The organism is Halomonas citrativorans (genome assembly GCF_014898005.1).
GTDB lineage: Bacteria > Pseudomonadota > Gammaproteobacteria > Pseudomonadales > Halomonadaceae > Vreelandella > Vreelandella citrativorans.
The window spans coordinates 1-45554 of record NZ_JABUYX010000025.1; the positions used below are offsets into that span (position 1 = coordinate 1).

General features: G+C 56.6%; 36 protein-coding genes. 18 read left to right on the forward strand and 18 right to left on the reverse strand.

All coding sequences use genetic code 11. The features are described 5' to 3' along the window. The coding region (locus INT20_RS15450; RefSeq protein WP_193057255.1) for an FAD-binding and (Fe-S)-binding domain-containing protein at positions 1–2400 on the forward strand (2400 nt) is incomplete at its 5' end. 1 nt (position 2401) lies between these two features. Next, positions 2402–3763 (forward strand): 2-oxoadipate dioxygenase/decarboxylase HglS, encoded by a 1362-nt coding sequence (hglS, locus tag INT20_RS15455; RefSeq protein ID WP_193057256.1) that lies wholly within the window; start codon positions 2402–2404, stop codon positions 3761–3763. A gap of 34 nt (positions 3764–3797) precedes the next feature. On the opposite strand, the gene INT20_RS15460 is transcribed toward hglS, so the two are convergent. From INT20_RS15460 to INT20_RS15480, 5 genes are all read right to left on the reverse strand, one after another. Next, the gene (locus INT20_RS15460) at positions 3798–4715 is read right to left on the reverse strand and encodes a LysR substrate-binding domain-containing protein (protein ID WP_193057257.1); all 918 of its coding nucleotides are present in this window, start codon (positions 4713–4715) and stop codon (positions 3798–3800) included. A gap of 72 nt (positions 4716–4787) precedes the next feature. Further along, the gene (locus tag INT20_RS15465) at positions 4788–6683 is read right to left on the reverse strand and encodes a TRAP transporter permease (protein WP_193057259.1); all 1896 of its coding nucleotides are present in this window, start codon (positions 6681–6683) and stop codon (positions 4788–4790) included. A 121-nt stretch (positions 6684–6804) separates the two neighbouring features. Beyond that, positions 6805–7800: a TAXI family TRAP transporter solute-binding subunit gene (locus INT20_RS15470; RefSeq protein WP_192538657.1), complete on the reverse strand. Its 996-nt coding sequence runs from the start codon at positions 7798–7800 to the stop codon at positions 6805–6807. Between the two features lie 398 nt (positions 7801–8198). Beyond that, a complete protein-coding gene (locus INT20_RS15475; RefSeq protein WP_192538656.1) occupies positions 8199–9755 on the reverse strand; it encodes a BCCT family transporter in 1557 nt (518 codons plus the stop codon). A gap of 259 nt (positions 9756–10014) precedes the next feature. After that, positions 10015–10719: a DUF481 domain-containing protein gene (locus INT20_RS15480; RefSeq protein WP_192538663.1), complete on the reverse strand. Its 705-nt coding sequence runs from the start codon at positions 10717–10719 to the stop codon at positions 10015–10017. A gap of 164 nt (positions 10720–10883) precedes the next feature. Here INT20_RS15480 and INT20_RS15485 point away from each other — a divergent pair, with 164 nt between their 5' ends. The 10 genes from INT20_RS15485 (at position 10884) to urtE (ending at position 22856) form a co-directional block, all read left to right on the forward strand. Continuing rightward, positions 10884–12566, forward strand: a complete 1683-nt coding sequence (locus INT20_RS15485; protein WP_192538655.1) for an ATP-binding protein — start codon at positions 10884–10886, stop codon at positions 12564–12566. 32 nt (positions 12567–12598) lie between these two features. After that, positions 12599–13330 (forward strand): response regulator, encoded by a 732-nt coding sequence (locus INT20_RS15490; protein WP_192538654.1) that lies wholly within the window; start codon positions 12599–12601, stop codon positions 13328–13330. 188 nt (positions 13331–13518) lie between these two features. Then, positions 13519–14517, forward strand: a complete 999-nt coding sequence (locus tag INT20_RS15495) for a Bug family tripartite tricarboxylate transporter substrate binding protein (protein WP_192538653.1) — start codon at positions 13519–13521, stop codon at positions 14515–14517. 111 nt (positions 14518–14628) lie between these two features. Further along, positions 14629–15111: a tripartite tricarboxylate transporter TctB family protein gene (locus INT20_RS15500; RefSeq protein ID WP_192538652.1), complete on the forward strand. Its 483-nt coding sequence runs from the start codon at positions 14629–14631 to the stop codon at positions 15109–15111. A 38-nt stretch (positions 15112–15149) separates the two neighbouring features. After that, on the forward strand, positions 15150–16649 hold the full coding sequence (locus tag INT20_RS15505) for a tripartite tricarboxylate transporter permease (protein ID WP_192538651.1): 1500 nt from the start codon (positions 15150–15152) through the stop codon (positions 16647–16649). 486 nt (positions 16650–17135) lie between these two features. Then, a complete protein-coding gene (gene urtA / locus INT20_RS15510; RefSeq protein ID WP_225736215.1) occupies positions 17136–18425 on the forward strand; it encodes an urea ABC transporter substrate-binding protein in 1290 nt (429 codons plus the stop codon). A gap of 89 nt (positions 18426–18514) precedes the next feature. After that, on the forward strand, positions 18515–20131 hold the full coding sequence (gene urtB / locus INT20_RS15515) for an urea ABC transporter permease subunit UrtB (protein ID WP_192538649.1): 1617 nt from the start codon (positions 18515–18517) through the stop codon (positions 20129–20131). Positions 20132–20137: 6 nt separating this feature from the next. After that, positions 20138–21316 (forward strand): urea ABC transporter permease subunit UrtC, encoded by a 1179-nt coding sequence (gene urtC / locus INT20_RS15520; RefSeq protein WP_192538662.1) that lies wholly within the window; start codon positions 20138–20140, stop codon positions 21314–21316. Next, complete coding sequence (gene urtD / locus INT20_RS15525) at positions 21313–22149, forward strand: urea ABC transporter ATP-binding protein UrtD (protein WP_192538648.1); 837 nt, start codon at positions 21313–21315, stop codon at positions 22147–22149. Before urtC ends, urtD begins: the two co-directional genes overlap by 4 nt. After that, positions 22149–22856, forward strand: a complete 708-nt coding sequence (gene urtE, locus INT20_RS15530; RefSeq protein WP_192538647.1) for an urea ABC transporter ATP-binding subunit UrtE — start codon at positions 22149–22151, stop codon at positions 22854–22856. The genes urtD and urtE overlap by 1 nt, the downstream gene beginning before the upstream one ends. Positions 22857–22963: 107 nt before the next feature. Here the strand turns inward: urtE and INT20_RS15535 are convergent, their stop codons facing one another. The 7 genes from INT20_RS15535 to INT20_RS15565 all read right to left on the reverse strand — a co-directional run bounded on the left by INT20_RS15535 (position 22964) and on the right by INT20_RS15565 (position 32509). Then, on the reverse strand, positions 22964–25066 hold the full coding sequence (locus INT20_RS15535; RefSeq protein ID WP_303393867.1) for a TonB-dependent receptor: 2103 nt from the start codon (positions 25064–25066) through the stop codon (positions 22964–22966). Positions 25067–25314: 248 nt separating this feature from the next. Then, positions 25315–26286 carry a siderophore ABC transporter substrate-binding protein gene (locus INT20_RS15540; protein ID WP_172116955.1) on the reverse strand — a complete coding sequence of 324 codons (972 nt, stop codon included), beginning with the start codon at positions 26284–26286 and terminating at the stop codon, positions 25315–25317. Continuing rightward, a complete protein-coding gene (locus tag INT20_RS15545; RefSeq protein WP_087110694.1) occupies positions 26283–27059 on the reverse strand; it encodes an iron ABC transporter ATP-binding protein in 777 nt (258 codons plus the stop codon). Before INT20_RS15545 ends, INT20_RS15540 begins: the two co-directional genes overlap by 4 nt. Next, entirely contained in the window at positions 27056–28003 is a 948-nt protein-coding gene (locus tag INT20_RS15550; protein ID WP_087110697.1) for an iron chelate uptake ABC transporter family permease subunit, read from the reverse strand. Before INT20_RS15550 ends, INT20_RS15545 begins: the two co-directional genes overlap by 4 nt. Then, the gene (locus INT20_RS15555) at positions 28003–28944 is read right to left on the reverse strand and encodes an ABC transporter permease (RefSeq protein WP_087110699.1); all 942 of its coding nucleotides are present in this window, start codon (positions 28942–28944) and stop codon (positions 28003–28005) included. The genes INT20_RS15550 and INT20_RS15555 overlap by 1 nt, the downstream gene beginning before the upstream one ends. Next, a complete protein-coding gene (locus tag INT20_RS15560; protein WP_225733845.1) occupies positions 28944–30704 on the reverse strand; it encodes an ABC transporter ATP-binding protein in 1761 nt (586 codons plus the stop codon). The genes INT20_RS15555 and INT20_RS15560 overlap by 1 nt, the downstream gene beginning before the upstream one ends. 2 nt (positions 30705–30706) lie before the next feature. Continuing rightward, positions 30707–32509 carry an ABC transporter ATP-binding protein gene (locus tag INT20_RS15565; RefSeq protein WP_087110703.1) on the reverse strand — a complete coding sequence of 601 codons (1803 nt, stop codon included), beginning with the start codon at positions 32507–32509 and terminating at the stop codon, positions 30707–30709. 201 nt (positions 32510–32710) lie between these two features. Here INT20_RS15565 and INT20_RS15570 point away from each other — a divergent pair, with 201 nt between their 5' ends. Next, on the forward strand, positions 32711–33328 hold the full coding sequence (locus INT20_RS15570; protein ID WP_192538645.1) for a TetR/AcrR family transcriptional regulator: 618 nt from the start codon (positions 32711–32713) through the stop codon (positions 33326–33328). A 63-nt stretch (positions 33329–33391) separates the two neighbouring features. Here INT20_RS15570 and INT20_RS15575 read toward each other — a convergent pair whose 3' ends face one another. The 6 genes from INT20_RS15575 to INT20_RS15600 all read right to left on the reverse strand — a co-directional run bounded on the left by INT20_RS15575 (position 33392) and on the right by INT20_RS15600 (position 41219). Next, positions 33392–34312, reverse strand: a complete 921-nt coding sequence (locus INT20_RS15575) for a metal ABC transporter permease (protein ID WP_087110707.1) — start codon at positions 34310–34312, stop codon at positions 33392–33394. Then, on the reverse strand, positions 34309–35400 hold the full coding sequence (locus INT20_RS15580) for a metal ABC transporter permease (protein WP_192538644.1): 1092 nt from the start codon (positions 35398–35400) through the stop codon (positions 34309–34311). The genes INT20_RS15575 and INT20_RS15580 overlap by 4 nt, the downstream gene beginning before the upstream one ends. A 3-nt stretch (positions 35401–35403) precedes the next feature. Next, on the reverse strand, positions 35404–36186 hold the full coding sequence (locus INT20_RS15585) for a metal ABC transporter ATP-binding protein (RefSeq protein ID WP_087110711.1): 783 nt from the start codon (positions 36184–36186) through the stop codon (positions 35404–35406). 15 nt (positions 36187–36201) lie between these two features. Further along, positions 36202–37176, reverse strand: coding sequence for a metal ABC transporter solute-binding protein, Zn/Mn family (locus INT20_RS15590; RefSeq protein WP_192538643.1), 975 nt, complete (start codon positions 37174–37176; stop codon positions 36202–36204). A gap of 398 nt (positions 37177–37574) precedes the next feature. Beyond that, positions 37575–38945, reverse strand: coding sequence for a PepSY-associated TM helix domain-containing protein (locus tag INT20_RS15595; RefSeq protein ID WP_192538642.1), 1371 nt, complete (start codon positions 38943–38945; stop codon positions 37575–37577). Between the two features lie 84 nt (positions 38946–39029). Beyond that, a complete protein-coding gene (locus INT20_RS15600; protein ID WP_193057258.1) occupies positions 39030–41219 on the reverse strand; it encodes a TonB-dependent receptor domain-containing protein in 2190 nt (729 codons plus the stop codon). A 213-nt stretch (positions 41220–41432) separates the two neighbouring features. On the opposite strand from INT20_RS15600, the gene INT20_RS18240 reads away from it, so the two are divergent. The 5 genes from INT20_RS18240 (at position 41433) to ureC (ending at position 45325) form a co-directional block, all read left to right on the forward strand. Next, positions 41433–41636: a hypothetical protein gene (locus INT20_RS18240; protein ID WP_253926969.1), complete on the forward strand. Its 204-nt coding sequence runs from the start codon at positions 41433–41435 to the stop codon at positions 41634–41636. A 403-nt stretch (positions 41637–42039) separates the two neighbouring features. Further along, a complete protein-coding gene (locus INT20_RS15610; RefSeq protein WP_192538640.1) occupies positions 42040–42915 on the forward strand; it encodes an urease accessory protein UreD in 876 nt (291 codons plus the stop codon). 22 nt (positions 42916–42937) lie between these two features. Then, positions 42938–43240, forward strand: a complete 303-nt coding sequence (locus tag INT20_RS15615; protein WP_172116959.1) for an urease subunit gamma — start codon at positions 42938–42940, stop codon at positions 43238–43240. 52 nt (positions 43241–43292) lie between these two features. After that, positions 43293–43613 carry an urease subunit beta gene (locus INT20_RS15620; RefSeq protein WP_172117035.1) on the forward strand — a complete coding sequence of 107 codons (321 nt, stop codon included), beginning with the start codon at positions 43293–43295 and terminating at the stop codon, positions 43611–43613. Beyond that, positions 43610–45325, forward strand: coding sequence for an urease subunit alpha (ureC, locus tag INT20_RS15625; protein WP_192538639.1), 1716 nt, complete (start codon positions 43610–43612; stop codon positions 45323–45325). The genes INT20_RS15620 and ureC overlap by 4 nt, the downstream gene beginning before the upstream one ends. Positions 45326–45554 lie beyond the last annotated feature (229 nt).

The window sequence follows — 45554 nt, forward strand, 5'->3', positions numbered from 1 at the left end:
GGTTACGACCTGGCTCACCTGCGCAACGACCAGCATGCGCTTGATCTCAACAGCCTGCTGTGTGGCTCGGAAGGCTCGCTGGGGTTTCTGAACGAAGCCGTGTTGAACGTACTGCCCATTCCCCAACACACCACCCTGGTTAACGTGCGCTATACCCGCTTTATGGATGCGCTGCGCGATGCCAAAACGCTGATGGCCAGCGCCAGGCCTGTGTCAATCGAAACCATCGACGATACGGTGCTCACGCTTGCCATGGCCGATTTTGTGTGGGACAGCGTGGCCGAGTTCTTCCCCGAGAGCGACACACCGATTCGAGGTATCAACCTGGTCGAGTTTAGCGACGACGACCCTGCGGCACTGGCCGAGCAGGTAGAGGCCTTTACGCGTCACCTGAACCGGGATGCCACGGTCACGCGATTAGGCTATACCCTGGCCGAAGGCCGTGAGCAGATCAGCGCGGTTTACGGCATGCGCAAACGCTCGGTGGGTCTTTTAGGCAATGTGCAGGGTGAGAAGCGCCCACTGCCGTTTGTTGAAGACACCGCGGTACCGCCAGAACATCTGGCCGACTTTATTAGCGAGTTCCGCGCCGCGCTGGACGCACGCGGGCTCGCTTACGGCATGTTTGGGCATGTCGATGTGGGCGTACTGCATGTGCGCCCCGCGCTGGACATGAAAGACCCGGCCCAGGAAGCTCTGATTCGGGACATCTCCGATGAAGTCGCCGCCCTGACCCAAAAATACGGCGGGCTGCTGTGGGGTGAGCACGGTAAAGGGGTACGCTCCGAGTATGCGCCCAAATTTTTTGGCGAGCTTTACCCCAGCCTGCAGCGGGTCAAGGCCGCGTTTGACCCGTTTAACCAGCTTAACCCTGGCAAGATCGCTTCACCGGCAGAGAACGGCGCGCTGATCGCCAAAGACAGCGACCCGAACCTGCTAAGCATCGACGCCGTGCCGATGCGCGGCCAGCTGGACCGCACCATTGATGAGCGCGCCTGGCAGGCCTATGACGCAGCGGTGTACTGCAACGGCAACGGCGCCTGCTACAACTACGACGTGGACGACCCCATGTGCCCGTCGTGGAAGGCGACCCGAAACCGTATTCACTCGCCCAAGGGGCGCGCCAGCCTGATGCGTGAATGGCTGCGCCTGCAGTCCCAGGCGGGCATCGACGTGGTCGAGGAGTCGCGCAAGAAAAAGGCGGAAGGCCAATGGGGCTTTGTTAAACACTTCCCGAAACGCCTGGCGAATACGTTCAGCCGCCAGCAGCATCACGACTACTCTCATCAGGTCTACGACGCCATGGCCGGCTGTCTGGCATGTAAATCCTGTGCGGGCCAGTGCCCCATCAAGGTCAACGTGCCGCAGTTCCGTTCGCAGTTTTTAGAGGTCTATCACGGGCGCTATTTACGCCCCCTGCGCGACTACGTGATAGGCAGCACAGAGTTCATACTGCCCACGCTTGCCAAGGCAGCGCCACTGTATAACGCCGTGATGGGCCAGCGCTGGGTGGAAACGCTGATGCGCCGTAGCGTGGGCATGAGCGACTCGCCATTGCTCTCCCGCGCCAGCGTGAAAAAGCAGCTGCGTGCCTGGGGCGTGGCGGAAGCCACGCCCACCTCGCTTGCTCTGCTCACCGACCAGCAGCGCGCCAATAGTGTGATTGTGGTTCAGGATGCGTTCACCACGCACTTTGAAGCCAAACTGGTCATGGACGTGGTCGAACTACTCTCACGGCTCAACCTGCGCGTGTTGGTGATGCCCTATAGCGCCAACGGCAAGCCACTACACGTCCAGGGCTTTTTGGGTGCGTTTGAGCGTACGGCCGAAAAGCAGGCGAAACGCTTGCGCGCCTTAAGCGAGTTTGAGGTGCCCATGGTGGGGATCGACCCGGCGATGACCCTGACCTACCGCCAGGAGTACGTAAAAGCGCTGGGACCCGACGCCGTGCCCGAGGTATTGATGCTGCAGGAGTGGCTGGCTATTCGGCTGCCCACCCTGGCACCCCGACAGCTAACGCCCAATGCCCCCGGCTTTAAGCTGCTTTCGCACTGCACCGAAAAAACCAACGCCCCCGGAAGCCCGAAGGCGTGGCAGCAGGTATTTGCCGCATTTGGCCTGCCATTGGAGCTGGTCAATACCGGCTGCTGTGGAATGTCCGGCACCTACGGCCATGAAACGCGCAATGCCGAAACGTCCAAAACGATTTATGCCCAATCCTGGCAACCCCAGGTCGAGGCAGAGGAAAACGCCGACAGGCTACTGGCCACGGGGTATTCGTGCCGCAGCCAGGTGAAGCGTTTTTCGCATATAAGCTTACAACACCCCCTTCAAGCACTATTAGTGCAGCTGAAATCGAGTATTCCTTTTCACCGTAACAACATGCATAGAGAGCTGTGAAATGACCCAGTCCGTGTTTTTAGCCACCAATGCTATTCGAGACCGTTTCTCCAGCGCCATGTCGGCGATGTACCAAACGGAAGTCCCCCAATACGGCACGTTGCTAAAGTTGGTTGAGCAGGTGAATCAGGAGACGCTTCGCCAGCAGCCAGAGTTACGCCGTCGCCTGGAGGCTCAGGGCGAGCTTGCGCGCCTGAGCGTAGAACGCCACGGAGCGATTCGCGTGGGTTCAGCCGAAGAGCTATCCATGCTGCGCCGCCTGTTCGCCGTGATGGGCATGTATCCGGTGGGCTATTACGATCTTTCTGAAGCTGGGGTGCCGGTTCACTCCACCGCGTTTCGCCCTATTGAGGACGACGCGCTGGCCTGTAACCCGTTTCGTATTTTTACCTCGCTGCTGCGCCTGGAACTTATCGATAGTGCGCTGCTGCGCCAGCGTGCTGAGGAAATCCTCGCCCAACGGGATATTTTTACGCCCAAAGTGCGTGAGCTGATTGAACGCTTTGAGTCACAAGGCGGGTTAACCGCTGAGGAAGCAGATCAGTTTGTTACAGAGGCCTTGGAAACGTTTCGTTGGCACCAGGATGCCACGGTCGATCTGGAGACTTATCAAGCGCTGAGTAATGAGCACCGCCTGATCGCCGATGTAGTGTGTTTTCGTGGGCCGCATATCAACCATTTAACGCCGCGCACGTTGGATATCGACGAAGTTCAGCGCCGTATGCCCAGCGTCGGCATGAACCCGAAGGTGGTCATCGAAGGCCCGCCGCGCCGTGAAGCGCCCATTTTGCTGCGCCAGACAAGCTTTAAAGCGTTAGAGGAGTCGATCCGCTTTGCAGGCGATACCCAGGGCACGCATACCGCCCGCTTTGGCGAAATTGAGCAGCGCGGTATGGCATTAACGCCGAAAGGGCGCGCGCTTTATGACCAGCTGCTTAACGAAGGCCGCAAGCAAACCGCCGGGCTGGATAACAACGCTCACCAGGCCGTTATGGATAAGGTCTTTGCCACCATGCCGGACAGCGATGAGGCAATGCGCCGCGAAGGTCTGGCCTACTTCCACTATCACCTCACAGAAGCCGGAAAAGCTGCTACAGGTAATGCCCGTACCGATATAGACGCCCTAATTACCAAAGGCCTGGTGGAGGCCCAGCCGATTACCTATGAAGACTTCTTGCCGGTCAGTGCGGCGGGCATTTTTCAGTCAAACCTGGGCGGTGGCGAAAACGCAGCCTATACGGGCAATGCCAACCGTGAAGCGTTTAAAGAAGCACTTGGCGCCCCGGTGACTGACGAGTTGGCGCTTTATGCCGAAAGGGAACAGGCTTCCAAACAGCGCGTGCTGGCGTCATTAGCGATGTAATCCGCTTTTCAGTCTGCGGTGATGCTCAGGCTGCCTAATCGGTGGCCTGAGTGGTTGATACGCAGCATTCGGCACTCGCCGTTATATGCGCCACAAACCGGCGTACTTTACCCAGCTCACCCAAATGCTCAGGGTAGACAAGATAATACGCACTTTCGCTGTACAACCGATGCGGCCAGGCGAGCACAAGGCGCTCGGCGGCCAACTCTTCATCCACGGTAAAGTGAGGCACTAAGGCAACGCCGCCGCCAGCCATGGCGGTGCGTACCAGCATGGGAAAGGTTTCAAAGCGGGTGCCGTGGTAGCTGCGATCAGTGGTGATCTTTTGACCTGCAAACCAGTGGTGCCAGGCATCCGGGCGGGTAGACAGGTGAAGTAGTGGCAACTGGGCCAAGTCGCTCGCAGTATGGATGGGGTGCCGAGCCAGAAGCGATGGGGCGGCAACCGCGACCATCTCCTCATTCACCAGCTTATGGCAGGCAAGGTTAGGCCAACTACCGTGACCGTAAAACAACGCAATATCAATATCCTGTTGCTCAAGATCAAAGTCTTCCACCCGGTCATGAAATTCCAGGCTAATACCCGGGTTTGCGGCTAAAAAGGGGGGCAGCTTGTCCGCTAGCCAGCGGCTGCCAAAGCTTGGCAGGGTGGCCACTTTAAGTACTTCACTGTTGCCGCTATAGGTCATGATGGTGTGGGTCGACATCTCAATCTGGGCGAGTACCTTGCGCACGTCGCTTAAAAAGATGGCGCCCTCTGGCGTGAGCACAAGCGTGCGTCTTACGCGGCGAAATAGCTTATGTTGCAGCGTTGACTCAAGGTGGGCGACCTGTTTGCTGACGGCACTTTGGGTCAGACTTAGCTCATCGGCCGCCCGAGTAAAGCTCATATGGCGCGCCGCCGCCTCAAAGCACTGCATAGCGGCGGTTGAAGGAAGGTTGCGTGAGGCCAAAGGGGATGCTCCTGATAACCTGTGAATCACCCCGGTGGTCAAACGCCGGGGTGATGTAGAGGTGATCATAACTCATGAAGCGAGTGGCTGAGCATCCTGGAAAATATCCTTACGACGTGATTGCCACCAACCAATGGCTGCCATGGCAATCAAACCCAAGCCGCTGGTCATTAGCTCAGGCACCACCATGGCAAGCCCGGCGGCCAAGAGTACTAGACGCTCCCATACGCGGGAGTCGCGAATAAAGTAACCCAGTAATGCGCTGCTGACTCCCATGATGCCTAATAGTGAGAAGGCCAACGCACTGATCAACCCAAGCGGTGTAGGGTCTACCAATACCAGCATTGGGTTATAGATAAACGCGTAGGGGATAATAAAGGCCCCAATGGCTAGTTTAACGGCAGTAAAGCCGGTTTTCATCGGGTTAGCTTGAGCGATACCTGCGCCAGCAAAGGCAGCCAAACACACTGGCGGGGTGATATCAGCGATGATGCCGAAATAAAACACGAACAGGTGCACCGCCATGGGTGGAAGGCCAAACTCGTTGATGAGTGCTGGTGCCGCAATAGTAGCGGTAACCACATAGTTGGCCGTGGTGGGTAGCCCCATGCCCAGAACGATACAGGCGATCATGGTGAACAGTAGGGCGAGTATCAATACGCCATCAGCTAAACTGATAATACCGGCTGCGAATTTCGCACCCATGCCAGTCATGCCCACTACGCCTGCAATTATGCCCGCACAAGCTACGGCGGCAATGACCGGTAAAGCCACGCGAGCCCCTTGTTCGAAGATATTTAAAATACCTTTCAATGAAGGCCGAGTATCTTTACGTATAAAGCTCACCGCAAAGGCGCAAGCGATGCCCAGTAACGCCGCTCGCTGAGCCGTAAACCCAATGCTGATCGTGGTTACAATAACGAGCAGCGGCAGCAGCATATAGCCTTTTTCCAGCAGCAGTTTACGCTTGCTGGGCAGCTGGTCTTTGGGAAGCCCCAGGATACGGTGACGCTTGGCTTCAAAGTGAACGCCAATAAAAATACCGGTGAAATAGAGGATGGCAGGGATTAGCGCGGCGAACATGATCTCCCGGTAAGAGACACCCACGTATTCCACCATAATGAAGGCGGCAGCCCCCATTAGCGGCGGCATGATCTGTCCACCAGTGGAGGCAGAGGCTTCAATGGCGCCTGCTACTTCAGGCTTGAAACGTGCATTCTTCATCATGGGAATAGTGAACGAGCCAGAAGCTACGGTATTACCAATCGAGCTGCCGGAAATCATGCCTTGTAGTGAGCTAGCCATGACGGCTGCTTTACCTGCTCCGCCGGTAAAACGGCCGGTGGCGGCAAAAGCCAAATCATTAAAAAACCGACCTACGCCGGTATGCATTAACACAACGCCGAAGAATAAGAACAGGAAGATAAAGCGCGCCGATATTTGCAGAGGAGTGCCAAACACACCGCTTTCTCTAAACCATAAATACGGCGAGATCTGCTCAAGTGCAAAACCCGGATGGGAGAGTAAAGGGCTCGGAATCAGGTTGCCAAATAGCGCATACAAAATCGCTATCGCTGCCATGATAACAATAGGCATGCCGACTGTACGGCGGGTCGCTTCAAGAACAAACAGTACACCCAGAACGGCTATGGTGAGATCAAATGTTGAGTAGCCGGTAATACGGGCGCGCAACACCTCTTCGTAAAAAATGATTTTATAATAGGCTGCAAAGGTTGCTGCAAAAGCCAGTACGATATCGTACCAGGGAACGCCGCGGCGAGGTCTGGCGCCACGTGTGGCAGGAAAGAGGATGAAGATCATCCCAAGAGCCATGCCAAGGTGAACAGCACCTTGCTGCTGTGAAGGAAGCGTACCGAAATAAGCTGTGTAAAGGTGGAAGCAAGTGAGTGATACGCCCATTAACGTAATGAGCCATGCCCATTTGCCTAATTGCAGCGGCGAGCGTATCTGAGACTCACGATCATATTTCTCTAATAGAGATGCTTCGTCAGGAGTTTTTTTTTATCCACGATTAAGCCTCATGCGGATGACGCCGCTGGTTTACCCAGCGGCGGGAAGGGATCACAAATTAATTGGCCAGGTCGCCCAGACTTTCGATCTCGGAGCGGTCACGAGTGACAATCTGGATGACTTCCGGGTAGATATGCCCGATGAATGCGACGTTATCGATAGCACCACCGTCGAACTCACCACGGCCTGCAACGGCGTCTTGCGCCGGGGCGTGAACCGTCATCCCCAGGTCCATATTGTTATCGCGGATGCTGACCAGGTTCTCGATGGAGGCACCGGTTTCGATATTGGTAAAATTCTGGCCATCCAGGTAACGATTCCAGATAGTCGCCATTTCGCCACCCAGTGGGTAATAAGTACCGCCTTGGCTACCGGTGCCCAGAACGAATTCACTTTTCGGTTCGATATCACCAAGCTCTGCCACGGGGTTATCGACCGTCAGCCCTTGCTCCTCATAGTAGCGCTTGGCACCAGGATGAATCGGCAGGCCTTCAGAGCCGTTCAAGGCATTTTCCAGGGTCATGAAGGCTGACTGAGCGTGTGTATTCTCTTCAGCGTGTTCATGCATCAAACGCGCCAGCTCATAGCCGAGTTCTTCATCAATCGTCTGGGTATTGCCGACCAAGACAGCGTAGGCCGTGATGGTTTCTACATCCTGGTCCTGAAAGTCGTAGCTACCTGCGGGAATCGTGAAACGCTTATAGGCACTATTGGCTTCTATGTAGTCGATCGCCTCGTCACTTAGACCCAATAGTCGAGCGTCACCGCTTGAAGCCTGCAGGTTTTCAATACTACCTGAAGGCAAACCAAGAATGCCGATCGAAATATCAATGTTGCCATCTTGTACGCCATCAAGTGCAGCGCCAAAGCCCTCTTGATACGTGCTGTATTTGTCCTTGCCTATACCGTAGGCATCAAACAGCAGTTGGGAAACGCTTTGCGTTGTACTGGCAGGAGGCCCAATAGCGATATTAGGCTTACTGTCGCTACTACATCCCGCTAGTAAAAGACCAGCACTTAAGCCACAGCAGACCTTGGACAGGTAAGGTTTCATATTAACTCCTGCTAATAAAATTATTTTTAATAATTCAGATGCGCCCATAGCTCGATCAAGTCTTCGCTTTATGAGTGAAGAGTGACTAAGCGGAAAAGAGAGCGGAAAATAGACTGGCTATTGTTCACACACACGGGGCAGCAGACAAAAGAAATTAAGTTGCGTATGCATTCCATTTTCTCATAGTCAGAGTGAGAATTGCTTGTCAGCTAATTACAAAAGCACCATTTACATGAAATTAAATTTCATAAGTTACTTATAACTAGGGGAGCGGCGTAGCTTAACTCTGTAAAATGCTAGTTAAAATTAGCATTGTTTGTATTCAATGTGGGAATGCATGGCCTCATACAATAAGGCCATGCACATCACATTCAGATGAGAAAGATTTACCAGAGTCGCTAGCTGTCAATAATGCCCTGCTCCCGGGCCATGGCGAACGCCGCTTTCGGGCCATCCCAAAGGGAGGGCAGCAGAATCAAAGATACCGGCACGGCGGTAATCACGATGAATTGCTGGAGTGCGGCGATCTGGCCTTCACGCATGGCCAGCAGCACCGCGGCCATGATCGTCATGGTCACGCCCCAGAAGGCGCGTAGAAACGGGCTGGGCTCATCGTGGCCCGCACCGACCATGGCAATGGAGTAACTCATGGAGTCGCCGGTGGTGGCCACGAAGATGGTCGTCAGCAGCAGGATTGCCAGCGCCATCCAGGTACCGCCAGGCAGCGCCTGGGCCAAGGTGAGCGTGGCGATATCGAACTGAAAGTTCGTCAGCGCATCGGTCAGTTCGATCACGCCGGTCAACTGGTAGTAGATGCCTGAGCCGCCCAGCAGTGTGAACCAGACCGTGGTGGCGATGGGGGCGATGACCGCCACGGCCAGAATCATCTCGCGAATGGTACGCCCGCGCGAGATGCGCGCTACGAAGATCGCCATCAAGGGCGCAAAGGCGATGAACCAAGCGTAGAAGAACACGATCCACCACTGCATCCAATCCGCCGGCGAGGTTTCCGCGGTGGCGGTGACCATCTTGAAGAAGTTGTCCAGGTACGTGCCCATGCTGGCAAAGTAGCTGTTGAACAGAAACAGCGTCGGCCCGAACAAGAAGATGACCGCGCCGATGCCCAGCGCCAGCATGACATTGAAGCGGCTCAAGAGCTGCATGCCCTTGTGTACACCGCTGACCGCTGAAAGCACGTACACCATACCCAGGGTCGCCAGAACCAAAAGCCGGGTAACGAAGGTGTTAGGCAGCCCGAACAGCACCTCAAGGCCATGGCTGACCTGGGTCGCCAGAAAGCCGACCGGACCGACGGTGCCCGCTACCACTGCCAATACGCAGCAGGTATCCACGACGCCACCCAGCGGGCCACGCATTACGCGCTCACCGAATAACGGGTAGAGCAGGGTGCGTGGTTGCAGCGGCTGGCCTTTCACGTAGTGGGCGTGGGCCAGCACGATTGCGGTGAGCGACCCCAGAATTGCCCAGCCGACGAATCCCCAGTGGGTAAACGACTGCGCGAGCGCGCCAGGCACTGCGGCGGCCACACCCGGGTCGGTATCGAAGGTGGGCGGCACGTTCACGAAGTGATAGATCGGCTCACCGGCGGCGAAAAAGACACCACCACCGCCCAGCAGCGTACACAAGATGATCGAAAGCCACTTAAAGGTGCTCAGTTCCGGTGCATCCAGGTTGCCGATCTTGGCGTTGCCGGCTGGCGTCAGCGCAAGCCCGATGGCGATGAAGAACGTCAACAGCATCAGAAACTGGAAGTAGGTACCGAAGGTCAGCGCGCTCCAGGCAAAACCCTGGCTGATCGAGTCAGCGACAAGGTCCAGATCGTAAAAGGAAAGCGCTAGAAAAAGCACGATAAAGCCAATGCTTAACGTGAGTACGATGGGGTCGCCAAGCGAAGAATGCTTATAGCTTTCAGCATCGGAGATTGGTTGGTTCATCAATAAGAACACCTTGGTGGAACATGAGGAAACAGCGCAAATGCGGAAAGCGCAGCAAAAAAAAAGCGCCATTCATTGAATGGCGCGAGGACAGGAAACTGGCGCTAGTATATCGTGCGACTAGACCAAAGTCGAACGTGATTGGATTGGATGCTTAAATATGGGAGCTTAAAACAAGGCAATGCACCATACTGGAGCGATGAAAAAAACAAAGCCGGTGTTAATATTGGCTGGCCAGCCAACATAAGTGTTGCTTTGACTACCAGTGATAAAGTAGCGAGGCGCTGGTGGTGTTATCGGTGCGTTCGCTGGCGTCGTCCGGCGGCTGAGAATTGTGTTTAATTTCATGGGACAAGCGTAGCGACATACGCGAGTTGAGCCTGGCGGTGAGCGCTGTCAGTGATCTGCCCGTGATGTTTTGCTGGGTGTACTCCACCGACATTTCCTGCTCGATATCAGCGTAATCCGAAAAGCCCCAGTGATAGGCCAAGGCGGTATAGGCAACCGCAAGCTGTTCGTTATCAGCGTCGCGCAAGCGGTCATTCCGGTAGCCTGGGCCTGCCTCAAGCGAAAGAGAATGGCGCGAGCCTTCTAACAGCTGGCGGCCATAACCGCCGATCACGGAAAGCTGCTGGTCGTAACCCGCAAAGCGATCTTTCTCCCAGCGGGCAAAGCCGAACACGTAGTGTGGGCCGTTGAAATCATAGCGCTCGCGGCCAGCTACCAGATACTGCTCGGCGCTGGTTTCGCCATCCTTGCTCACGTTACGCACCTCGCCGCGCAGCGAATGTATAAAATCGCCGGTCAGCCAGGTCAAGCGGGACTTGCCAATCAGCGTCTGACTATTGGTGTTACCGGAAAGGTGGGTAAAGCCAAGTTCAGCGTCGCCGCTAAAAATCGGTGCGTCGTCGGTGGGTGGCGGGGGCGCATAAAAAGGATTAGCGGCCGCCGGACTGGCAAGCATAAGACTTAAATAAGTAGTGCTGATAAACAGACAGCCGTTCGACGAAATAACGCGTTTAAATATGCTGAACACCCAACGCCTCCCTGAATGACATAAAAGATGGCGATTAACGCCCCCTTGCTGCGCATGTCATAATGACGTTGTCGCGCATTTTGAGTTCCGCCATGACTGATACCCGCCCCCGTACCTTAGCTGAATTACAGCGCTGGCGCCGTACTCGTGCGAAACGTCGCTGGTATAAACGTAGCTTTCGTTTGCAGGTAATGCTGTTGGTGGGGTTACTGCTGGCCGGCATGCTACTGGCTCAAGGTACATATCTCAATCACCGCAAAGCAGAGATTATCAGCCACCAGATGGGCGAGCGGGCATTGGCGGTTGCAAAAACGGTGGCGGGCATGCCGCAGATTGTAAATGCGTTTGCCACGCCTGACCCGGCGCTGATCATTCAGCCACTTGCAGAGCGAGTGCGTATAGAAACTGGCGCGCGCTATGTGGTGGTCGGCAATGCGCAGTCGATTCGCTATTCACACCCTGTCACAGAGCGACTTGGCGAGGCGATGGTGGGCGGGGATAACGACCAGGCGCTTATTTATGGTCAGTCCTACGTGTCCGAGGCGACCGGCACATTGGGGACCGCTATGCGCGGTAAAACCCCGATTTGGGATGAAGAGGGCAATATTATCGGACTCGTTTCCGTCGGCTTTATGATGGACCGGGTAGAGATGGATGTTGCGCGTTACACCAGCTTCGGCTGGGCGCTCGTCGCGCTGATGATTGCTTTGGGCTTTGCCGGTGCGTATTGGTTATCCCAGCACCTTAAGAAGGTGATTCTAGGCCTGGAGCCTTATGAAATCGCCCGGCTGGCAATGGAAAAAGAAGCCATCTTGCAGTCCATTCACGAGGGTATCCTGGCGGTTAATCGCGATGGCTATATTACTCTTGTGAATCAACAGGCCAGACGTTTTCTCAATCTGCCCGATGAGCATGTCATGCTGGGCCAGCCGATTCAGGATGTGGTGCCCAACACCCGCCTATTGGAAGTGCTCAAGCACGGCGAGCAGGAGTTTGATCAGCAGATGTGGCTGGGTGACCACCCGGCGGTGGTTAACCGGGTGCCCATTCTGCATGAGGGAGAAATCGAAGGCGCGGTGGCCACGTTTCGAAGCCGTCGGGAAATCATCGACCTTTCCCAGGCGCTCACCCAGGCAAGCCGGGATGTGGATATGTTGCGTGCCCAAGCCCATGAGTTCTCCAATAAGCTCTATACCATTTCCGGGCTCCTTCAGCTTGAGCGCATTGACGAGGCGCTGGCGCTCATTCATCAGGAAACCGAGCGGGCGCAGGCACAGATGAGTTTCTTGATGCGCAATGTCGCCGATACGGTGCTCAGCGGTACACTGTTGGGTAAACTTACCCGGGCACGTGAACTGGGCGTGACGCTTGAGATCGACGAGCAGAGCTCGCTCTCCTGCCCGCTGACCCCGACCGGGCAGGAAGTCATGATGAGTGTGGTCGGTAACCTGCTGGATAATGCCTGTTACGCCGCGCTTAACGGCCCTAATAGCAGCGCGCCCAGCGTACGACTGTTTTTCACTGATTTGGGTGAGCAGTTGCTGATTGAAGTAGAGGATAATGGTCCAGGCGTACTCCCCGAGCATGCCGAGTCGGTGTTCCAGGAAGGCTTTTCTACTAAAGCGGGCAAGCATTGCGGCATCGGCTTGGCGCTGGTGGCAAGGCTTTGCCGACAGCATGGTGGTGCCGTAACGCTTGAAGAGAGCGAGCTGGGCGGCGCCTGCTTTATTGCAGTGCTGGACCGCTCACTGTGCGCTGAACCTGATGCGCCCTAAGCATAATAATGACGCCCGTAAAAGGAGTGAGCATGCCTGCAACCCAATACGGCATTCTGGTTGTCGAAGACGATTTTCGCATCGCCGACATCCACAAGACCTTCATTGAGCAAAGTGATGCCTTTCACGTAGTGGGTATGGCGCGCAATGGCAGCGAAGCCAAAGCCCTGATGGCCGAGCATGCTGACCATATCCATTTGATCTTGTTGGATGCCTATCTGCCGGATGTAGAGGGGCTAGAGCTTCTATGGGCCATTCGGCGCGACTATGTGCATGTGGATATCGTGATGGTGACCGCTGCACGCGAGGTCGACACCATCGGTGAAGCGCTGCGCTGTGGTGTTTTTGACTACCTGATCAAGCCCATCGAAGCCTCTCGAATGCACCAGACGCTCATGCGTTTTCAGCGTGAGCGCGAAGCGCTGGCCAATCAAAATGAAATGAACCAGGATGAGCTGGATCAAGTATTGGCACGCTTGATGCCTGACGCCAGCCCCCGCACGCCGGTGGGCAGTTTGCCCAAGGGGATTGATCGATTAACGCTGCGCAGCGTGATCGACGCATTGACGATCTCGTCGCTGCCGCTAACGGCGATGCAGGTGTCTAAAGCCATGGGCGCAAGCCGCTCGACTGCCCGCCGCTATCTGGAATTTCTGGTCGCCGAGCAGAGCGTGGCTGCTGAGCTAGGTTATGGCGATGTGGGGCGTCCCGAGCGCCGCTATCGCCTACTTGAGCGGGGCCGGGAGTGGATGGACACATTATAAATTCTATTTACAAGCCCTATTTATAAACCCAGTGCGTGAGCATAATGAACAAAACGCTCACAATGCACTTTTTGTTCTTTATGTTCACAAACTTGTCGGCAAGGGGCGACCTCTTCTAACGTTCGCGGCGTAACCACGAAATAATAACAGTGGACCACACAACAACATATATATGTGGAGAACGCCAAATGACCTCGCTTTCCTTGAAGCGCTTAGCCGTAATTGCCCTACCGATGGCCGCTCTGGCGGGTATGAGTGTCACTGCCCAGGCTCAGGAGTGGACGCCGAGCAAATCGATTGAGTTCGTTGCCCCCGCCAACCCGGGTGGCGGCTGGGATACGCTGGTGCGCACCATGTCGCGTGTTATTCAGCAAGAAGAACTGGCTGACAAGAACTTTGCCGCAATCAACGTACCTGGCGGTGGTGGTGCGGTGGCCTGGGCGCAAATCGCTCGTGATAGCGGTAACCCACACAAACTGTTTGCTACTAGCCCACCAGTGATTCTGGTTCCGCTTGCCGGTGCGTCGCGCTACGATCACACCGACTTCACCCCGGTGGCACGCATCAATACCGATTACTCGATCATTCTGGTAGCCGCAGACTCTGAATATCAGGATCTTAACGATCTGTTTGCGGCACTCAAAGAGAATCCCCGCCTGAGCGTGGGCGGCGGCAGTGCGCCGGGCTCGATGGATCATATTTCTGTCGCAGGCCTTGCTTCGGCAGCTGGCCTTGATGCTTCAAGCATTAACTATATTCCGTTCTCAGGCGGTGGCGATGCCATGACCAACCTGATGGGCGGGCATATTGAAGCGGTCATTACCGGTGCGGGTGAGTCGGTGGGCCAACTGGGTGAGGGCAGTCAACTGCGCGCCCTGGGCGTATCTTCCGAAGAGCGTCTGGGCGGTGGATTAGCTGACGTGCCGACCTACCAGGAACAAGGTATCGATTACACCTTCGACATCTGGCGTGGCGTGATGGGCACCCCGGATATGCCCGAAGAAGCAGTTGCCTACTACGAAGATCTGTTCGCTGAAATGCTCGAAACCGATGCCTGGCGTCAGGCAAGCGACCAGTTAGGTTGGATCGATGCCTATCAGAACAGCGAAGAATTTGGTGTCTTCCTTGATGAGCAGCAAGAGCAGTTCAGCAGCGTGCTGAGCGACCTTGGCCTGCTGCGCCAATAAACACCCTATAGAGCAATGCTGTGTTATCCCAGCGGCCAATGTGCCGCTGGGTGCGTCTGTTCGTGACGTCCCTGTCCGAAACGACTGGGCGTGTGCTCCCGGAGAATTCCAATGACTAAATTGAATACCAACCAGTGGCTGGCGGTGGTACTGGCGCTCTTCGCTGCTGCCTATTTGGCCATGGCGTGGCAAGTGCCTACGTTTCCGTTGCCACGCCCGGTCGATTCTGACCTGTTCCCCAAGGTATTAGGTGTCGCTCTGCTGCTGCTGGCGGCCTTTCTGTTTTTTGAAAAACCTGGCGCGATAGCCGGCGCAGATGAGATTGACGAAGAAGCCACTCAGGGCCCGCTGCTGCTGACGCCTTGGGCGCGCGTTATTGTCACGTCACTGGCGATTGCAGCGTATGCGCTGCTACTAGTGCCGTTAGGATTTGTCCTGGCTTCCACGCTGCTATGCGTAGGGTTGACTGCCTACTACGGCTATCGCCGCCTAATAGTCAACATTGCCACGTCGTTGGGAGTGGTATTAGCCCTCTATCTCACCATGACACGGGTCATGGATGTGTATCTACCGACGGGCGTTTTGCCTTTCTAAACAAGCCGTTTTAGCAGGTCTTTAAGAGGGTAACTCTCATGGATGCCTTGAATAATCTTATGTACGGCTTTGGCATCGCGCTTGAGCCGATCAATATCGCTTACGTTTTTGCCGGCGTGTTTGCTGGCACGATTATTGGCATGCTGCCGGGGTTAGGCCCCATCAGTGCACTTGCCTTGATGATTCCGATTACCTTTGCCATGGAGCCATCTTCTGGCTTGATTCTCATGGCGGGAGTTTATTACGGGGCTATTTTCGGTGGCTCCACGTCATCCATCCTGCTTAATGCGCCAGGGGTGGCGGGCACGGTGGCTACTTCGTTTGACGGCTATCCCATGGCCAAGAAAGGGCTGGCGGGTAAAGCGCTTGCCATAGCCGCCTATTCATCTTTTGTGGGCGGCACGGTGTCGGTCATTTTCTTGATGCTGGTGGCTCCGTTGCTCTCCAAGGTGGCGGTTAGCTTTGGTCCGGCTGAATATTTTGCCCTGATGGTATTGGGCCTGACCGCCGTTGTGTCGCTGTCTGATAAGTCGCTGGTAAAAGGCTTAATCGCCGCGGTTGTCGGGGTAATGATCTCGATTGTCGGCATCGATATGCAAACTGGTACTGAGCGCTTTACCTTTGGTTCGGCGCAGTTGCTTGACGGCATTGATTTCCTGGTGGTCGCGCTGGGTATTTTTGCGCTCGCTGAGGTGTTCTACATGCTGCTGCGTGGCGGGGGCGGTAAAGAGACGCCACGCAATGCGATTGGCTCGCTAAAACTAACCCGTTCTGAAGTGAAAGAGATCGCCGGACCGGTTGGCCGCAGTTCGGTACTGGGCTTTTTCACCGGCGTTTTGCCTGGTGCTGGCGCCACTATTGGCTCGTTTCTGGGCTACAGCATGGAAAAGCGTATTGCCAAAGATGGTAATACCTTCGGTCAGGGCAACATTAAAGGGGTGGCAGCTCCTGAAGCCGCCAACAATGCGGCGTGTACCGGCTCATTTGTACCATTATTGACGTTGGGTGTACCGGGTTCGGGCACCACGGCGGTACTGCTGGGCGCGCTGTTGGTGATGGGCGTTACACCTGGCCCGATGATGCTTGAGCAACGCCCGGACGTGTTTTGGGGCGTGGTAGCCAGTATGTATATCGGCAACATCTTCCTGCTGGTCTTGAACCTGCCGCTGATTCCGCTGATTGCCAAAATTCTCGACCTCCCCAAGCCGCTGCTGCTGTCGCTGATTCTAATCTTCTGCATGATCGGCGTTTACGGCATGAGCTTTAGCGTGTTTGACCTGCTGCTGCTGTTGGGCTTTGGCCTGCTGGGCCTGGGCATGCGCCTGTTTGGCTTCCCGGCGGCCCCGCTGATCCTGGCGTTGATTCTGGGCAATATCATGGAAGAGTCCATGCGCCGTGCGCTGCAGATCTCCGGCGGTGACTGGACGACGTTTATTGATAAGCCGATTTCACTCTCGCTGTTGGTAATCGCGTTACTGTCGCTTGGCTTACCGCTGTTGAAAAAGCGTCGTAAGCGGGCGGCAGCGGCTGCCGAATAAGCATTTTTTAGTGCTTTTTTAAGTACTTTTTGGGTACTTCTTTAAGTGCTCTTTCAAGCTCTAATCCAAAACGCCCTGGAGTTTCCTAGGGCGTTTTTTTGTATCTGAAGCCTTAACGTGCACTGTTGGTGCAAAGCGTCGTCCTGGTGCATAAGAAGTGTGCGCCGCAAATGCATGGACGCGCTACCGCAGTGCAAAAGATCAGAATGGTAGCTTTTTAAATATATCCAAGCAATTGATTTAAAAGTTAATACTAGCTTTTGTTTCAATGTGGCGCACCCCTTGCAAATGCTAGTGGCTAAGTCCTCGTGGACGTACCGAGTCGATGCCGTACCCATAATAATCACGCGTAATGGCAGTCAGCTCGGTCGCGAAGCCCTCATAACAAGCCCCAGCTATAAAGGGTGCAAGGAGATTCAAGTGGCCATACAACATCACAATGTCCTTTCTCGCCGTTTTATTACTTCTCTACTGGCCGCCGCAGTGATGGGTGCAAGCGCCCAGGCCATTGCCCAAAGCGGCGATCAGAACGACGACCCGATCAAGGTCGGTATCCTGCACTCTCTGTCCGGCACCATGGCGATCAGTGAAACCGTTCTCAAGGATACGGTCGAGATGCTGATTGAGCAGCAAAATGACGCTGGGGGCTTGTTGGGCCGCCAACTGGAGGCGGTAGTGGTTGATCCGGCCTCTAACTGGCCGCTGTTTGCCGAACGTGCCCGTGAACTGCTGGCCCAGGAAGAGGTTGATGTCATTTTCGGTAACTGGACGTCGGTATCGCGTAAGGCCGTGCTGCCGGTGGTCGAAGAGTTAAACGGCCTGCTGTTCTACCCGGTGCAGTATGAGGGCGAAGAGTCATCAGAAAACGTGTTCTACACCGGGGCGGCGCCTAATCAGCAGGCCATTCCTGCCGTTGAATATCTGATCAATGAAGTCGGCATTGAGCGCTTTGCGCTGATCGGTACCGACTACGTTTATCCGCGCACCACTAACCGTATCCTCGAAGCCTTCCTTAAGGATGAGCACGGTATTGCGCAAGAAGACATCATGGTCAACTACACACCGTTCGGCCACTCCGATTGGCAGAATATCGTGTCAGAAATCCGTCGTTTTGGTGAAGAGGGCAAACCGACCGCCGTGATTTCGACGATTAACGGTGATGCCAACGTGCCGTTTTATACCGAGCTTTCTAACCAGGGGATCGACGCCGCCGATATTCCGGTTATCGCCTTCTCGGTTGGCGAGCAAGAGCTTACCGGTATTGATACCGGCCCGCTGGTGGGCCACTTGGCTGCCTGGAACTACTTTATGAGCGTCGATAACGACGATAACTACGACTTTATCGACGCCTGGATCGATTACACCGGCGACGAAGAAACCGTCACCAATGACCCCATGGAAGCGCACTACATTGGCTTCAACATGTGGGCCGAAGCGGTGCGTAAAGCGGGTACTACCGATGTCGATTCGGTAAAAGACGCCATCATCGGTGTGACCGTACCCAACCTTTCCGGTGGCTATGCGGCGATGATGCCTAACCACCACATCACCAAGCCAGTGCTGATTGGTGAAATTCAGGACAATGGCCAGTTCGACATCGTTTGGCAAACGCCCTCAACGGTAGCGGGTGATGCCTGGTCTGATTACCTGCCCGGCTCGCGTGATCTGATTGCCGATTGGCGCAAGCCCATGGAGTGCGGCAACTTTAACGTCGTGAACGGCTCGTGCGGTGGCAGCACCGCCGCTGAAGAAGCCGAAGCGGCACTCGCCGAGTAATTAACTGCGCTAAAACATCTCCCTTGCCGCGCCCCGGCGCGGCAAGGAGCACGCTACCTTCTCACCTGGATAACCAAAGGAAGAACCCTATGAGGCGTTTCCTTTCCTTGGCGATGCTCTGCTGCCTGCTGTTGGGGGTCACCCTCACCGCGCAGGCACAAACAAACACCGCCAATTCCTCACCTAATGATACCGCTGCGCTTGCGCTTCTTGACGCACTGGATGTTGATTCTTACCGCGATAAAGGCGAGGCCATCACCGCCATTTTACAAAGCGACGACGAGCGCGCCCGTGATTGGCTGCAGGCCCTGCTGGATGGCCGCTTGCAGCGTGCCGACGATGGTCAATTTGTTGTCGTACTCGATAACAGTGGCCGCGAGTGGCCGGTGGCAGACGCCTTGACGAATGAACCGCTGGGTGAAATGTCACGTCGCGATCTGGACCGCGTGGGCATCAATAACGCCCTGCGTAACCAGCTGCGCAGTGCGATTGCCGTGGTGGATCTCTACTCGCCCAATCTGGAACGCCGCCGCACCTCCGCCGCTCGACTGCTGGGCGAAGTGGACAGCGAGCTGGTCGAACCGATCAATGAACTGATACTGGAAGAAGACGATAGTCAGGTGCGCACCCGGCTAAGCCAGGCGGTGGCGATTTATCGCGCCGAGCAGGGAGAAATGGCCGGCGTCGAGGCGCTTACCGGCAGCCTGCATCCCCGTGCTCGGGTGGCTCTGAACCGCGCAGCCAATGGCGACGACCCGGTAGTTGCGGATGCCGCCCGCGCCGCGCTTGTCAGCGTGGAACAGAACCTGAAAATCAACCGTGGGGTTGAAACGCTCTACTTTGGCTTGAGCCTGGGGTCGGTACTGGTACTGGCCGCCATTGGTCTGGCGATTACCTTTGGCGTGATGGGTGTGATCAACATGGCCCACGGCGAGCTGATGATGCTGGGTGCTTACACTACCTGGATGATGCAGCAGCTATTGCCCGGCCAGCCGGGGCTGGCGCTGGTGCTATCCATCCCGGCCGGCTTTCTGGTCGCCGCCCTCGTGGGTGTCGCGATTGAGCGCAGCGTTATTCAGTTTCTGAAAGGCCGCCCGCTGGAAACGCTGCTCGCCACTTTCGGTATCAGCCTGATTCTGCAGCAGCTGGTACGCACCGGCATCTCACCGCTTAACCGCACGGTGATTACCCCTGAGTGGATGAGCGGCTCGCTGGTGATCAACGATGCGCTGTCGCTAACCATTAACCGCATGGTGGTGCTCATCTTTGCCTTGGTCGTTTTCGCCGCGTTGATGCTGATTATGCGCCGCACGCGCCTGGGGCTTGAAGTGCGTGCCGTGACCCAGAACCGCGCCATGGCACGCTCCATGGGCATCCGTGCGACACGTGTGGATATCATGACGTTTGCGCTGGGTTCGGGGGTTGCCGGGCTTGCCGGGGTCGCGCTTTCCCAGCTCACCAACGTGGGGCCGAACCTCGGCCAGAACTACATCATCGATTCGTTCATGGTGGTGGTATTCGGCGGTGTGGGCAATCTGTGGGGGACGCTGGTGGCCGGGCTGTCGCTGGGCGTGATCAACCAGGTGCTGGAGCCCTGGGCGGGCGCGGTGCTGGCCAAGATTATCGTACTGGTGTTTATCATCCTGTTTATTCAAAAACGCCCGCGTGGACTCTTCCCGCAGAAGGGCCGGGCTGCGGAGGGCTAACCCATGATGACACGATCTTTTTCAAAACCGTCACTTTCAACAACCCCGTCACCATCAAGCCAGTTTTGGCTCACCCGCCCGTTTGGCGAGCGCGCCACGCAGATTTTCCTGGGCGTGTTGTTGGCTGCGCTGCTGCTCGTCACGGTGCTGCATACCGTGGTGCCTCAAGGTAGCCCGCTGCACGTTAACGCCTACACGGTTAACCTGTTCGGCAAGTACTTAAGCTATGCGCTGCTTGCCGTTGCGGTGGATCTGGTGTGGGGTTATCTGGGCATTTTAAGCCTGGGCCACGGCGCATTTTTTGCCATTGGAGGCTATGCCATGGGCATGTACCTGATGCGCCAGATTGGTGACCGGGGCACCTACGGCCACCCGGAGCTGCCGGATTTCATGGTTTTCCTGAGCTGGGACAGCCTGCCCTGGTACTGGCAGGGCTTTGATATGGCCTGGTTCTCGTTTGCCATGGTGCTGCTGGCGCCGGGGCTTCTGGCACTGGTGTTCGGCTTTCTGGCGTTTCGCTCGCGGGTTACCGGGGTGTATCTCTCAATTATTACCCAGGCGCTTACCTTTGCGCTGATGCTGGCGTTCTTTCGTAACGAAATGGGCTTTGGCGGCAACAACGGCCTGACCGATTTTCGCGAGATTTTAGGCTTTAACCTACGCAGCAACGACACACGTCTGGGGCTTTTCCTGGCCACCGGCGTCGCACTCGCGCTGAGCTATATCCTGTGCCGGGCGATTGTTTCCAGCAAGCTGGGCCGGGTGTGTGTGGCCACACGGGATGCTGAAGCGCGTACGCGCTTTATCGGCTACCGGGTGGAGCGCTTTCAGCTGTTTGTGTTTGTGGTTTCCGCGATGATCGCGGGGCTGGCCGGTGCGCTTTACGTGCCTCAGGTGGGCATCATTAACCCCAGCGAGTTCTCCCCGCTGTTCTCCATCGAAATCGTACTCTGGGTTGCACTTGGCGGGCGGGCCACCCTGTATGGCGCGGTCATCGGTGCGATTTTAGTCAACTACGCCAAGACCATCTTTACCGGGGTAATGCCCGATGCCTGGCTGTTTGCCCTGGGCGCGATGTTTGTTCTCGTGACGGTATTTCTACCCAAAGGCGTGGCGGGGCTTCTGCGTAAGCGCCGCCGTGCCGCTACATCAGACAGCGCGGGTACTCAGGAGGCTATCGTATGAGTTTGCTGCAATCACTCAAAGCCCGCGACCGGGTGTTTGACTTTATGGCGCCAGACGCCTCGCCAGTTGATGTTCGCCATGGCCCGATTCTGTATATGGAAGACGTCACGGTAAGCTTTGATGGCTTCAAGGCGATCAACAACCTCAACTTGACCATCGATGACGGCGAACTGCGCTGCATTATCGGCCCCAATGGCGCGGGTAAAACCACCATGATGGATATCATCACCGGCAAGACGCGGCCCACCGAGGGCAGCGTTTGGTTCGGCAGCCGCCATAATTTGCTTCATATGAACGAGCCGGAGATCGCGAGCCTCGGCATCGGGCGCAAGTTTCAAAAGCCCACGGTGTTTGAAGCGCTAAGCGTGTTTGAAAACCTGGAGCTTGCCATGGCGACTGACAAACGAATATTGCCCACGCTAACGGCGCGCATGACCGGCGAAATCAAGGACCGCATCGACGAAGTGCTGCAAACCATCGGCTTGGTGCCACTGCGCTATCAGCCCGCCGGGATCCTCTCTCATGGTCAAAAACAGTGGCTGGAAATTGGCATGCTGCTGATGCAGCGCCCTCGCTTGCTGCTGGTGGATGAGCCGGTCGCGGGGATGACCGAGCAGGAAATGGAGCGTACAGCCGAACTGCTGACCGGTTTGGCGGGTAAGCAGTCGGTGGTCGTCGTGGAACACGATATGGGTTTTGTGCGCTCAATTGCCCGCAAGGTGACCGTGCTTCACCAAGGAAGTGTGCTGGCCGAAGGCAGCATGGATCAGGTCTCAAGCGACCCCAACGTAGTCGAAGTGTACCTGGGTGCTGACGACGAGGAGGCTGCCTGATGCTGGCAATTGAAAAGCTCAACCAGTTTTATGGGGAAAGCCATACGCTATGGGATCTGGACCTGGACGTACCCGCTGGCCAGTGCACCTGCGTGATGGGCCGCAACGGAGTGGGTAAAACCACGCTGATGAAAGCCATCATGGGCGAAGTGGCGGTAAAAAGTGGCCAGTTGCGCTACCAGGCGAGCAGCGAAGCGGTTGAGCTAACCCAAAAAGCCGTGGAAGCGCGCTCGCGGCTGGGCATTGGCTTTGTACCGCAAGGGCGGCAGATTTTTCCGCTACTCACCGTAGAAGAGAATCTGCGTACCGGCCTTGCCGCACGCAGCGACGGACTAAAAAAAATCCCCGAGCGTATCTATGAACTGTTTCCAGTGCTCAAGGAGATGAAGCACCGCCGCGGCGGTGACTTATCCGGCGGGCAACAGCAGCAGCTTGCCATTGGCCGAGCGCTGGTAATCGAGCCCAAACTCTTGATTCTGGATGAGCCGGGGGAGGGCATTCAGCCCAATATCGTCGCGCAAATTGGCCAGGTGATTCGCCAGCTGATTGCCGAAGACGCCCTAACGGTGCTGCTGGTCGAGCAGAAGCTGCCCTTTGCGCGCAAATACGCCGACCGCTTTGTGATAATGGACCGCGGCCGCCCGGTGGCCAAAGGTGATATCAGCGAGCTTTCCAACGAGCTGATCAAGCAGCACCTAACGGTTTAAGTTATCCACACCTACGCCCGCTCGGCGAGCGTAGGTGGGGAGGTTTTACGGAGTTAGTAGTGAAAAATATTCGGTGTTATGGCATTAGCACCGCTTGTTACAGTCGTCTAGAAGTCCAGTGAGGCCGAAAACATAAAGGTGCGGGGGGCGCCTAATGCGAGGCTTGAGAGTTGTGGCATTGCCCAGTACGTTTTATCGGTCACATTGTTAACAGTGGCACGCAGTGTGAGTGGATAGCCGGAAAGGTTAGAGGCGTAGCGTGCTCCAACGTCATAAATAGTGTGTCCGGGTACTGATAGGGAGTTGTCACTATTAATGTACTGCTCTGACATCGCGGTGGCATTAGCGGTCAGTGTCAGCCCTGGTGCTACGGATAGATCCCATTCAGTGCCTAGCTTGGCTTGCAGGTCTGGTACGCCGGTTGCCTGATTGCCTTGTTCTTCATCGCTCGCGGCGCGCGTGATTTCTGGGTTTACATAAGCGATGCCCCCCATCAGGCGCAGGTTGCTGAGAGGACTGCCGAAGAAACTCCACTCCACTCCTCGGTTCCGCTGCTCGCCCCCAACCGAGAAGATATTGGTTGCCAGGTCGGTGTAGCTGCTGGGCCGCTTTATTTCATACAGGCTAAGCGTGTGTGAAAAATCACCCAGATCAAGTTTCACGCCAACCTCGCTCTGTTTGGTCTTGTAAGGCTCGAACACCTCACCAGCGTTGGCGGCAGTCATAGGTGCCGTGGCCCCCTGGCTGAGCCCCTCGATATAGTTGGCGTAGAGCGATACCTGGTCGGTCGCTTTGAAAAGTAGTGCTGCGGCGGGTGTGACCGCGCTTTCATCATAGCGGGAGATACGTGTGCCGGTCATCACGCTGTAGGTGTCGCTCACCACTTCCTGGCGTCGGGCGCCGAGCGTCAGCTGTATGCGATCATCGGCAAACGAGAGCGTGTCTGCCAAACCGTAGCTGTTCAAGCGTAGCTCTGTATGCATGATGTGCGGTGTAATGAAATCAGCGGCGGGGCCCCATTGCGGATTGTATAGGTTGGTGATCCAGTCCGCATCGGGAACGCTTCTGCGCCCGTAATCGTGCTGCTCGTGCTCATAATGGGTGGCATTGACGCTGATGTCGTGACTGACAGCGCCGGTCTGGAAGTGACCGCGAACCCCGACTTCCGCCGATGTTTTTTCGACATCGAAGGCAAGCTGACCAACGCTTGTGCGATAGTTGCCTTGATCATCAAGCACCTGGGCTGACATGGCACCGTTGTAGGTGTAATTGGTTTCGCTTTGACCTATTGACGCGTACCCCATGATCTCGTCGGTAAAGTCGAATTCGCCACGCAATATGGCCCCCTTGTCGCGCGTGTCGGCAAAGGCCCAGTCCGGGTTGATCAGTGTATCGGGGGCGGGAGGCGTCGGAACTGCCAGGCCGGGGGCCAGGTTGATACCTCGAGCGGGTCCATCAATATGGTCGTCCGCACTGTACAAGTCGGCTGATAGTCGAGCGTGATCACCGCGCCAGTCCAACCCCAGAGAGCCCATTTGAACCTTTGGTGTCTGGTTATCCACAGCCCCCTCGCCGTCGCGGTATACGCCGTTAACGCGAACGCCAAACTGCTGGTCGTCACCCAGGCGTCGGCCGACATCAAGGTGCCCGCCAATCTGGGCGTCGGACATATACGTGGTGGTGAAACGCGTCAACGGTTCATCGCCAGCCCGTTTGGGAACCAGGTTAATGGCACCGCCAACGGAGCCACCTGGCGGCATCCCGTTGAGTAGTGCCGAAGGCCCCTTGAGCACCTCGATACGCTCGAACATTTCTGGAGACGTACGGTAGTAGGGGGCCATCCCGGCCAGACCACCGAACGTGACGTCACGTGTGCTGGCGTCAAAACCACGGATCGAATAGGTTTCGCTCCAGGCACTGGTGACGCCGTTGCTGAAGACACTCGGATCCGTCGCTGCAATTACATCGGTAATACTCTGAGCTTGTTGATCCTGGATAAAGCGATCCGTATAGCTGATGGCATTGAAAGGCGTCTCCATGAAGTCTCTTTTCCCCAGGAAGCCCGCCCGGTTGCTGTAGGTGACTTGGCCGCCGGCATACGTATCGTTAACGGATGTCGCTTCTCCGTGTACGGTGATGGGTGCTAGGGCAGTAGTACTGCGGGTCTCGGTCTCCTGGGCCTGTGCGAGAGCTTGTGAAGACAGCAGCATGACAGCACTCGCGCTCAGAGCGAGCAGAAATGCGCTCCTGACGAGCGATAAAGGGTTTGAGCAAGAGGCGCAATGTAGTGCTCTCGTCGGCTGTAGGGGACGGTGGTGGCAATGTAAGGGCATGTCGATCTCCATTTTTAAACACAGAGGAACTACACCGCTTCAATTGAGCGCCTGTTAAAAGGCGCATTGAAGCAGTCGATGAAAGCGTTTTTTTAGGTGCTTTAGTGCTTTAGTGCTATGGTCTGCTAGTGCCGGTAGCCGTCGATAATGTCATCCGCGATGATCGCCAGAGCGCTGACGCTGGCGGCGGTGACATACCAGGCTTCGGGGTCGACAAAGACCACCCGGTCATTTCGCCAGGCGTTAGTTTGGCGTAATAGGGGGTTGGCCAGGCTGTCGGTACTCATGGTGGGCCGGTGCTCCATTACGGCAGTACGATCCACGACATAGATGATGTCGGGGTCGGCCTGCTGGATGAATTCGCTAGAAACCGGCTGGCCGTGCAGGCCGGTATCGATGTCGGGAGCGGCGGGGGCAACGCCGAATTCAGTGAAGATGAAGCCGTAGCGTGACTGCACGCCAAAGGAGTGGAAGGCCCCATTATTATGCAGCAGGATAAGGGCTTTCTCAGGGCGGCCTTGGGTAACACGCCGGACCTCCTCGACGGTATGAACCAGCTCGGCTGCCCGCTGACGGGCCAATTTCTGTTTGCCAAAGATCTGCCCAAGATCCATGAGATGATCCATGACAACGTCAATGTGGTTGGTCTGACTGTTGCGGTAATCCACGTCAAAGTGCAGCGTGGGTGCGATCTGAGTCAGCTCGTTATAGTCGTTGGCCTGTAACGACGTCATAAGAATGAGGTCAGGGTTAGCGCGATGCACTCGCTCAAGGTTAGGGCGTACGATAGCGCCCAGATCTTCAATCGTCGGGTCGTCTCGATACTTCTCCAGAAAATGGGGAATAAAGTCCTTTGGCATGCCCACCACCGGAACGTCCAACTGATCCAGAAAATCGACTTCATTCATGTCTAATGCCGCTACCCGGTGTGGACGGTGATCGATCACGGTGCTTCCCAGCGCGTGGTGAATCGTGATCGGTGTTATGGCCTCCTGTGCGGACATATTGTTGGCTGAGGGCTGATCGCACCCTTGTAGCAACGCCACCAAGGCGAGTGGGAGAAGGCGTGCCAAGCGGTTGTTTAGAGATCGTTTCATTCCAGGTTTCCTGAGGGCTTGAAGTAATTACATAGATAACCGCGTTCGTTATGGGCGATGTCGAACTTCAGTCCGTAAAGCTCACTCAAGCGCCGTTCGGTGATGACGTCGGTGACGTTGCCATCGCAGTGCACTTCCCCATCCTTCATGGCGACGATGTAATCGGAGTAGTTGGCGGCAAAGTTGATGTCATGAACGACCAGGATGACCGTTCGTCCATGCTCGTCGCAGAGACGGCGAAGAGCCTGCATGATCTGAACGGCATGTTTGATATCGAGGTTATTCAGTGGCTCGTCGAGCAGCAGGTAATCGGTTTGCTGTGCAATGGTCATGGCCAGGAACGCCATCTGGCGTTGGCCGCCGCTGAGCTCGTTCAGATAAGCACCGCGTAGTGCCGTCAGCGATAGAAACGACAGGGCGTCGTCAATCACACGATGGTCGTGCCGAGTGAGTGTGCCACGGCTATAGGGAAAGCGGCCAAAGGCGACCAACTCCTCGACGGTCAGGCGTAGGTTGAACTCAGGCGTCTGGCGTAGCGTGGCCACCTGCCTGGCATACTCGCTGATGGGAATGCGCGTTACCTGGGAGCCGTCGAGTCGAATATCCCCCCGAGAGGGCTTAAGTAGTCTCGCGAGCATCATCAGAAGCGTCGTCTTACCCGCGCCGTTGGGGCCCACCAGGGACGTCAACTGACCTGATGGAAAGCAGAGATTGATCGCCGATAGCACCGAACGGTCGCCGTAGGTTTTATGAAGGTCTTGAACCGTGATCATGCTGCGCCTCGCGTACGCACCATCAGCGACAGGAAGTAAGCCCCACATACGAGGTTGACGAGGATGCCGACGGTGGTTGTGTAGTTGAAGAGATGTTCGACCAGCAGTTGGGCGAGGATGAAAAGGGCGATGGCGAGGGCACAACCCACCGGTAGCGTGACCCGATGACGGTAAGTGCCTGCAAGCGCATAGGCCGTATTGGCCACGAAAATGCCCATGAACGCCGTGGGGCCAAGCAGGCTGGTCGATACAGCCACCAGCGAGGCGATCAGAAAGAGCTGGTGTTGCACGCAGCGTCGATAATCGATGCCAAGTGACATGGCCTGCTCTCTGCCCAGCAAGAGCACATCTAGCATTGGGAGGCTTTTCAGTCCCACCAGACAAATCGCGGCCACGATCAGTGTGGCGTATAGCAGTTGTGTGGTGCTGGCGTTACCGAAAGCGGCTTGGCTGTAACCCATCAGAATGGAAAACTCGCCTGGACTCATTTTGAGCTGAACGAACTGTGTGAAAGTGGTAATGACCATTGTCAGTACCAGTCCTACCAGCAGCAGGAAATAGACATTGTCTCTGCCGTCTCTAAACAGCCATCGATGCAGCGTCCAGGAGTAGCCAAGCATCAGCAGGACCGAGAGTGCGGCGTTGCCATGCTCGCCGAGCACCATCAGACTGTGGGTGCCCAGCACCAGCATCAACAGGGCCTGAAACAGCAGATAGACGGCCTCATAGCCCATGATGGCAGGCGTTAATATCCGGTTACCGGTAAGGCTCTGAAACGTAATGGCGGACCAGGCGACACAAATGCCACCGATCACCATGGTGGCCAAGCGCTCAAGTCGTTTCGGTATCACATACTCGAAGTCGAAACCGGAGCGTACAAAGACAAAAGCGAGCGCAAGAGCGATCACGGCCGCCCAAACGGTGTGGCGAGCTTTGATAGTCATCACTGTGCCCTCCTGACAATCAGGATCAGAAACAGCACGCCTCCGACACAAGCCGACGTTAAGCCGATGGGCACTTCAAAGGGATAGATCAGCAGGCGTCCCGCAATGTCGCAGACCAGCAGCAGTGTTGCCCCCGACAGTGCTACGGCGGGTAGGGTGCGAGCCAGGTTATCGCCGTAGTAGAGCGCTACCAGATTGGGAACCACTAATCCGACAAAGGGGATGGCGCCCACCGCGATGACCGTGACCGAGACAGTAATGGCCACCAGCATCAGCCCAATGGCGGAGGTGACGAGATAGTTCACGCCTAAACTCGTCGCCATGTCTTCGCCCATGCCCAGCACCGTGAAGCGATGAGCGTAGACGTAGGCGAGCACAACGACCGGCAGGATTAGGTAGATGATTTCGTAATGGCCCTGGACGATCTTTGAAAAATCTCCCAGCAGCCAGCCCTGCATGCTTTGCAGGATGTTATGGCGGTAGGCGTAGAACTCGGCTAGGGCGCTTAGCACGCCGCCGTACATCAAACCGATGACGGGAACCAGTACCGTGTTGGTGAACTTGATGCGGCGAACGATAGCGATAAAGACAACATTCGCAGCGAAGCAGAAGAGCAGGGCTGCAAGCATTCGTGATCCAGCGCCAGCCGTAGGCATTAGAGACAGCGATACGAGAATGCCCAGTTTGGCGGCATCAAGCCCACCCGAGGTGGCGGGCTCCACGAACTTATTGCGCACGATATGCTGCAAAATCACACCGCAAATCGCGAGGCCCACTCCGGTCAAGGACACCGTGATCAGGCGCGGCAGTCGGCTGGCCGTCAACGTCAACCAAGCATCATCTGACAGGGTGATAAGTTGGTACCCGCTTATCTGCCGCGCGCCTGTCAGTAATGACATCCCGCACAGCAATACAAACAGGAGAGGCAGATACACGCGCATCACTGTGAGGTTTCTCCCGTTTTATCCGGGGTGATGCGCCACCCTTTGGTGGTTTGGCGTTGGTCAAGAAACGTGGCGTATCGCCCCTGCTGAGCGAGCAGTTCATCGGGCGCGCCTTGCTCAATGATGCGTCCGTCATCTAGCACGATGATCTGATCAGCCATGCTCACCGTAGAGAGTTGGTGGGCGATCACCAATAGCGTACGTTGGCCTCTCAGTCGCACCAGCGCCTGGGTAATGATGGCTTGATTTTCCGCATCCAGTGCGGCAGTCGCTTCATCCACCAGCAGAATGGGCGCATTCTTAATGAGTGCTCGGGCGATGGCGATACGCTGCCGTTCGCCGCCGGAAAGGCGGGCGCCTCCCTCGCCCACTGGTGTGTCCAATCCTTGGGGCAGGCGTTCGACGATCTCGATGACACCGGCCAGACGCACGGCGTCCATCAGGTCGGCATCGCTGGCGTCGGGATGGCCAAAGCGAATATTGTCAGCAATGCTGCCGGCAAACAGGTAGCTCTCCTGGAAGATCTGGCTGACGTGATCCGCCAGCTGGGTACTAGACATATCGCGGACGTCCACGCCGCCGACGAGCACACTACCGTGATCTGCATCGAAAAATCTCGCGACCAGGCGCGCCAGAGTGGTCTTGCCTGAACCTGACTCACCGATCAATGCGGTCATGCTACCGGGCGTGATAGATAGGCTAACCCCGTTGAGCACGTCGGGCTCATGCGGCGCATAGCGAAAGCGGACGGCTCTCAATTCGATGGAGGCATCGCGCGGTGGCTGAGGGACCGTTGGCTCGGTTAGGGGGGCAGCGTCGAAAATCGCCTGGATCTCTTCGAGTTGCCCCCTTGCACTACGCAAAATGTCGCTGTGTTGAGCGATGTCCAGCAGCGGTTCGACGAACCGGCTTACCAGTACCAGCGCAATGATGACGCTTATAATGCTCGCTGCCGTCAGTGATCCTTCCAAAAGCGTATTGATCCACAGGGTTGTGACGATCAGCAGCACGGCAAAGACTGTCTGCACTGCCCAGGCATTGAGCAGCGCCGAAAGTGCCGATAGGCAAGCCAGCCTTGTTCCCGAGCGGTGCTGTTGTTCCATGGCCTGTTCTAAGAAGCGTGTGCTGTGGTTGTTCCCACTAAAGGCGCGTAAGACTGTCTGGGCACTGGCGAACTCGACCATGCGCTGACTGGTATCAGAAAAGTGTTGCTGGAAGGCCCTGTCGGCATGCTGGGCAAGCTTGGCGGTGAGTAATAAAACCCCCAAAAGTAGCGGCAGCGCGACCAGCGCCGCAATGCCCAGCGGTGCATGCAACACCAATAGCGCGGCAAGGAGAACGATAGGCGTGACAAGCCCGCTGATCACCGGTGTAAAGACGTGAGCAGGAAGCTGGGCCACCGCCATCATACCCTGCGTGGTTACATGGCTAAGGCGCGCGGTATTTGTCGCGGTAAACCAGCCAACCGGCAGATGGATCACGTGTTCGCCAAGGCGATGGCGGCCCGACTGCAAGATGGCGACGCCGACACGGACGCCTGCCTGCTCCACGTGCCATCGCACTCCCCAACAGATTAGGATGCCGAAAAGCAGCACTACTAGCCATGTGGTGGCCACACTGAGTTGGCCAATCAGGAGGTAATAGAGAAGAGGGATAAGGGCCAAGATGGTCAGACCGCTTAGCACACCATAGACAGTGACCAGACCGAGATAGCGACGCAAGAGCGCGGTGTCTTCGCCAAGCAGTTGATTGAGCATTTTCAGCACGCTGCCACCTTCGATTCCAGTGAGTTTGTTTTCTCTTCCAGTGCCCAAAGGCGAGCATAAAGGTCATTGCTGGCCAGTAGCTGGTCGTGATTGCCTTGCTCAGCAACCGTGCCGCCATCGAGTACCAGAATATGGTCGGCGTGGATGATCGACTTTAGGTGATGCGAAATAATCACAAGCGTCCGCCCCCGGGTTAAACGCGACAGAGCCTGCTGGATGGCCAGCTCATTGCTGGCGTCAACCGCTGCTGTCGGCTCGTCCAGCACCAATAGAGGCGGATCAAGTAACATGGCGCGGGCAATACTGACGCGCTGTTGCTCGCCACCTGACAGTTGAATATCCTCGCCAACCATCGATCGATAGCCGTTAGGGAGTGCGGCGATACGTTCGTGAATATTCGCCGCGCGAGCGGCATCCTCGATTTCCTGTTGGCTGGCCGAAGGGCGGCCCAACGCAATGTTGTCTCGAATGCTGGCATGGATCAGACGCACGTCCTGCAGAACAAAACCAATCCGCTGGTAGAGCGTTGACATCTCAAGATGGCGCAGATCCACCCCGCCTAACGTAATGCGCCCATGGGTGGGGTCAAAAAAGCGCAGCATCAGGCGTGCCAGGGTGGATTTGCCTGCCCCCGAAGGGCCAACAATCGCCGTAACGCTGCCAGGTGCAAGAGTAAAGTGCAGGTTCGATAGCCCGTTTTGGGCATTGTTATAGACGTAACTGACATTTTCAAAGCGAACTTCATGATCGTTGGGGAGCTGGCACTCACTGGAGGGGATTGATGGCAATACCGGCGTTTCAAGCAGTGCCATGACGCGTTGGGCGGCGCCAACGGCACTGCCTAAGTCGTGCAGCAAGGTATGCAGCAGCAGTAACGGAGCACAGATACCGGGGGCTACTAGAATGAATGGCAACAGATCGACCGGTTCTGACCAGCCGTTGGCGACGCAAAATATGCCAACCGTGAGCGCCAGTCCCAATATCGTCACCGTTGTCACCATCGCATGAACATGTGCCATAGAAGCGACCAGAGGGCGGGTAAATTGCTCAAATGCATGGGCAAAGCTATCCACTGCTGCTTGGTAGCCACGATAGGCTTGTCCGGTCGTACCGAAGGCCTTGACGACGGGAATGCCGCAGACAAATTCATTAATGGCGTTATTCATGCGCTCAAGCTGGGCAATAAACTCACCCATATTGGCTTTGCTGGCTTGCATGAGTCGGCGCAGGAAAAGAAAGAAACCGGGAAGAGGCAGTAACGTAATAACGGCGATTTTCCAATCCAGCATGATCAGGTAGACCACCGAGATCAGTAAGGCGCCAAACGCGCGTCCTACCGCCGTGTAAAAGTGCGCGGTCAGGCTGTGCAGCGTCGCAATATCGTCTTGCATCGCCTGTTTTACGTCGCCGGATGCGCGGCTGGTAAACCAGCCAAGCGGTGCTTGGGACAAGCGTCGCATAACAGCCAAGCGTAGCTGGTAGGTGAGTTTGTTATCCGCCAGGTGCGCTACCAGCTCGCCGAGAAACATGCACCCCATGCCGACAAAGAGGCTCACGATGCTGGCTGCTACCACCCAGCCAATTTCACGCATGCTGGCGGTTGATAACTCCCAGGCGGCGCCTGGATCAGACACAAGAATCTTGGCGATATGTGCCATACCGGCAAGCGGCACCATCGTTAATATCGTGCCGATGCCCGCCAGCATTGCCGCGGCAAAAAGCCGTGTGCGTATAGGGGCCAACACTTGGCTGATGGGGCTCTTACCTTGGGATCTCGATGTATCGTGCGTGCTCATGAAGCGTTATGACTCGGCCATAGGGGATTATCGAACCTGCATAGCAGTAGTTTGTAACGAGAATTAGTCGCGTTTAAATAGGCTAATAGATAATTAGTTTCATGGCAATAAACTAATTAATATAATTGCATGCCAATCAACTAATTGACCCTAAAGTGAGTGAGTGGCTAGATAAGGAACGTCAGCGATTAAGGATGCAATATGACCACGCAACAGCCAGTTAAAGCACGCGGGCGGCCGCCTACCATCACGCTTGAGCGTATTGCGAATGCGGGTATCGAAATCGGCCTACCCAACATCACCTTTGTCGGGGTGGCCAGCGCGCTAGGCATCAGCCATATGGCGCTTTATAAGCATGTGCCCAATTTAAAGGCGCTGAAATGCTTAGTGGCCGAAGAAATATTTCAACGTTGGAATATTCCACGAGCTTCCAATGATGCGCCCGGGGAATTGAAAGAGTATCTATCCACTTTTGCCGCATCGATAAGCGAGTTTGTCAAAGCTCACCCAGGATTAACGCCCTATGTGATCCGTCGCTTGGCTGCCACTCAGCCCATGATTGAAAAAAATCGTGCACATCAAAACCATATTGCTGAGGTTTATGATATCTCCCAGGAGCAAGCTCGCTGGCTTCTGGCGACCATAGCTTTTCAATGCTTTTCCGTCGCCGATACGATTTATTCGGTAGTGGGGAAAGAGCCTGTCGAGGGGGCGAGCCGCGGCCTGGAGGAGGCCGAAATGGAGGCGGAATTAGAGGAAGGTATGCGAGCGCTTATTACTGGTGCGCTAGTAATACTGAACGAGCGCTCACGTGGATAGGGCCTTTATAAAAGCGTGCGTCTTCGTCGTTGCAAGTGGCGCCCTGGTCTGGCGTTTAGCCTTTCAAAACAATGAAGGCGGCTCCATCGGCGCCTGCCGCGCCCGGCGGCGCTTCAGCATTTGGGTAATCAGCCCGTAGCGCGGCCCGCCCAAAAAGGCCAGTATCAGAAATACGCCGGTCATTACCGCCATCATGCCACCGATGGAGACGTTGAAATGCACCGCGAGGAAATAGCCGGAAATGCTCGAGGCGATCGAGATCAGCGCGCCGAAAATGAACATCATCCACAGGCGGTCAGTCAGCAAATAGGCGGCGGAGGCGGGAACAATGGCAAAGGCGATGAACAGCACCGCCCCCACGGCGTCGAAGGCCGCCACGGCGGTGGAGCTGGTCAGCATCAAAAGTACATAGAACAGGATCGTCGGCATGAAGCCAAAGGTTTTGGCCAGCGCGGGATCGAAGGTGGCGAGCTTCAGCTCTTTATAGAAGAGCCCGATAAACGCGTAGTTGAGCAGCGTCATTACGCTCATCGAGACCAGCGCCTGGGGAATCGGCAGGCCGAAAAGCTCGACGGTATCCAGCCAGACAAACCCGATTTCACCCAACAGCACGGTGTGGGTGTCGATATGCACGTCGTGGGCGTAGATATTGAGTAGTAACACGCCAATGGAGAAGAGTGCTGGGAACACCAGTCCGATGGCGGCGTCCTGCTTCACCCGCTTGGTATTGGCCAGCGCCTCGGTGAGAAATACTGTCAAAAGCCCGGTCAGCGCGGCGCCGATGAGCTGCACCGGCCCGCTCTGCTGCTTGGTCAGTATCCAGACGATCACGATGCCGAACACGATCGAATGGCTGATGGCATCCGACAGCATGCTGTTGCCGCGCAGCACCAAAAACGTGCCCACCGCTGATGAGGCGATACCCACCATGGCGCCGACCAGAATGATGGGAAGCGCGGTACTGTTGAGAAGCTCTGCGATCATGGCGCGACCTCCTCGAACGTGGCGACCACCTGGCGCGCTTTTGCCTGCCCTGTTGTCGTCAGCCCCCAGTCCGCTTCACCTTGTGAGCGGGTCAGGTAGCCTTGGCGTTTTAACAGGGCAAGGGTGAGCCGTGCGCTCAGCGATAAACGCCGTGATGCAGGCCGGGCCGGGTGTTTATATAGCGTGTAGAGAAGCTGGCGTTTTTGAAGCTCGGCTTTCTGGCGGTAGTGTTTCATGATGCCCCATAAAAGCCCGCGCCCTGGCGCCAGCGCCAGCGACAGCAGCACGATGGCCGTGGCGGTTAGTACGATCAGCGGGCCGGTAGCAAGCCCGCGCGACAGCGTGCTGATCGTCGCGCCGGAGACTCCGCTGACGATACCCACGCCCGCCGCGATGGCAAGCATGGTGCCCAGGTGGCGGCTCCACTGGCGCGCGGCCGCCGCCGGGGCAACGATCATCGCCGCCATCAAAATGACGCCGACCATCTGCAAGCCGACCACCACCGCCAGTGCGACCATGGCGGTCAGTGTCGCCTCGATGGCCGTGGCGGGCATGCCAAGCGTTCGGGCGTACTCGGCGTCGAACGTGACCAGCTTGGCCTGCTTCCAGAAGGCGGCGAGCAGCGAAAGCGTTACCAGCGTCACGCCACCCATCACCCACAGATCCGAGCGCAGCGTGGCGGCGGCCTGGCCGAATAAAAAGGCCTCGAGCCCGCCCTGGGCGGCGTTGCTGGTGCCTTGAATGTAGGTGAGCAGCACGATACCAACGGCAAAGAAGAGGCTCAGGCAAACGCCTAGCCCCGCATCGGTTTTCAGGCGGCTTTTGCGGGTGAGCAGCAGCATGATCAGCGCTGCAAGAGAGCCGGTAGCAAGCGAGCCGATCATGATGCCGCCAATATCGCGGCTGCCGGTAATGATGAAGCTCAGGCATATTCCCGGAAGAGCCGCGTGGGAGATGGCGTCGCCCAGCAGGCTTTGACGGCGCAGCACCGCAAAGCAGCCCAAGGGGCCGCTGATCAGGCCCAGAAGCGAGGCGCCGATCACCACGTTTTGAAAGGTATAATCCGATAGAAGTTCGAGCCACTGCATGGGTCAGGTCACTTTTGAGGCGGGAAACGTTAATGACTCGTGGTCACCCAGCAGCGCGATCTGGCCGCCGTAGGCCTGGCGGAGGTTGTCGATCTTGAAAACGTCTTTGGCGTCGCCACTGGCAATCACGCGCACGTTCAGTAGCAATAGCCAGTCGAAGTAGGTACCGACAGTTTGCAGATCGTGGTGGACGACGATAAGCGTCTTTCCCGCATCACGCAGGCGGCGCAGTATATCGATGATCGCCCGTTCGGTGGTGGCATCGACCCCGGCCATGGGTTCGTCCAGAAAGTAAACGTCGGCCTGTTGCACCAGTGCGCGGGCCAGAAACACGCGTTGTTGCTGGCCGCCGGAAAGCTGGCTGATCTGGCGGTGGGCAAGCTCGCTCATGCTGACCATGTCGAGCGCGTCCATCGCCTCTTTACGTTCTCGGCGCCCGGGGCGCTTGAACCAGCCAAGGCGCCCGTAAAGGCCCATGGTCACCACATCGAGCGCGGTGGTGGGAAAGTCCCAATCCACGCTCGAGCGCTGGGGCACGTAGCCCACCCGCTTGCGCTGGGCGGCATAAGGCTTGCCGTGCACCAGCACCTCGCCGGAAAGCGATGGCACCAGCCCTAAAAGGCTTTTGATCAGCGTGCTTTTGCCTGCGCCGTTGGGGCCGACAATTCCCGCCATCACGCCCGCCGGGATATCGAGATTGATATCCCAAAGCACGGGCTGATTATGATAGCTCACGGTCAAATTGTTGATGCTGAGAGCGGGCTCGGCACTTGCAGATGTTACCATCGAGAGTATGCCCTTCTATCCCTGTTGGTCGAGCTGCCACTCGCTTGCCCAGTCATTGAGCTCATCGGGCAGTGGGGAAAGTGTGCCGCCGAGTGCGTTAACGATATGCTGGGTATTGCGGTAGATCATACCCATATAGGTGCCGTCGACGGTACCGTCATCGCCCATGGCGTCGGAATAAAGCTCGCCGCCAACCACAACGTCATGGCCACGCTGCTTGGCCGCGTCGATCACCGCCTGGACGGTGCGCGGATTGATGGTGCTTTCAACGAACACCGCCGGTACGTCGCGCTCTACCACACTCGTCGCCATGTTGCGGATATCGGCAATGCCGGTTTCGGTTTCGGTGCTGATGCCTTGAATACCTTCAACGTCGATATCGTAGGCGCGCCCATAGTAGCTAAACGCATCGTGGGCGGTCACCAGCACGCGCTGACTCTCGGGAATGGTCGCGATACTCTCCTTGACCCACTTGTGGAGCGCCAACAGTTCGGTCTGGTAGCGCTCGGTGTTGGCTTCAATAGTATCCGCGCAGTCGGGGCGCGCTCCAATAAAGGTATCGCTTAGCGTCGGCAGCGTTTGCGCCCAAAGCGAAACATCCATCCACAGGTGCGGATCGATGCCGTAGATATCCTGCGCGGTAATCAGCGATGAAGGGTCGATCGAAGAGGGCGCGACAGCAAGCGTCGGGGTGCGCGAAGAGAAATTTTCCAGCACCGAACCCAGCTGGCCTTCCAGGGCGTAGCCCGAGTAAAGAATCTGTTCGGCGCCGCGCAACAGCGAAACATCGCTGGCGCTGGCCTGGAAAAGATGCGGGTCGATCCCGGGGCCCATCATGGCCTGGACGCTAACGCATTCGCCGCCTACCTCCTGTGCCACATCGGCAATCATGCCAATGGTTGCCACCACGTTGAGGGGCGTTTCATCAGCCGCTGCCAAGGTACTGAAAGGCAGCATTCCCAATAGAATCACAGCATGTTTTGTTGCCATTATTAAGCTCCAGACTCGACATGAGGTAGATAGTAGACGAAGCAGTGTTACTCCGTGTAATCATTTTGCGCTGTGGAAACAAGTATAGCCTCGGCTAAGTTTGTGGCGCAAATAATTTAATGTCAAGCGGATAAACGTGCTGAGGTAGACTGAAATAGGCATGAGTTTATGAGGCAATAAGCGCAAATGCGCTATTAATGTATCGCTTTAGTTGGCCAAGGCATCAACGGGTCTTGCGCTGGCATCGTTCGATACTTGAAGGCATACCGATAGTGGCTATTCTGTGGCGCGTGTGAGTAGCGGGAAAGATAGAGCGAGAGGCGTAAATTGAGATTTAGATAAACCTGAGCTTCTGGCCCCAAGGGGGCCAGAAAGAGGGAGTGATAGAAACTGAGGTGTTACCTTGGCTGGTTAACCAGCCTCCGCTCCTGGAGCGGGCGCACAATCAGCCAATCAAGCAGCAGCATGACGATCAACGACGCGCCTACCAGCGGGAAAATCAATCCGCCTATCGCCAGAATGGCAATCAGACCCCGGAAAACGCGTTTGTCTGCCGGTAGTGGCGGTACGCCCATTGCGCGTGAGGGGCGGCGCTTCCACCACATTACTGCGGCCGATACCGCCAGCAGGATAATCGCCACGCACACGGTCAAAAAGAGCAGTTGGTTGGCCAGACCAAACTGCTGGCCCATATGCACGTTGATACCAAATTCCAACCAGCGACCCAGGGGCCCGTAATCGGAGTAGCTCATGTCGATCAAGCGCTCGCCGCTGTACTGATCAAGATGCACCACGCGCTGTTGGCTAAGGTCATTAGGATAGACTGATCCGGTGTACACGCCGGTCTCTGTGGTGGGCAGGCTGACCGCATAGCCATGATGCAATCCCAGCTCATCGAAGATGGCGACAGCGCCGTCAAGGCCAATGCTCGTTGCCTGGCCTGGTCCCTGTGTGGATTCTGGAATTTGTGCCTGTTCGAGTGACCAGTTTGTCGGGCTTTGCGCGTTTAAACGCGCTTCCGACATGGGCACTTCAACGCGCACACCAGAGGGGTAGCCGAAATTGTTACCGTTAGCCCACTGATTAACCTGCGCGCCCCACACGCCCGACCAAGGCATTCCGGTGATCGCCAGAAAGACGATAAACCCACCGACAAAAATACCCAGCACGGCATGCAGATCACGCCAGAACACGCGGCTTTTTGGCTTGCCGCGCACGCTAATCACGCCGCCTTTGCCTTTACGCCGTGGCCACCAGAGGTAAATGCCGGTGAGCACTAGCAGGGTTGCCCAGCCGCCGGCTATTTCAATCAGTTTGCGCGCTGTAGGTCCAAAGTATTTCAAACTGTGCAGATAGCGAACGGTCCACATCACCGTGCCGCGGTCATCCAGCGCCCCCAGCACATTGGCAGTATACGGATTGACGTAAACGGCTAACCGCTCGCCCGAGGCAGTATTCACTGTGATCTCCGCCGAGCTTTTCGGCGTGGCGGGGTCGGTGAATTTTACGGCAGTGCCAGGGTGAGCCGTAAGGGCTGCGCTTACCAGCGTAGAGGGAGGGAGCGTCGCCTCTTGAACGGCTACGCGCTTCACATCAGCGTGTATGAGTGCATCCAGTTCGTCCTTGAAAAGATAAAGGCCCCCAGTAATTGCCAGGGTGATCATGAACGGCAGAACCAGTAAGCCTGCGTAAAAGTGCCAGCGCCAAACGGCGCGATAAAGGTCGAAGGTCTTGCGTTGACCTTCTTGTGGGGGTGACGTGGTCGACATGAAGTCTCTCCAGACCACCAAGCATCTAGCCTGGTGGTTTAAGCGGTAAGGGTAAACAGGTGCTCTACTGAGCACCTGAGTGAATCAGAAACTGAAGTCGGCCCGTGCCCACACCATGCGGCCAGGCTCATTAATGCCGCGATCCAAATCAGCGGGATAGCCAAAGGCCGCATTACCCGCTAGATTCAAGTGTTCGGTGTAGGTGGTATCGAAAACGTTATCCACCCCCACACTTAGCGTTAGGTGGTTGCTTGCTTGATAGGCGCCGTTAAGCGAGAACACCCCGAAGCCTGACGACGATTCCAGATCCTGGCCGACGACATTGCCTTTTTCGAGCGCAATACGGTTTTGTGCCGCAACACCACGCCATAGGCCACCCACAGAGTAGTCATCGTGTGCATAGGACAGGCCGACCTTGGCTTCCAGCGGTGGGATCTGTGGTAATGCCTCATCGTCGTTGGCATTTCGCCCCCAGGCATAGGCCAGCGAGGCATTGCTTACCCAGTTGTCGGTTAGTTGATAGCTAGCGCCCACTTCGGCACCCGCAATCTGAGCATCAATGTTATCGATTTGAGTACCGCTCATGCCCGCGGTGTTGTAATCAAACAAGATGAAATCGTGAACGTATCCTGCATACCCGGACACCCATGCGCTTAAGCGCTGGTCGTTGTACTGCGCGCCGATATCCAGCTGGGTAGTTTTTTCGGGTTGAACACCGCCAAAGGCATTCAAACTACCGGCCGGACCTGCCTGACTAGAGCTCAATTCCCAGTAATCGGGAAAGCGTTCCACATGCCCGACCCCGGCATACCAGGTGACCGGTGCTGAGGCTAAATCCTGCTCATAGCGGATAAAAGCGCTGGGCAGAGTGTCGCGGCGGGTGAGGCCTGCGGTAGCTGTGTCCAGGCTTTCGTCACTGACGCGATAGCGGTCTACGCGGGCGCCGCCAATAAGACGGTCACGTTCATCGATAAAACGGGTGACTTCGCTGAAGGCGCCAAACTGGGTCTGCTCGTAGTCGGGCTGCCAGTGTTCGCCATCCAGATTGCGATGTACCTGATGCTCGACATCGACACCGGCCGTCCACGTGGTGTTTTCCCACTCCCACGTTGATGCGACGCGCGCGCTGCGGGTGCGACGGTCTAGCCGCATGGCCATGCCGTCACTCATGTCCATACCGCCATCCATATCCATGCCGCTGCCCATGTCCATGCCACCACCCATGTCCATGCCGCCGCCCATGTCCATGCCACCACCCATGTCCATGCCGCTGCCCATGTCCATGCCACCACCCATGTCCATGCTGCCCGGTGAGCGCAGCGTGAAGTTATCCATAATATGGTCGGCATAGGCATAGTTGGCCTGCATTTCCAGACGTTTCCAGTGTTCACCTAAATTCTCGCGCTGAAAACGGATGCCCACGGTTTCGCGCAGAAATTTGCTGCCATCCATACCTCGCCCGGCATAGCGCGCTTCGCCGTCTCCTCGGCCTGCGGTGACTTCAAGCCAGGTATCGTTGTCGGGTGTCCATCCAAGCGCTATGTCACCGTTCCACTTATCCCATAACGAGGGCACGGCGTTGCCATCGCCATCCTGATAGTCATTAGCTTCGGATTGATTGCCGGTAATGCGCAGGTAGCCGTCTTTATTGCCTAAAGCGGCATCAATGCGGCGATCAAAGCGCCCATAGGTACCCAGCATGACGCTGCCATCCACTCGCACACCGGCTTCATCGAACTCCTCCGGGCCGCGGTCAAAGCGCACCGTTGCCGCTGAAGCGCCGGGGCCCCACAGAACGGACTGCGGCCCTTTGGTGACGGTGAGGCTGTCGTAATTTTCAGGTGAGATATAAGACGTAGGCGCATCCATTCTTGCCGGGCAGGCGCCTAGCATTTGGCTGCCATTGGTCAGCACGCGAAGACGTGAGCCAAACATGCCACGGAACACCGGGTCACCGTTGGTGCCGCCATTGCGAATGGCAGAGAACCCAGGGATGGTCTGAAGATAGTCGGCGCCGTCGCTGGCAGGGGCCGGTTGCCGCGGTATACGCGGGTCGGTTTCCACCGTGAGCGGTGAGCTTAGCGGTACAGCGGTCACGACCATCGTGTTTAACGCATGATGATGCTCGTGGTGAGCGGCAGTCGCCTGTGCCCATACGCCTTGAGCAACAACGCTCGATGCGGCAGCGACGCTTAATGTCAGTACGTGTCGTTGAAAACGTTTTTTTAAGCGGGCAGGCGTAACGACGCCATGCCCAATAGTTAGATGCGGCATGATGATCCCTTTTTTGGGTGTAGACAGACGCCAGCCAGAAGCAAACTTCAGGCTAAAAAGGCTGACGATGTGGCGTTACACGATCCGAAAAAAGGGCGGAGCGCGCGTTAGCGCGTGGGGGTAGTTATCACAGGACTTTATAGCCTGCGTCGGTTGCGTCAGCAGCTTATTATGCGTAATAAACGCTTGTAAGCTGATCGGAGGGAGAGAGGTATGCGCCGTTGGGAACTGTTGCCAGATGGCACAGTAACCACATTGGTGGAACCAGTTAAATATCGGTTCTACTTCATCAGCATGGCCCGCATGGTGGTGGTTTGCTTGAGGGGCAGTATGTTGATGATGACCGCCGCCTTGATGGTTAGAGTGATGACTAGCTTCGTGATGTGCGTGATGTTGCCCATCGGACTGATACTGTGAAATCAGCGGCCCAACTAACAGCAGCTGCATCGCCACAAACGCCATACAAAGCGCAATGCGATACCAGAGCTTGTTTGCTGAGCATTGTAACTGCACGAAGCCATCTACCTTGGTGGGCAACAGACAAGCTGTTGACGGAGGATGGCCCAATAGTATCGGAAAGTTCCCAAATAAGAAGTGTTGGGCGTGTGGTCTTTTGACACACAAGGGGCGGTTAACTACTTGTTCTTTTTGGTGCGGCCGACCCTTTTAATGATCTTTTTTGGTGCAAAAAGCCGTTAGTGCTGATGGGTTATGACGGCTAAAACTTTGCAGCGATAGTAAAAGTCCACTTTTCACCATTTTGGCGCATTCCTTGCATTTGAAAGGCTATGACCTATTCAAAAGGATGCGATCGTCTTCCATGACCTTGCGCGAACTCGCTACACCGTCCGGCCACCGCTTTGATCAGGAACGCCACTGGGCGGCCTCACTGGCGCTGCGTTTTGCCAAGCGCGATGGCGCTACGCGGTTAATCCAGGCACGTCACCAGGGGCCACTTCGGGTCCAGCGGCCGTTTTATCCTGAAGGCCGCCAGGAGGCGTGCCATATCTACGTGCTGCACCCACCCGGAGGATTGGTCAGCGGCGATGCGCTCACCATCAAGGCGCACGTCGAGCAAGGCGCACATGCCCTGCTGACTACCCCCGCGGCGAATAAGCTTTATAAGGCTGACAGCCAGGGGGTTGCCTGGAGCCAGTGTACCGAGCTTGAGGTCGCCGATAGCGCAACGCTTGAGTGGCTACCTCAGGAAACCATTGCCTTTGATGGCTCTAAAGGTGAACAGCGTACGCATATTGATCTTCATGGTAGTGCTCGCTGTTTAGGCTGGGAAGTCATGGCCTTGGGTCGCCCCGCGAGCGAGTTGCCGTACTTGTCAGGGCGCATTGAACAGTTTTTTCGTTTGACGCTGGATGGCAAGCCGCTATGGCTAGAACGCCAGCCGTTAGACCCGTTACACCCGCGCTTTACGGGACGCTGGGGGCAGGGCGGCGCTACGGTGCAGGCCACGCTTTGGGCGGTGGGAATGAGTGATGCGCCAGCGGCGATTGAGGAGTTGCGTAATGCCCTGCCGGATAATCCACGCTGGGCGGTAACGGTGCGCCAGGGCGTTTTATTGCTGCGCTATCTGGGTAACTCGCGAAATGAAGCCTGGGCGTTGTGCGAACAGGCCTGGAAATTGCTGCGCCCGCGCTGGATTGAGCGTGAGGCCCATATTCCGCGTATTTGGTTAACTTAATCGACTCTGTTGGAGACGCTCTATGGAATTAACCCCAAGAGATAAAGACAAGCTGTTGCTGTTTTCCGCCGCCCAGCTTGCCGAGCGGCGCAAAGCGCGAGGATTAAAGCTCAATTATCCCGAAGCGGTCGCGCTGATCAGTTTCGAGATTATCGAAGGTGCCCGGGATGGTCGCAGTGTGGCTGATTTGATGAGCTACGGGCGCGAGATTCTTGGCCGTGATGACGTGATGGAAGGCGTGGCTGAAATGGTCGACGAAGTTCAGGTCGAAGCCACTTTCCCGGATGGTACGAAACTCGTGACTGTTCATACGCCTATCAACTAGTTATCAGCAACCAGCAATCAGCCATCAGGAGGCTGCCATGATTCCCGGCCCAATGATTCCAGGACAGTATCAGTTAAAAGAGGGTGATATCGAGCTGTGCGTAGGCCGCGAGCGCATCACGGTAGACGTGGCGAACACCGGCGACCGACCGATTCAGCTCGGCTCCCACTACCACTTTGCCGAGGCCAACCCGGCGCTCGTGTTTGATCGCGACAAGACCCGCGGTTTTCGCCTTGATGTCGCCGCAGGTACCGCGATCCGCTTTGAACCTGGCCAGACCCGTGAAGTCACGCTGATTCCGTTTGTGGGTAAGCGGGAAATCTATGGCTTTCGTGGCGAGGTAATGGGACCGCTGGACGGAGATAAACAATGAAACCGGGTAACAAGATTAGTCGGCAGGCCTACGCCGATATGTACGGCCCCACGGTAGGCGACCGGGTGCGCCTGGGCGATACCGAGCTGTGGATCGAGGTTGAAAAAGATGCCACCCACTATGGCGACGAGGTCAAATTCGGCGGCGGCAAGGTGATCCGCGATGGCATGGGTCAGAGCCAACGTAACGATGAAACCGTCATGGACACCGTCATCACTAACGCGCTGATTCTCGACTGGTGGGGCATCGTCAAAGCCGATGTGGGGCTACAGAACGGACGTATTGCTGCGATTGGCAAAGCGGGCAACCCTGACGTGCAGCCCGATGTAGATATCGTGATTGGCCCCGGCACTGAAATTATCTCGGGCGAAGGCAAGATCCTGACCGCAGGTGGCATCGACGCGCATATCCACTTTATCTGTCCCCAGCAGGTAGACGAAGCGCTGATGAGCGGTGTCACTACCATGCTGGGCGGCGGCACCGGTCCGGCCACCGGGTCGAATGCCACCACCTGTACGCCGGGCGCGTGGCACCTTGGCAAAATGCTTCAGGCAGTGGATGACCTGCCCATGAACATCGGCCTGCTGGGTAAAGGTAATGCCAGCCTGCCGGAAGCTTTGGAAGCCCAGCTGGAAGCAGGCGCCATGGGCCTCAAGCTTCACGAAGACTGGGGCACGACGCCCGCCTCGATTGATACCTGCCTGAGCGTGGCCGAGCGTTATGACGTGCAGATAGCCATTCACACCGACACGCTTAACGAATCGGGCTTTGTGGAAGACACTTTGGCGGCGTTTAAAGAGCGCGGCATTCACACCTACCACACTGAAGGCGCGGGCGGCGGGCACGCGCCGGATATCCTCACTGCGTGTTCCAAAGAGTACGTGCTGCCGTCATCCACTAACCCCACGCGGCCCTACACGGTGAATACTATTGATGAGCATCTGGATATGCTCATGGTCTGCCACCACTTGGACCCCAACATTCCCGAAGACGTGGCATTTGCCGACTCACGCATTCGCCGTGAAACGATTGCCGCCGAAGATATCCTGCACGATTTGGGCGTGATCTCGATGATCGCCTCCGACTCTCAGGCAATGGGACGGGTAGGCGAAGTGGTCTGCCGCACTTGGCAAACCGCGCACAAGATGAAAGTACAGCGTGGCTTGCTACCTGAAGACGAAGCCTTGGGTGCCGATAACCTGCGTGCCAAGCGCTATATCGCCAAATACACCATCAACCCGGCAATTACTCACGGTATCGCTCATGAGGTGGGCTCTATTGAAGTGGGTAAACTGGCGGATTTAGTGCTCTGGAAGCCGGCGTTTTTCGGTGTGAAGCCCTCGTTGATATTGAAAGGCGGGATGATTGCTGCTGCCCCCATGGGCGATCCCAACGCCTCAATCCCCACGCCCCAGCCGGTGCATTATCGGCGCATGTTCGGCGCTTTTGGCCGCGCGGCCAGCCAAACTCGGCTCAATTTTGTCAGCCAGGCGGCGATTGATGCAGGCCTCAAGGAGCGCTTGGGACTTCAGAGTGCGCTTGCCGCGTGCAAGAACGTCCGTGGGGTGCGCAAGAAGGATATGAAGCTCAACGACGCCTGCCCCGAGCTGACCGTGGACCCGCAGACCTATGAAGTGCGCTGCGACGGCGAGCTTTTGACCTGCGAGCCCGCCACCGAGCTGCCGCTGGCCCAGCGCTATCACCTGTTTTAGATGCAACCCCGGCAGTGCTGCGCACTGCATCGCTAGCTGAAGCTACTCCTACAGGGGGTGTGTGAGCTACTCCGGCGGGGGGTGCATGCACTTTAACCGGTAGGAGCTGAGTTCACTCGGCGATGGCGGCGTAGCCGCCCTTGGGTGGCGGGGCGCGGTGCATGGTGTTAGCCACCAACCCCGGCAGCGCTGCGCACTGCATCGCTAGCTGAAGCTGCTCCTACAGGGG

Bases quoted from the DNA above. Each gene is read 5' to 3' on its own strand.
- INT20_RS15585 (WP_087110711.1), bottom strand. From the start codon at position 36,186: ATGGTAACATCTGCAAGTGCCGAGCCCGCTCTCAGCATCAACAATTTG.
- INT20_RS15535 (WP_303393867.1), bottom strand. From the start codon at position 25,066: ATGCTGCTGTCTTCACAAGCTCTCGCACAGGCCCAGGAGACCGAGACC.
- urtA (WP_225736215.1), top strand. From the start codon at position 17,136: ATGGGTGCAAGCGCCCAGGCCATTGCCCAAAGCGGCGATCAGAACGAC.
- urtC (WP_192538662.1), top strand. From the start codon at position 20,138: ATGACACGATCTTTTTCAAAACCGTCACTTTCAACAACCCCGTCACCA.
- INT20_RS15615 (WP_172116959.1), top strand. From the start codon at position 42,938: ATGGAATTAACCCCAAGAGATAAAGACAAGCTGTTGCTGTTTTCCGCC.
- urtD (WP_192538648.1), top strand. From the start codon at position 21,313: ATGAGTTTGCTGCAATCACTCAAAGCCCGCGACCGGGTGTTTGACTTT.
- INT20_RS15610 (WP_192538640.1), top strand. From the start codon at position 42,040: ATGACCTTGCGCGAACTCGCTACACCGTCCGGCCACCGCTTTGATCAG.
- INT20_RS15505 (WP_192538651.1), top strand. From the start codon at position 15,150: ATGGATGCCTTGAATAATCTTATGTACGGCTTTGGCATCGCGCTTGAG.
- INT20_RS15590 (WP_192538643.1), bottom strand. From the start codon at position 37,176: ATGGCAACAAAACATGCTGTGATTCTATTGGGAATGCTGCCTTTCAGT.
- INT20_RS15580 (WP_192538644.1), bottom strand. From the start codon at position 35,400: ATGCAGTGGCTCGAACTTCTATCGGATTATACCTTTCAAAACGTGGTG.
- INT20_RS15620 (WP_172117035.1), top strand. From the start codon at position 43,293: ATGATTCCAGGACAGTATCAGTTAAAAGAGGGTGATATCGAGCTGTGC.
- INT20_RS15595 (WP_192538642.1), bottom strand. From the start codon at position 38,945: ATGTCGACCACGTCACCCCCACAAGAAGGTCAACGCAAGACCTTCGAC.
- INT20_RS15550 (WP_087110697.1), bottom strand. From the start codon at position 28,003: ATGACTATCAAAGCTCGCCACACCGTTTGGGCGGCCGTGATCGCTCTT.
- INT20_RS15570 (WP_192538645.1), top strand. From the start codon at position 32,711: ATGACCACGCAACAGCCAGTTAAAGCACGCGGGCGGCCGCCTACCATC.
- INT20_RS15480 (WP_192538663.1), bottom strand. From the start codon at position 10,719: ATGCTTGCCAGTCCGGCGGCCGCTAATCCTTTTTATGCGCCCCCGCCA.
- urtE (WP_192538647.1), top strand. From the start codon at position 22,149: ATGCTGGCAATTGAAAAGCTCAACCAGTTTTATGGGGAAAGCCATACG.
- INT20_RS18240 (WP_253926969.1), top strand. From the start codon at position 41,433: ATGCGCCGTTGGGAACTGTTGCCAGATGGCACAGTAACCACATTGGTG.
- INT20_RS15470 (WP_192538657.1), bottom strand. From the start codon at position 7,800: ATGAAACCTTACCTGTCCAAGGTCTGCTGTGGCTTAAGTGCTGGTCTT.
- ureC (WP_192538639.1), top strand. From the start codon at position 43,610: ATGAAACCGGGTAACAAGATTAGTCGGCAGGCCTACGCCGATATGTAC.
- INT20_RS15500 (WP_192538652.1), top strand. From the start codon at position 14,629: ATGACTAAATTGAATACCAACCAGTGGCTGGCGGTGGTACTGGCGCTC.
- INT20_RS15565 (WP_087110703.1), bottom strand. From the start codon at position 32,509: ATGAGCACGCACGATACATCGAGATCCCAAGGTAAGAGCCCCATCAGC.
- hglS (WP_193057256.1), top strand. From the start codon at position 2,402: ATGACCCAGTCCGTGTTTTTAGCCACCAATGCTATTCGAGACCGTTTC.
- INT20_RS15545 (WP_087110694.1), bottom strand. From the start codon at position 27,059: ATGATCACGGTTCAAGACCTTCATAAAACCTACGGCGACCGTTCGGTG.
- INT20_RS15485 (WP_192538655.1), top strand. From the start codon at position 10,884: ATGACTGATACCCGCCCCCGTACCTTAGCTGAATTACAGCGCTGGCGC.
- urtB (WP_192538649.1), top strand. From the start codon at position 18,515: ATGAGGCGTTTCCTTTCCTTGGCGATGCTCTGCTGCCTGCTGTTGGGG.
- INT20_RS15555 (WP_087110699.1), bottom strand. From the start codon at position 28,944: ATGCGCGTGTATCTGCCTCTCCTGTTTGTATTGCTGTGCGGGATGTCA.
- INT20_RS15560 (WP_225733845.1), bottom strand. From the start codon at position 30,704: ATGCTCAATCAACTGCTTGGCGAAGACACCGCGCTCTTGCGTCGCTAT.
- INT20_RS15490 (WP_192538654.1), top strand. From the start codon at position 12,599: ATGCCTGCAACCCAATACGGCATTCTGGTTGTCGAAGACGATTTTCGC.
- INT20_RS15475 (WP_192538656.1), bottom strand. From the start codon at position 9,755: ATGAACCAACCAATCTCCGATGCTGAAAGCTATAAGCATTCTTCGCTT.
- INT20_RS15540 (WP_172116955.1), bottom strand. From the start codon at position 26,286: ATGAAACGATCTCTAAACAACCGCTTGGCACGCCTTCTCCCACTCGCC.
- INT20_RS15495 (WP_192538653.1), top strand. From the start codon at position 13,519: ATGACCTCGCTTTCCTTGAAGCGCTTAGCCGTAATTGCCCTACCGATG.
- INT20_RS15575 (WP_087110707.1), bottom strand. From the start codon at position 34,312: ATGATCGCAGAGCTTCTCAACAGTACCGCGCTTCCCATCATTCTGGTC.
- INT20_RS15600 (WP_193057258.1), bottom strand. From the start codon at position 41,219: ATGCCGCATCTAACTATTGGGCATGGCGTCGTTACGCCTGCCCGCTTA.